Below are 57351 nucleotides of genomic sequence, written 5' to 3' on the forward strand. Positions count from 1 at the left end.
ACGGTTTCGTTGCAGGGAACACAACCACAACTAAATAACAACACCACTAATGTTGTAACCACAAAGTTTTCCCAACCCCCGCACMTGCCGGGGTCCGGGTAGAAGGGTTACGGCGGTCATAGCGTGGGGGAAACGCCCGGTCCCATTCCGAACCCGGAAGCTAAGACCCACAGCGCCGATGGTACTGCACCCGGGAGGGTGTGGGAGAGTAGGTCACCGCCGGACAACCATTAGGTCGAGAGCCTCCAGACACAGTCTGGAGGCTCTCCCACTTTAACCACCCCGCCAAACCCACAACCCCGTTCAACCACCCACACCGGACCCCGGAACACCAGGACCCTCTCGCACATCCTGCACCAAAAACCAGGACCCTCCCGCACATCCCGGGCCCCTTCCGGGCAACCCCCTCTCACCCCCTCCACAGGCCGGCCGGGCACCCAAGGTTGCCACCGCCGTCGTCACTCAACGGAAACTGAGAGAGCATCCACGAAATATCCCCCGAAAACTGAGAGAGCATCCACGAATTCCCCGCAAAAAGTGAGAGAGCGTCGCCCTGAGATTTGGCTGGGATCCGCGAACCCGTTCCCCTGTTGCCCTGGGGCGCGGCTGAGGTCCAGTCGGTCTGGGAGTGACTGCCGGACCGGAGGCGGAACTCGTTCATCATTGAGCTGGATTCGTTGGCCCTGTGAGGCTTGACACGAGAGTGCCTTGCGGGTCCGGTGCGGTTAGTTCGTGAGCGGTGACTCGCCTAGAATTGCATGAGATGTACGGACTTGGAAGCGCTTTATTTCGGGTTGCGTAGGATAACGAAGCACGGATAAGAGCGGCTGCGATTGCGCCAGTGGTCGGCTCACAACAGGAGGAATCCAACATGGCTGAGCACAACGGCGGAAATCGAAGCGGCAAGGATCGCGGCAGTTACGGCGGCGGCCGACCGTCAGGTGGGGGCCCGTTCCGGGCATCAAATAATTCAGGTGGCGATCCCCGCGGATTCCGGGCCAAGGATGACCGCGGTGAGCGTCCGTCGCGCGAAGGGACCGGTGATCGTAAGCCGTTTGGTGAGCGTCCGTCCCGTGAGGGTGGCGGTGAGCGTCGCAGCTTTGGTGCGGGTGATCGTGATCGTAAGCCGTTTGGTGAGCGTCCGTCCCGTGAAGGCGACCGTGACCGTAAGCCGTTTGGTGAGCGTCCGTCCCGTGAGGGTGGCGGTGAGCGCCGCAGCTTTGGTGCGGGTGATCGTGATCGTAAGCCGTTTGGTGCGGGTGATCGTGATCGTAAGCCGTTTGGTGAGCGTCCGTCCCGTGAGGGTGGCGGTGAGCGTCGCAGCTTCGGTGCCGGTGATCGTGACCGTAAGCCGTTTGGTGAGCGTCCGTCCCGTGAGGGTGGCGGCGAACGTCGCAGCTTCGGTGCCGGTGATCGTGACCGTAAGCCGTTCGGTGAGCGTCCGTCCCGTGAAGGCGACGGCGAACGTCGTAGCTTTGGCGGCGGCGACAACCGCAAGCCCTTCGGTGACCGCCAGGAGCGTGCACCACGGAGTTTTGACCGTGGCGAATCAGGCCCTCGCGAGTTCGGCCGTGACCGTCCCGAGGACCGTCCCACCCGCGTCCCGAACGCCCGCGACCTGCGCAGTGCCAACCGTCCCGACCGTGAGCGTTCTCCCCAGATCGACGATGACGTCACGGGCCAGGAGCTGGACCGCGCTACCAAACACGAGATCAAGACCCTCGAAGCCAAAAGTGCAGAGTGGGTTGCGCGCCACCTGGTAATGGCCGGGCGCCTCATCGACGAAGAACCGGAACTCGCGTTCCAGCACGCCCTGGCCGCCAGCCGCCGTGGCGGACGCCTGTCTGCAGTCCGCGAAGCCGTGGGTCTGACCGCCTACGCTGCGGGCCACTACGGCGAAGCCCTGCGGGAATTCCGCACCTACCGCCGGATCAGTGGCTCTAACGTGCACCTGCCTGTTATGGCCGACTGCGAGCGGGGCCTGGGCCGTCCCGACCGCGCCCTCGATGTCGCACGTTCCGAGGAGGCCAACGACCTCGACGCACCGGGCAAGGTTGAACTGGCCATCGTGGCCGCCGGCGCCCGCACGGACCTTGGCCAGCTGGATGCTGCCGTGGCCGAACTGGAAATCGCCCAGCTGGACATCAACCGCGCCTTCTCCTACAGCCCGCGGCTTTTCCGCGCATACGCAGATGCCCTTGCAGCTGTGGGCCGCGAACAGGAAGCCGGGAAGTGGCAGCGCCAGGCCGTTGTTGCGGAGAATGCGCTCGGTCTCGGAGCCGACGAGGAACCCGACATCATCGACCTCGGCTGGGACGAGGAAGAGGAAGCCCGCGAAGAGGAAGCACGGCGCCGCCTGCTCGCCGAACAGAAGGCTGACAGCGCTCCCGCCCCCTCCGCAGCCGTTCCGGACGCAACTCAGGCAGCCGTTGTCGAGGCCGCAGCGTCGGACGCCGCCGCTCTCGATGAAGGTTCTGACGACGCCGAGTCTGATTACTTTGAGTCCGACGACGCTGAATCGGACGAGGACTCCGTGGAGGAAGACGAGTTCGAGGCCCGCGGCACCGATGAGGCCGGCTCCGATGAGGCCGGCACCGATGAAGCCGGCACCGACGAAGGCGCCCACGATGCCGGCGATTCGGATTCCGCACAGTCGGCCAGCGGGAAGGAATAGCCGCGCATGAGCGCTGATTCATTGATCTCAAGGTTCGACGCCCTGCTCTCGGACCTCGACGGTGTTGTCTATGCCGGCCCCCACGCGATTCCGGGTGCCGTTGAGGCACTCCGCCAGCTGGCCGGAATCGACGTCGGGCTTGGCTACGTGACCAACAACGCCTCCCGGACACCCGCGCAGGTGGCGGCTCACCTGCGGGATCTTGGCGCTCCCGCAGAAGACGAACAGGTTGTCAGTTCGTCGCAGGCTGCCGGCGAGCTGCTGGCCGGCCTCCTCCCGGCAGGGGCCCGGGTGCTGATAACGGGCAGCCCGGCGTTGGCACATGAGGTGGAGCTGGTGGGGCTGACTCCGGTTCACAGCGCCAAGGAAAATCCGGTGGCCGTGGTCCAGGGGTTCAATCCCGAGATCGGCTGGAAAGACCTCGCCGAAGCCTCGTACGTCATTGCCGGCGGTGCCCTCTGGGTGGCCACCAACACGGACATGTCCATCCCGCAGGCCCGCGGCATGGCTCCGGGCAACGGAACCCTGGTGGCTGCCGTCGCGGCGGCCACCGGGCAGCGGCCGCTGGTTGCCGGAAAACCCGAGGCCCCGCTGTTCCGCACCGCCGCTAAGCGGCTCAGTTCCGAGCGGCCGCTCGTGGTCGGCGACAGGCTGGACACCGACATCCTCGGCGGGAACAACGCCGGGTTCGCCACCGTGGCGGTGCTCACCGGCGTCGACACCCGCGAGTCGATCCTCGCCGCCCGCACGGCCGAGCGGCCTGACTACCTCATCAATGACCTCAGCGATCTGTACCGCCCGTACTCCGTTGTAGAGGAGCACGACGGCGGCACGTTCCGTTGCGGTGCGGCCTCCGCCGTCGTGCGGGGGGAAGCAGTCCACATCAGTGGAGTTCCGGGGGACCTCGACTCGTGGCGCGCGGCCTGCTCGGCGTGGTGGACAGCCAATCCGCAGGCGGCCGCTCCTCTGGCGCCGGCCGTCGAGTGGCTGACGCACTAGGCCGACTCACTAGACTGGGAATATGACCGAGCTGAACAATTTTCCGGAAACGGACTCAGATCGGGCTGGGGTCAGCTGGCCTGCAGCTCCGGCCGGCGACGGCGAGCCGGCCAGCCACAACACGGGCGCAGTGCAGGACGCCACAGTTGCCGCTGTGCTGGGCCGCCTGGCCGACATTCCGGAGCTGCCCGTTGGCGGGCACGCGGAGGCCTACTCTGCGCTTCACGATGCACTGCTGGACGCCCTGAACGAAGACGACCCGTCGGCTGCGGGTGACGACTGAGGATGGCCAGGCTGGACCAAATGCTCGTCACCCGGGGACTGGCGAGATCACGCACCCATGCCGCGCGACTGATTGCCGACGGCAAAGTCAGCTCGGACGGCACCGTATTCGCAAAAGCCTCCACCCAGGTGGACGACCTCACACCGCTGGACATCGCCGACGACGGTCAGGACACCTACGTGAGCCGGGCCGGCCACAAACTGGCCGGGGCACTGGACGCTTTCCCGGAAGTCACCGCGGAAGGAAAACGCTGCCTGGACGCCGGTGCCTCCACCGGCGGCTTCACGGAGGTCCTGCTGCGGCGCGGCGCGGAACACGTGGTCGCTGTCGACGTCGGGCACGGCCAGCTGGTTCCCGAGCTCAGGAACGACCCACGGGTCTCGGTGCACGAGGGCCTGAACGTGCGCTACATGACGCCGGACCAGATCGGCGGCCCGGCCGCGGTGACGGTCGCGGACCTGTCGTTCATCTCGCTGACCCTTGTCCTGGAGCCGCTTGCGGCGTGCACGGATCCCGGCGGCGACCTCGTCCTGATGGTCAAGCCGCAGTTTGAGATCGGCAAGGACCGCCTGGGCCGCACCGGAGTGGTGAATTCCGAGCGCGAACGCCGGATGGCGGTAGAAAAAGTCGCCAATGCGGCGCTCGACGCCGGACTGGATCTGCACGGCCTCGCGGCGAGCCCGCTGCCAGGCCAGGACGGAAACGTCGAATACTTCCTGTGGATAAAGCGCAGGATCACCACAGACTTGCCTAAGATCGAAGAGCGGGACGCAGCCGTTGCTGCGTTGCTCGGAACAATCTGGCCGAACCACTAGAAAGCGGAACCCGATGAGCAGGCGTGTACTGGTCCTTGCCCACACCGGCCGCGAGGAATCACTGAAGGCTGCCTGGGAGGCGTGCATCCAGCTGCATGCCTCCGGCATTGTCCCCGTGATGCAAAAATCAGAGCTCGAGGACATGGAGGGGTTGTTCGGCAGGCTCGAAGACCCCGTGGAGATCCTCCACGACCACATCCAGCTTCCCGACGTCGAGCTGGTCATGGTCCTCGGCGGGGATGGCACCATCCTCCGGGCCGCGGAACTCGTCAGGGAAGTGGATGTGCCTCTACTGGGCGTCAACCTGGGCCATGTTGGCTTCCTGGCCGAAAGCGAACGTGCCGACCTTGCCCAGACCGTGGAATGGATCGCGAGCCGCGACTACACGGTGGAAGAACGGATGACCATCGACGTTCAGGTCTGGGTCAGGGGACAGAAAATCTGGCACACGTGGGCCCTGAACGAGGCCGCCATCGAGAAGGGCAACCGGGAACGGATGCTCGAAGTGGTCACCGAAGTGGATGAGCGCCCGCTGACATCGTTCGGCTGCGACGGCGTGGTGATGGCTACGCCCACCGGATCAACCGCGTACGCCTTCTCCGCCGGCGGCCCGGTGGTTTGGCCCGAAGTGGAAGCCCTGGTGATTGTTCCCATCAGCGCCCACGCGCTGTTCGCCAAGCCGCTGGTGGTCTCGCCCCGTTCCAGGCTGGCCGTGGAGGTCCTGAACCGGACCGATGCCCAGGGTGTGCTGTGGTGTGACGGCCGCCGTTCGGTGGACCTCCCGCCGGGCGCCCGCGTCGAAGTGACCCGCTCGGCCACGCCGGTCAGGCTGGCGCGGACGCACCAGACACCGTTTTCGGCGAGGCTGGTCCGTAAGTTCCAGCTCCCCATCCACGGCTGGCGCGGGCCCATGCCCCAGGCAGAGTCCGTCCATACCGGGCCCGTACCCATCATCCGTACCCCCAGGCCCATGGTGCCGCCTGCGGGTCCCCGGCCCGCCGGGACGTCCGAGACTGATCCGACGACTGCGAAGTGAACCATGCTTGAAGAACTGAGAATCCGCGACCTCGGCGTCATCACCGACGCAACCCTCCCGCTCGGCCCGGGCCTCAGCGTCGTGACCGGTGAAACCGGCGCCGGCAAGACCATGGTGGTCACCGCCGTCGGGCTCCTTTTGGGTGCCCGGTCGGATGCGGGCGCCGTGCGGAGCGGCGCGAAAAGCGCCTCCGCGGAGGCCGTGCTCAAACTCGACGCCGGACACGTGGCCGTCGTACGCGCGCTGGAGGCGGGTGCGGAGGTGGAGGAGTTCGACGGCGGCGCTGAACTGATCCTTGCCCGTCGCCTGGGTGCGGACGGACGCAGCCGTGCGTACCTTGGCGGCCGCGCCGCCCCCGTGGGGGTCCTTGCCGAGATCGGCGAGAGCCTGGTGGTGGTCCACGGCCAGTCTGACCAGATCAGGTTGAAGGGGGCGCTTGCCCAGCGCGGTGCCCTGGACAAGTTTGCCGGCGACACCCTGGCCGGCCCGCTGGGTACTTACCAGGCCCTGTACAGCCACTGGAAAGCCAGCCAGGCGGAACTGGACTCGCTGCGGGGCGCGGCCCGGGACAGGCTGCGGGAGGCAGAGTCGCTGGAGATCGCGTTGGCTGAAATCGACGAGGTGGACCCGCAGCCGGGGGAGGACGAGTCCCTCAAGGCGGAGGCCGTGAAACTGGCCAACGTCGAAGAGCTCAGGATCGCGGCGAACACCGCGCACCAGGCGCTCATCGCGGAGGACTACGGTGATGAGGGCGACGCCACCACCCTGGTGGACGCGGCGAAGCGCACCCTGGAACATGTGGCCGAGCACGACGCCGAACTCGGCGCGGCCGCCGCCCGCCTGGCAGAGGTGGGCTTCCTGCTGAACGACATCGCCACGGAACTGGCGAGCTACCAGGCAGGACTGGACTCTGAGGGTCCGGAGCGGCTCGCGGAAATCGAGGACCGGCGGGCCGCCCTGGCCAAGCTGGTCCGCAAGTATGCCCCCAGCATCGACGAGGTCCTGGTGTGGGCGGAGAACGCGCGCGTCCGGTTCGACGAACTGCAGGACGACTCCACCCGGATCGAGGCGCTCGAGGCGGAAGTCGCCCTGACCGAGGCGGAACTGAAGAAGCAGGCCGCCGCGATCAGCAAGGTCCGGGGCAAGGCCGCCAAGGACCTCTCGGCACGGGTCAGCGCCGAACTGAAGGCCCTTGCCATGGCCGACGCGACTCTGGTGATCACCATCGAGCCGGCCGCCCAGCTGATGCCGTACGGCGCCGACGAGATCTCGTTCCTGCTCCAGCCCCATTCCGGCGCGCCGGCCCGGCCGCTGGGCAAGGGCGCCTCAGGCGGTGAACTGTCCCGCGTGATGCTGGCCATCGAGGTGGTGCTCGCCGCAGTGGATCCGGTGCCCACCTTTGTGTTCGACGAAGTGGATGCCGGCGTGGGCGGGCGGGCCGCCGTCGAGATCGGCCGCCGGCTGGCCATGCTGGCCCGGCATGTGCAGGTCCTGGTGGTCACGCACCTGCCTCAGGTCGCCGCGTTCGCGGACCAGCACATCACCGTCACCAAAACATCGGTCAGGGGGGCCGACGGCGGCACCGCCACCGGGTTCACCTCCAGCGACGTGCGGCTGCTCGATGGCCCCGAAAGGGTCAAGGAGCTCGCGCGGATGCTTGCCGGCCAGGAGGATTCCGAGACAGCCCAGGCGCACGCCCAGGAGCTGCTGGACGACGCCAAGCTGCTGCCCCAGCGGGCCTGAACGCGGAGGTCGGAGGCGGGGCCTAAGGGTGCTGCAGGCGGCCCGCCGCCCGGACTATCATCGCGTGCACCACCAGGGGATGCAGCACGCGGACAGGCGCGAAGTACAGCCGGCCCCGCCAGCCCTTGAGCCGCACTGTGGTGGTGACCCGAAGGAGCCGGGCTCCGGCGTCGAACGCCACCCCGCAGCGGAAGTCCAGGTGCTTGTCGTCGGCGCTGATGAGCGCCTCCTCGCCGCGGACATCCGAGACGGCGAAGACACCCTGCGGCGCCCTGTTGATTCCGACCAGGCCCACCAGGGCCTGGCGCAGGCCCATCAGTGCCGTCACCCATGCCGGCATTGACTGCGGCGAGAAGAGCGTCTCCGCCCAGACCCGCGGATCGGAAGGGCACCCCGCCGGTACTGGGACCACAATCACATCGGCATAGTCCGGGACCGGGATCGAGTCGAGCGCGAGGGACCTGAAGATGGGGCTGGAGCCCGCCCGGGCCAGCTCCTGCGGGTGTTCCCGGGTTTCGCCGGACAGATCCTCGGTGGTCACCCCTTGATAGTAGGGGGACGGCACGGGAGACTGAGGCATTTGGGGAATCCGATTTTCGACCCGTGGAAGGCTCAATTGATGATAGGCTCGAATTCCGTGGTGCAGCGATCAAATTCCCGTGTAAATTCCCGGTTCCCGGGCTCGTCCAAGACGACCAAACACATCTTCGTCACCGGCGGTGTGGCGTCCTCGCTAGGCAAGGGACTGACGGCTTCGAGCCTCGGACACCTGCTGCGGGCACGCGGTTTGTCTGTAACTATGCAAAAGCTCGATCCTTATCTGAACGTGGATCCGGGCACGATGAACCCCTTCCAGCACGGCGAAGTCTTCGTGACTGACGACGGTGCCGAAACGGACCTCGACGTCGGCCACTACGAGCGCTTCCTCGATGAGAACCTCGAAGGCTCGGCCAACGTGACCACCGGCCAGGTGTACTCCACGGTCATCGCCAAGGAACGCCGCGGCGAGTACCTCGGCGACACTGTCCAGGTCATTCCCCACATCACCGATGAAATCAAGCGCCGGATGCGCCTGCCCGCCGAGGGCAAGAACGCTCCGGACGTCATCATCACCGAGATCGGCGGCACCGTAGGCGACATTGAGTCGCAGCCGTTCCTCGAATCCGCCCGCCAGGTGCGCCAGGACATCGGCCGCGGAAATGTCTTCTTCCTGCACGTCTCCCTTGTGCCGTACATTGGCCCGTCGCAGGAACTGAAGACCAAGCCCACGCAGCACTCCGTTGCCGCCCTGCGCTCCATCGGCATCCAGCCGGAGGCGATCGTGATCCGTTCGGACCGCGAAGTCCCGCAGCCGATGCGCGACAAGATCGGCCGTATGTGCGATGTCGACATCGACGCTGTCATCGGCTGCCCGGATGCCCCGAGCATCTACGACATCCCGAAGACCCTGCACACGCAGGGCCTGGATTCCTACATCGTCCGGGCCCTGGATCTTCCGTTCAAGGATGTTGACTGGACCAGCTGGGACAAGCTGCTCGAAGCGGTGCACAACCCCAAGCACGAGGTTGAAGTCGCCCTGGTCGGCAAGTACATCGATCTGCCGGACGCCTACCTGTCGGTCACTGAGGCCCTGCGTGCCGGCGGCTTCGCCAACGACACCAAGGTCAAGATCCGCTGGGTGCCGTCAGACGAGTGCGAAACCCACGAGGGTGCGGTCAACTCATTGTTTGGCGTTGATGCCATTTGCGTGCCCGGCGGGTTCGGCATCCGCGGGCTCGAAGGCAAACTTGGCGCGCTGAAGTTCGCCCGCGAAACCAAGCTGCCGGTCCTGGGCCTGTGCCTGGGCCTTCAGTGCATGGTCATTGAGTACGCCCGGAACGTGGTGGGACTCGAAGGCGCATCGTCCAGCGAATTCGAACCGGACTCCAAGTACCCGGTTATCGCCACCATGGAAGAGCAGCTGGACATCGTCGACGGCAAGGGCGACCTTGGCGGAACCATGCGCCTTGGACTCTACGAAGCCAAGCTCGACGAAGGTTCCGTGATTGCCGAGACCTACGGCAAGACCACCGTCAGCGAACGCCACCGTCACCGCTACGAAGTCAACAACAAGTACCGTGACCAGATCGCGGCGAAGGGCCTCGTGTTCTCCGGAACATCCCCGGACGGCAAGCTTGTGGAGTACGTGGAGCTTCCCCGTGAAGTCCACCCGTACTATGTGGCCACGCAGGCGCACCCCGAGCTCAGCTCCCGGCCCACCCGGCCGCACCCGCTGTTCGCGGGCCTGGTCAAGGCTGCCTTGGACCACCAGAGGGGCGGGGACGTCCTTCCTGCCGCCAAGGGTGCGGAAACAGGCAGTGCGGAAACAGGCAGTGCGGTAACACCGGCTGAGACCGGCGGCACTGCCCGCAAGGTCCCGGCCAAGTAAACCCCAACTAAATCAAAGGACGGCGCGATGCCCGGTATGCCTGAAACCCCCAATGCTGCACGGCAGGTTTCGGATGCGCCGAGCCCGCGCCGTCTTTTGTCGTCCCGGAAGGTGTACGAAGGACGCATCTGGGACGTTGTCAGCGACAGCTTCCAGCTCAGTGAACACGGCGACGAACTGGTCCGTGACTACATCGACCACCCGGGGGCGGTGGCTGTCCTGCCGATGAATGACGCCGGCGAGGTGCTCCTGATGAAGCAGTACCGGCATCCCGTGGGTATGGACCTGTGGGAGATCCCGGCCGGGCTGCTGGACGTCGAGGGCGAGGACTTCGTCGTGGGCGCCGCGCGCGAGCTTGCCGAGGAAGCGGACCTGGTGGCCGGGACCTGGAACGTGCTGGTGGACTTCTTCAACTCACCGGGGTCCTCCAGCGAGGCGATCCGTATCTACCTGGCCCGGGGCCTGAGCGACGTACCCGATCACGAACTCCACGTGCGCACGGATGAGGAAGCGGAGATTGAACTGCACTGGACGCCTTTGGACGAAGCGGTGGCGGCCGTCCTGGCGGGCCGGCTGCACAACCCGTCCGCCGTCGTCGGGATTCTTGCCGCGGCGGCTGCCCGTGCTGACGGCTTCGAGCATCTGCGTCCGGCAAACGCCCCCTGGCCCGCCCATCCCAGCCAGCGTTGATGGGCAGCACCGTCACTCCCGCGCCGGAACGCTCCGGGGCCGAGCACGCACTGGCGGAACCTCCCGTTGCCCCGGCTTTGAAAGCGGCACCGGCGCAGCCCGGCAAGGCTGACCGGCCGCGCAATGCCATTGACCGCGCCGTCAATGACTATCTCCAGCACATGGGCGTGGAGCGCGGGCTCGCTGCAAACACGCTCTCCGCCTACCGCCGGGACCTTGCCCGCTACGCAAACTACCTCGCCGCGCACGGCCCCGAGCGCCCGGGTGACGTCACCCGCCGGCACGTCACCGGGTTCGTGCAGGCACTCGCCGACGGCTCCGACGGCGGGACAGCCCTCGGCGTCAGGTCCGCTGCAAGGACTGTGGTGGCTGTCCGTGGCCTGCACAAGTTCTGGGCCCTGGAAGGAATCACGACGGCGGATCCCGCCAGCGATGTCCATCCGCCGATGCCCGGCAAGCGGCTGCCCAGGGCCATCAGCGTCGACGAGGTCACCCGGATCCTCGAAGCGGCCGGCACGGACACGGCAACAGGCCTGAGGGACCGGGCCCTGCTCGAATTCCTCTATTCCACCGGCGCGCGCATCAGTGAAGCGGTGGGCCTGGACGTCGACGATATTTCGCTGCAGCCGGACCAGGCCGGCCCGGCGATCGTCAGGCTGTTCGGCAAGGGGTCCAAGGAACGCCTGGTGCCCCTTGGTTCCTACGGCGCACGTGCCCTTGACGCCTACCTGGTGCGCGGACGGCCGCTGCTCGCCGCCAAGGGCAAGGGCACGCCGGCGCTGTTCCTGAACGCCCGTGGCGGTCGCATCAGCAGGCAAAGCGCCTGGACCATCCTCAAAGCCGCGGCGGACAAGGCCAACATCACCAAGGACGTTTCCCCCCACACCCTCCGCCATTCCTTTGCCACGCACCTGCTGGAAGGCGGGGCGGATGTCCGGGTGGTCCAGGAACTTCTGGGACATGCCTCGGTCACCACCACGCAGGTCTACACGCTGGTCACTGCCGATACCCTCCGCGAGATTTACGCCGCAGCCCACCCCCGCGCACTCGGCTGAACTCCTCGGCGACGCAGGGGAGAATTATTTTTCCGCCGAATGTAATAACTGTGCCCCCGCCAGACACTTAACGGTTAGCACGTGAGTAACAGGATATTTGGGGGAGGAATGTTGGTTACAAGGGAACGCTCATTCACGGCGTTGCACTCGGAGAACTTCGGACGTATTACCGGTACATCGCTTATCGAATCAGCGATACAGACCGGGCGGAGGAGCTCGCCGGGGACGTCTTCAGGATTGCCTGGGAGAAAGACCTCCCGGAAGAACCCGGGATTGGCTGGCTCATCGCGGCCGCCCGGAACGTTGTGGCCAACGAATACAAGGGCCGCAACCGCCAGCAGCTGCTGCGGGAAGGTCTGCAGGAGCGGGCGAGGGTCGCAGCGGCGACCACTGACAATGAAAGCGACGCGGTGGCAGACGTCCTCGCGAAGCTGAATGAGAAGCATCGGGAGGTCCTGATGCTCGCCTACTGGGACGGGCTCACCACAGCTGAACTCGCCGAAAGCCTCGGCTGCTCCACCTCCGCTGCAGGCGTCCGCCTGCACAGAGCCAGGAAAGCATTCGCCGGCGTGGTCCCGGCACACCTGATGAACGAAAGGACGGCCTAGCCATGGATCGGATCGAACAGCTCATGAAAAACGCAAAACCGCAGATTCCCGGTCCCCGGCAGCAGTCCGTCCCGGCCAACCCTGGGCCGGCAGGCGGCGAACCGGAGGCACAGGCTTCCCACACGTTCTCCGGCACCTTCTCCGGCACCTTCACCGACGGCGACGGCGACGGCGTTACTTCCCTGGACCGTGCACGTCAGTCCAAACGCCGCACCGCTATTCGCGCCGGCGTCGCGGGACTGGCAGCGGCGGCCGTGGTGACACTGGCGGTAGTGGCCGGCAACATGGGTGCCATTAACTCTCCGTCGCCCGGACCGGCCGCCAGCAACACGGCCAGCGATGCAGCTCCCTCGCCCAGCCCGTCTGCAAGCCAGACTGCCACTGCGGCAACAACCCCGGCCTCACCGTCGGCGTCCGCAGCACAGTCATCGGCGCCGTCGTCTGTGCCGCCAGCAGCAGCCTGGCAGACCTTCGCCAGCGCCAACGGAAAGGTCGCCTTTGACCACCCGGCAGGCTGGAAGGTGGTGCCGCTCTCGGGGGACGGAGTGGGCAACGTTGTGAAGCTCCAGGTGACCGACAGTGCCGGCAAACCCGTCGCGGACCTCGTCTACGGTGATACCGGGGGTGCCCTGGGCGGCGCGTGCAGCAGCGAACCCCGGGCGTACACCGTCCTGGACACCGTGGAGATGCAATTGCCCTACAACTCCGGCGCGAGTGAGGTCACACCAAGATTCACCTTCCGTGCCCTCGAGACCGGATCCGGCGTCAACGCATCGTTCGGCATCACCACCCGCAGGGCCGGTGCAGATGGACAGTCGTGCATGTTCTACAACGTGGTGAACGGCCCCCAGGAGTCGCCGGTCTACATGTTCGCGGACTCGCTGCAGGTGAACTCCGCTCCTTCGCCGGAGGGTGCAACGGGTGCCAAATCGTTCAGCAGCGTTGCCGAAGCCCAGGCATACATGCAGACGTCCGCCTACCTCGACGCCAAACGCATGATCACGTCGCTAAAGATCACTGCTGGCTGAACCCGGCCGGGTTACGCTGTTGACCATGACCTCCGTTCCCGTGACCCTGTGTTTCCTGCTTCGGGACGCCGAAGCAGGGCTGGAGGTCCTGCTCGGCCTGAAGAAAACCGGATTCGGCACCGGCAAGATCGTGGGCCTCGGCGGTCACGTCGAAGCAGGCGAAAGCGACGCTGAAGCGGTGTGCCGGGAGGTTCTCGAAGAAGCAGGCGTCATGGTCCGGGAAGCGGACCTCCGGCACGCCGGCGTCGTGGAATTCGTGTTCCCCTCGCGTCCGGAATGGAACATGCATACGCGCCTGTTCACCACGCGGCGCTGGGAAGGCGAGCCGACCGAGAGCGCCGAAATCGCACCGGAATGGTTCCGTGCGGCGGCGCTTCCCGCGGACCGAATGTGGCAGGACGCTGATCACTGGCTCCCGGTGGTGCTCACGGGAACGGAGATCGACATTGTGATTGTCCTCAACGATGACAACGAAACGGTCCGGAAGGTGCTGGACAAAGCAGGCAACCGGTAGACGCACATCAGGTATATGGCAAGGCGTCGGCGTGATCCGCCGGCGCCTTTGCTGTCCCCGGCATCGGCAAAAACAGCAGGAGAATATCTCCAACAGAATGTAACCGCACCACCGCCTGCCGGAAACTACACAGTTAACCTGCAGAACAGGGCACTACGTCATAGGGGGAAACCGTGCTTTCTGAGCGTGAACTGGCATTTATTGCCCTTCACAAGGACAACTACCCGCGGGTGTACTCGTACATCCGGCGCCGGATCGATGATGCGGAGCTCGCCCAGGAGCTCGCAGCCGATGTCTTCCGTGTGGTCTGGCAGAAGCCGCAGACGACCGAGTCTGAAATCGCCTGGCTGCTGACCATTGCCCGGAACCTGGTGGGAAACGCCTACCGGGCCAGGGACCGCCAGCAGGCGCTCCAGGAAAAGCTTCGCTTCGCCACCGCAACCACTTTCGAAGGCAGCGACGAGAACGCGGCAGTACACGATGCCATGGCCGCGTTACGCGAAAAGGACCGGGACATCCTGCAGTTGGCCTATTGGGACGGGCTGACCATGGCCGAAATAGCCGGAGTGCTGCGGTGCACTGAATCTGCCGCAAAGGTCCGGCTGCACCGGGCACGGACGGCATTCAGAAAGCACCTGCCGGCCCACTCGGAATCGATCACACAGAAAATGGGTGCATAACCATGGATCCGATCAAGAACCTGATTGAAGGTACGGACCCGCTCCACGCCGATTCTGCCGTCATTCCTGACGGTGAAACCGCCCTGCGCCGCATGCTCTTCGAGCCGGCAGCCTTCAGCGACGACGCAACCGTTGGCATCGCTTCCCTGGATGACGCCCGACGGCGCCGCCGCGCCAAAGTTGCCGGGCTGGTGACCATTGCGGCAGCGGCCGTCGCCGCCGGCGTGCTGGTGGCCGGCAACCTCGGAGCCCTGACCTCAGCGCCCGAGCCCGCAAGCACCGTAGGAGCCACCGAAAGCGCCACGCCGACACCGTCGGCTACCGCCAGCGCGGCGGCGACCCCCACCGGAAGCGCACCGGCAGTGCTGAGCACCAACGGAGTGGCGTGCACCGTCGCGAACATCGACCAGATGCGCAACGACCGGCAACAGGTCCGCGGACCGATACCGGCCAGCGAACAGAAGTACTACTCGGTACTTGGTTGCGCCGAGGGGTGGCTCGCGTACGCCGTCTCCGATGACGGCGTCTCGAATCTCCAATTGGACGGAGGCAACGCCTGGTATCTGATCGCCAAACTTCAGGATGGCCGCTTCTTCACGGACTTCACCCAGGTGTGGTCCAGCGTCTTCACCTGGAAGTTCCATGCCCTCAACAACGACGTTTCGCAGAACGGCCAGCAGGTCACCCCCCAAGAGGCTATGGACAAGGAGTTTGCGGACAAGGGAATCCCGGTTGAACTTCGCCAGCGGCTTGTGGGCGACGGTCCAACACCGGCCGACACAGGAGGGGCTTCGTTCCAGCAGGCTTCCCAAGGACACATCGTCACTTTTCAGCATCCCGGCGCTTTCAAGGTCCAGTCCGGAACGGCCGGGCAGGTTGACGGGCCGCTGACGCTGCAGGTTGCGGACGGCTTCGATACCCGTATTGCGAGCCTGGCTTTTGGTGGGCCAGCGGCTGTCGATTTTGACATCTCCTGCGGACCGCAAGGCGGCTTTGAAATCCTCGAATCGGTTCCTGTGCCGGGGCTTACGGATCCGTCGGCCAGGCTGGTCTATGGTGTCTTTACGGGTGAGCCGCTGCGCGGGGCGTTGCTGGTAGCCCACGTAGCAGACGCCGGTGAGCAAACATGCGCGTTGACTCCGTTCCGGGTGGACGGCCTGACGCTAAATTTTGATACCGGGCTGGCGCAACCGAGCGACGCCGGAGCGATTGACTTGAGGTTCGACAATACGGAAGTGGCACGAGGCTGGACTGCCAGCCCCGAATACAACCAGATAGCCACGGTGCTGGGAACGCTGCAGGTGACACCCCAGCACGGCTGACAACGTGCTGGCGTTCCGGCCCACTAGGTTGGATCAATGAGCGCAGCCCTCGTCTCCCTTTGCTTCCTGCTCCGCGACACCATCGCGGGGCAGGAAGTTTTGCTTGGCCTGAAGAAAACCGGTTTTGGGACCGGAAAGGTCGTTGGCGTGGGCGGGCACGTCGAAGCCGGGGAACGGCCTGCAGAAGCTGCATGCCGGGAGGTCAGGGAAGAAGTCCACGTGGAGGTCGCCGAGCATGATCTGGTGCTCGCCGGAACTGTGGACTTCGTGTTCCCTTCCAGGCCGGAATGGAACATGTTCACCACGGTTTACCTCACCGAACGCTGGGACGGTGAACCCGGTGAGAGCGAGGAGATAGCACCACAGTGGTACCCGGTGCACCGACTGCCGGTTGAGCATTTGTGGGCCGACGCTGAACACTGGCTTCCTGTTATGGTCTCCGGTCAGCGTGTTGCCGTGCAGGTGGTCCTTGCCGAGGACAACGAGAGCGTAGCGGAGGTCCACAGCGAGGCCTGGTCCCGATTGCAGTAGGCCTGCGCCTGCGCCTGCGCCTGGCTCGGCTTCGCCGAAGCGTCGCCTGCGCAAGTTTCACGGCAACGGCTCGGTCATCTTGAAGCCAAGGTGACCGGGCCGCCGTCGTACGCTCAGTGGCACCTACGAAAGGTGCCGTTCCTCCACGCCGTTGTACTCGCTCAATGGACGGATGAGGGAGTTGGCATCGAGCTGCTCCATGATGTGCGCGGTCCAGCCGGTGATGCGGCTGGCAACGAACAGGGGAGTGAAGGTATCAGTGTCGAAGCCCATGAGGTGGTACGTGGGCCCGGTGGGGTAGTCGAGGTTCGGTTTGATTCCCTTGGCCTCGTCCATCGCTTGCTCCAGCCCGTTGTAGAGCCCCAGGAGTTCCGGACGGCCGTAGTGCGCGATCATCTTGTCCAGGGCGGCCTTCATGGTGGGGACGCGCGAGTCGCCGTGCTTGTAGACACGGTGGCCGAAACCCATGACCTTCTTCTTCTGGGCAAGGGCATCCTCCATCCACGCCTTCGCCCGGGCGGCGGCGTCCTCCAGGGATTCCTCCGGCCGGATGCCGATCTCGTCGAAGGTGTGCATCACGGCTTCGTTGGCGCCGCCGTGCAGCGTTCCCTTAAGGGCGCCGATGGCGCCGGTCACGGCGGAATGCAGGTCCGAGAGCGTGGACGTGATCACGCGTGCCGTGAACGTGGAAGCGTTGAAGGAGTGCTCGGCGTACAAAATCATGGAGACATTGAAGGCGTCCACCACTTCGGGGACGGCCTCCTCGCCGAACGTCATCCAGAGGAAATTGGCGTCGTAACCCAGGTCGCCGCGGGGCTCCACCAGGTCCTGGCCGTGACGGCGGCGCTGGTCGTAGGCCACGACAGCCGGCATCGCGGCGAACAGATCCATGGCCTTGGCCAGGTTGGCTTCGCGCGAGGAGTCCTCGGCGAGAGGGTGCCGTGCGCCCATGACCGATGCCGCCGTCCGGCAGACATCCATCGGGTGGGAGGTGGTGGGCAGGGCGTCGATCACCTGTTTGACCACCGGATCCAGGGCACGTCCGGCCCGTTCCTTTGCCGTGAACTCGGCCAGCTGCTCCGGGGTGGGCAGCTCGCCGTTCCAGAGCAGGTAGGCCACTTCCTCGAAGCTGCACCTGGCGGCCAGTTCCTGGACCGGGTAGCCGCGGTAGAGCAGCGAGTTCGTGTCTGAATTGACCTTGGACACCGCGGTGTAGTCCACCACGACGCCGGCGAGGCCCTTTTTGATCTCATTTTCAGCCATGCTGAAACTCCTTCGTTCCTTGTGCCTGTGGGCCGGCCGAAGCCGGAAGTCCGGGATGGTTGGGGGTCAGTGGGTACCTGGAACCTTGAAATTGAAGACTCCGGTGTCAAAGCGGTTGTAGGCTTCGTAATCCACGAGGTCGTACAGCCGCGCACGGGTCAGCATGCTCTCTACCTGTGCCTCCTGGGTGCCGTCGGACCTGATCGATTCCAGAGTACGCTCCGCGGCGCCCATGGCACTACGGAGCAGCGTGACCGGATAGATGACCATGTTGACGCCGACGCCCTGGAGCTGGTCGACCGTGAACAGATCGCTCTTGCCAAACTCGGTCATGTTGGCCAGGATCGGTACATCCACTGCATCACGGATGGCTTGGAATTCGCTGAGATCCTTCATGGCCTCAGGGAAGATGGCGTCTGCACCCGCCTCGACGAGTGCCTTGGCGCGTTCCTGTGCCGCTTCCAGCCCGTCCGTGGCGCGGATGTCCGTCCGGGCCATGATCAGGAAGTTGGCGTCGCGGCGGGCATCCGCCGCGGCGCGGATGCGCTTGGTGGCGGTGTCCAGGTCCACCACGTTCTTGCCGTCGAGGTGGCCGCAGCGCTTGGGGTTGAACTGGTCCTCGATGTGGCAGCCGGCAAGGCCGGCGTTTTCGAGTTCCTGGACGCTGCGGGCAACGTTCATGGGTTCGCCGAAGCCGGTGTCTGCATCCACGATGGCGGGCAGGTCGGTCATTCGGGCGATCTGCCCGGCCCGTGTGGTGACCTCGGTGAGGGTGGTCAGCCCGATGTCCGGCAGGCCGAGGTCGTTGGCCAGGACGGCGCCGGAAATGTAGACACCGGCGAAGCCCTTTTCCTCGATCAGCCGCGCCGAGAGCGGGTTGAACGCGCCGGGGAACTGCTGGATGGTCCCGGACGCCAGGAGCTCGCGGAGCCGGATCCGCTTCTGTTCCGGGGTGACCTTGGAGTACAGCATTTAGAACAGTCCCTTGGGGGCGGCGGCGAGGTCGATGACGCCGTCGGCTGCTGTGATGTTGAGCTGGTCCAGCTCGCCGGCGGCCAGTTCCGGGAGCCGGGCCGCGGCGGCAAGGAACCGTTCGATCTCCTCTTCCGCGACCAGCCCCGCGGCGAGGGTCCGGAATTTGTTGACGTACTGTTCCCGGGCGAACGGACGGGCACCGAGCGGGTGGGCGTCGGCCACGGCGATCTCATCGGTGATGACGGTGCCGTCGTTGAGCGTGATCTCCACGGAGCCGCCGAAGGCCTTCTCCGCGATGTCCAGGGAGTGGTAGCGGCGGGTCCATTCCGGGTCCTCCACCGTGGTGACCTTGTGCCACAGCTCCACGGTGTCGGGCCGGGCTGCACGTTCCGGTGCGTAGGAATCCACGTGGTGCCAGGCGCCGTCCTGCAGCGCGACGGTGAAGATGTACGGGATCGAGTGGTCCAGGGTTTCGCGGCTGGCCGTGGGGCTGTACTTCTGCGGGTCGTTCGCGCCGGAGCCGATCACGTAATGGGTGTGGTGGCTGGTTTTGATCAGCACGGACTTCACGTTGGCGGGGTCGGTCACCTCGGGGTGTTCGCCGTGGAGCTTGCGGGCCAGGTCGATCCAGGCCTGGGCCTGGTACTCGGCGGAGTGTTCCTTCGTGTAGGTGTCCAGGATGGCGCGCTTGGCCTCACCGGGCGTGGGCAGCGGCACCATGTAGGACGCGTCGGGGCCATCCAGCATCCAGGCGATGACGCCGTCCTCGCCTTCGTAGATCGGGACGGGGGAGGTCTGCCCGCGCATCGAGCGGTCCACCGCCTCGACAGCCATCTTCCCGGCGAAGGCCGGGGCGTGGGCCTTCCAGGTGGAGATCTCGCCCTTGCGGGACTGGCGGGTTGCGGTGGTGGTGTGCAGCGCCTGGCCCACGGACTGGAAGATGGTCTCCACCTCGAGGCCCAGCAAGGTGCCGATGCCGGCAGCGGCGGACGGGCCGAGGTGGGCCACATGGTCGATCTTGTGCTTGTGCAGGCAAATGGCCTTGACCAGGTTCACCTGGATTTCGTAGCCGGTGGCGATGCCGCGGACCAGGTCCGCCCCGCTGGAGCCTACGTGCTGGGCGACGGCCAGGATCGGCGGGATGTTATCGCCCGGGTGGGAGTAGTCAGCGGCCAGGAAGGTGTCGTGGTAGTCGAGCTCGCGGACCGCCACGCCGTTGGCCCAGGCGGCCCACTCAGGGGATACACGCTCGTCGATGCCGAAGACTTTGGATCCCTGGCCGCCGGTGGTGGGTCCGTGCGTCAGGGCCTGGGCGCGCGCTGCAATGATCGGCGCGCGGTTCAGGGAGGCGATGGCCACCGAGGCGTTGTCGATCACGCGGTTGATCACCATGTCGGTGACCTCATCGGAAACGGCGACAGGATCGGCCGCGACCATCGCGATCTTGTAGGCTAGCTGGTCCTCGCGGGGCAGGTTTTCCTCGCTCTTGTAAACGCGGACGTGGTGTTCCTTGACCATGGTGCTCCTTTTAGTGAGGTGTATGCGCAACTTTGACGTGGGAAAGACTTCGGTGCAGGTGAAGAGTGGTGGCAGCCTGGGCCAGGCGGGGATTCCGGGCGGCGATCGCTTCTGCAATGGCGGCGTGCTCGGCGGCGGCGGCCGTGAGCCGCTGCGCGTCGTCGGCGGCCAGCCTGCGGACCCGGACCAGGTGCACCCGCAGGCTGCGCATCGCCTGGGCGAGGTAGGCGTTGGATATTGCCGCATCGATGGCTGTGTCGAGCCGGCCCACGAGCTCGTAGTAGGCGTGGCGGTTGGGGTCGCTGCTGTTGATCAGTGCCGGGGCCTGTAGCAGTTCGAGACGGAGTTGCTCGAAGGTCGCGGCGTCGCCGCGCTCGGCGGCCAGCGCCGCCGCCTTTCCTTCGAGGGTTTCGCGCAGTTCGAAGAGTTCGTCGATGTCCTCCAGTGAAATGTCGGTGACGACGACGCCGCGGCTTCCCGCCGTCGTCGTCAGGCCTTCTGCGGTCAGCCGGCTCAGGGCCTCCCGAAGGGGAGTGCGCGAGATGCCGAGCCGTGCCGACTGCTCCACTTCCGCGAGCACCGTTCCGGGCAGGAGGCGCCATTCGATGATGTCGTCGCGGAGGGCCGCGTAGGCCTTGTCGCTGGCGCGCATCACTGCCTCCTTCATTGGTTGACGATCATCAGTGTATACACAGAAGGCTATTTTGCCCAGCAAAAGCTCAACTACAGCTAAATTCCTACCTTCTGTGTATACAAAGAGCTTGTGCGTGCCACCGGCCGGGGCTAGCATGGGCGTCATCACAATGTCGTGGACGGGATGCATCTCATGGTTACCAGGAGTTATCAGGACACTTATGCACAGAGCCTGGAGGAGCCGGATAAATTCTGGCTGGATGCTGCCGGAAAGATCTCCTGGGCAAGGCCTCCGCAGCAGGCCCTGGATTCCAGCCGGGCACCGCTGTACAGCTGGTTTCCGGACGGCGTCCTGAACACTTCCTACAACGCCCTCGACCGCCACGTGGCAGCCGGGCGGGGCGAACAGGATGCGCTCATCTACGACTCCGCCATGCTCGGGACCCGGCGCCGGTACAGCTACGCGGAGCTCACCGCACTGGTGGCCCGCTTTGCCGGTGTGCTGCGCAGCCAGGGTGTGGGCAAAGGGGACCGGGTGGTCATCTACATGCCAATGATTCCCGAAGCCGCCATCGCCATGCTGGCAACGGCGCGGCTTGGTGCGGTCCATTCTGTGGTCTTCGGCGGTTTCGCGCCCAAGGAGCTCGCCGCCCGTATCCGGGACGCCGCACCATCCGTGTTGGTCACGGCGTCCGGCGGCATCGAACCTTCGCGCCGGATCGAATACCTGCCCGCGGTGGAGGAAGCCGTCCGCCTGGCCGGCGCCCCCGGGCTCCCCGTTATTGTCACGGCGCGGGATGGATTTGCCTCCGCTGCTTCGGACTACCCCGGCTGGCTGGACTGGGAAACGGAGATGGCGGCCGCAACGCTGGCAGCGCCGGTCGACGTCAAAGCCACAGATCCGCTCTACATTCTCTACACGTCCGGAACCACAGGCACTCCCAAGGGAGTGGTGCGGGACAACGGCGGCCATGCCGTGGCGCTCAGCTGGACCATGGAAAACGTCTACGACATCGGGCCAGGGGACGTCATGTGGACCGCTTCCGACGTCGGCTGGGTGGTGGGGCACTCCTACATCGTCTACGGCCCGCTGCTGGCCGGGGCCACCACCGTCCTGTACGAAGGGAAACCGGTGGGCACGCCTGATGCTGGTTCCTTCTGGCGGGTGATCCAGGATCACAAGGTCAATGTCCTTTTCACCGCGCCCACCGCGCTCCGTGCCATCCGGAAGGCCGACCCTGAGGCGAATCTGTTGGGGGACTATGACATCTCCAGCCTCCGGACACTCTTCGCCGCGGGGGAACGGCTCGACACGGACACCTTCCACTGGGCCTCACGGGCACTGGGCGTCCCGGTGGTGGACCACTGGTGGCAGACCGAGACGGGCTGGGCCATCTGCGCCAACCCGCGGGGACTGGAAGAGCTGCCGATCAAGGCAGGATCGCCGAGCGTTCCGATGCCGGGGTTCAAACTCAACATCGTCGACGGACTGGGGGAGGACGTCGGAGCGGGGACTGAAGGCAACATAGTGCTGGGGCTGCCGCTGCCGCCCGGCACGTTGACCACCCTCTGGGGCAACGACGAACGCTACGTCTCCTCCTACCTGCAGGCGTTCGAGGGGAGCTATGCCACCGGTGACTCCGGTTACCGGGACGAGGACGGCTACGTCTTCGTGATGGGCCGCACTGACGACATCATCAATGTTGCGGGACACCGGCTGTCCACCGGTGCCATGGAGCAGGTCCTCGGCCAGCACCCCGCGGTGGCCGAGTGCGCGGTGATCGGCCTCTCGGATCCGCTGAAGGGCCAGCGGCCCAGCGGATACGTGGTGCTCAAGGCTGGCGTGGACGTGCCCGAGGACATTCTGGTCAAGGACCTGATCGCGCTGGTCCGCCGGGACATCGGGGCGGTTGCGGACTTCAAGCACGTGGCAGTGGTGGAAGCCCTGCCCAAGACCCGTTCGGGCAAGATCCTCCGCAAGACCATGCGGCAGATCGCCGACGGCGAGGAGTACGTGGTGCCGTCCACGATTGAGGACGCCGGGGTCATCGACCAGCTGATCGGGACACTTCGCCCCGCCGGCCCCCGGAAGTAACAGGCAGGATCAGCCCTGCGTTCGCCGGCAGGGTCCGGACGTCACCCGCGGTTCCAGCGGTACTCGTTCTCGGGCCTGCCCGGCGCGCCGTACCGGGCGGTCCGGGAGACGGTTCCGGCGTCCGCCAGGTATTCGAGGTAGCGCCGGGCGGTCACGCGGGACATCCCCAGGGCGTCCATCACCTCCGTGGCCGAAACTGCGTCCTGCTGCTGCTTCATGAACTCCTTCACGGCGTCGAGGGTCGACGTCGACAGGCCCTTGGGAAGCGGCAGCTCGCTTGGGGCCCGCAGGCTCGCGAAAGCCTGGTCAACGTCGCTCTGGGAGGCCCCGGACCTGGCCCCTCCCGCCCCGAGCTGCTCCCGGAACTGCTGGTAGCTGGCCAGCTTGTCCGCAAACGTGGCGTAGGTGAAGGGCTTGATGAGGTACTGGACAACGCCAATCGACACGGCGCTGCGCACGATGTTGAGTTCGCGAACGGCCGTGATGGCAATAATGTCTGCCAGCAGACCTGAAGCCCGCATCCGCCGGGCAATGTCCAGGCCATGGAGATCGGGAAGGTTCATGTCCAGCAGGACCAGCTCCACCGGGTTGCCGGCGGCCGAGAACTCTGCCAGCAGGCGCAGCGCCGATTGACCGTCGGGGGCCGTGCCGGCAAGGGAAAAGCCTTTGAGCCTCCCCACGTAGGCGCCGTGCGCCGCCGCTGCTACGGGTTCATCCTCAACGACGAGGACTCTGATATCGCTCATTAAAGCTCCTTGGTGGTGCCGGCTGTGGTGCCGGCCGCGGCGTCGGAGGCCGTGCCTGAACCGGTGCCTGAACCGGGGGCGGCAGGGAGGTGAATGTGGAAATGCGCCCCGCGGGGATTCGTGATGGTCATGGTGCCGCCGAGCCGGTGGACCGCCTGCCGCACCAGCGCCAGGCCGAGCCCCCGTCCGTACTTCCCGGGCGCCTTGGTGCTGAAACCGTACCGGAACACGTCGTCCACCGCATCGGGGTCGATTCCGCGACCGGAGTCCTCCACGGTGATATCCACGCCCCGGATGCCCGTATCCACCGACAACTCGACCCACTTGGGGGCCGGGGCATCGGCTGCAGCGTCAATGGCATTGTCCAGCAGGTTGCCGAGGATGGTCACCAGGTCCTGCACGGCCACACCGGCAGTCCCGGCGGTACTGGTTGCCTGCAGGCCAAGTTCGACGCCGCGCTCGTGCGCCTCGGCCGCCTTGCCCATGACGAGGGCGCTCAGGACCGGTTCCTCCATGGAACCTACCATCTCATCCGTGAGCTGCTGGCTGAGCTCCAGGTCCTTGGTGGCAAAATCCAGGGCTTCGTCCGCCCGCCCCAGTTCCATCAGCGAAACGATCGTGTGGAGCCGGTTGGCGTGCTCATGGGTCTGGGCCCGCAGGGCGTCGGAAAGAGTGCGCATGGTTTCCAGTTCGCTGCCCAGTGACTCGATCTCCGTACGGTCGCGGATGGTTGCGACCGTGCCAAACACCGCCGGGCGCTGCCGGCCGGCAGAGGATGCGGGTCCCACCGCAGGCCCCTGGTTGATCACCAGGACCCGGGGCCCGGCCAAATGGATTTCATCCAGCACCGTCCTCCCGGATTCGAACAGGTCCTTCAGGCTGGTTGCCAGCGGGAGGTCACTGATCAGGACGGCGTCGGCAGGGTCCACCCCCGGGGAGCGCGGCGCCAGCCCCAGGAGTTCCGCGGCCTTGTCGTTGTACATCACCACACGGCCCTTGGGATCGATGAGAATGACCCCTTCCCGGACGGAGTGCAGGACGGACTCGTAGTACGCGAACAGCTGGGCGAGCTGTTCGGGCCCCCAGCCCCGGGTGACATTGCGCAGGTAGCGGCCCAGCAGCCAGGACGCCACCGAGCCTCCCACCAGGAGGGCAAACGCAATCGCCAGGATCGCCGGCAGCCGGCCGGCGAGGGCAACGTCCACTGTATTTACCGTCACTCCGGCTGCCACCAGGGCCTTCACGTTTCCTGATGCGTCCTTGACGGGTGCGATGGTGCGTACGGACGGCCCCAGCGTGCCGGCCGTGATTTCGGTGAACACCTGGCCGTTCAGTGCGGCGTCGATGGAGCCGATGTAGGGCTTGCCGAGTTCCTCGTTCCGCGGGTGCGTCCACCTGGTCCGGTCCGGAGCCATGATGGTGATGAAATCCGCGTCGGCGTCGCCCATGACAGCCAGCGCGTAGGGCTGAAGCACGGCGGACGGGTTGGCCGACCCGGCGGCCTGCAGCACGAGGGGATTGTCGGCAATTGCCGTGGCAATGCCGGACATGCGCCGTCCTGCCTCGTTGTAGGCGTGGTCCCGGGCATCAATGAAGGTGGCCGTCCCTACCGTCGCGGTCAGAGCGAGCATGAACAGCAAATGCGCCACGAACAGCCGGCGCGCGATGCTCCACTTATGCCTCATTCCAACCTTTCATGACCAATATGAACGCAACGGTGAGCCAGGTCACGCCATGCCCAATGATGGATATCACACCGGACGGACGTGAAGAGCCCAGAGAATGTGCCGCAACGTCTTCCAGATTATCCATAAGGAGACACATCATGGCTTCTCAACGAGGAGAGTCAGCCGCGCCTGTGAAAGCAAAGCGCAAGGGACTCGACAAGTCGCACTACCTCTACATCGCCGTCATCGTCGCCGTCATCCTCGGTGCAGTGATCGGATTGCTGTTCCCGGAGGTCGGCAAGTCACTGAAGCCGCTGGGCGACGGCTTCATCAAGCTGATCAAGATGATGATCGCCCCCATCATTTTCTGCACCATCGTGCTCGGCATCGGGTCCATCGCCAAGGCTGCCACCGTAGGCAAAGTCGGCGGCCTGGCCCTGGGCTACTTCATCCTGATGTCCACCTTCGCCCTGGCCATCGGCCTGGTCGTAGGCAACCTCATCCACCCGGGCGAAGGGCTTAACCTGACCCCGTACGATCCCAACAAGAAGGCGGCCACGGACAGCACCGTCGACTTCCTGCTTGGCATTATCCCCGGCGACATTCCGGTGCTCCCCACCCTCCTGGCCGCCATTCTGGTCGGCTTCGCCCTCCAGAAGATGGGCCCCCAGGGTGCACCCATCCTCAAAGCGATCGGGTACGGACAGGCCCTGGTCTTCCGCATCCTCATCATGATCATGTGGCTTGCCCCCGTCGGCGCCTTCGGTGCGATCGCCGCGGTCGTCGGTGCCACCGGCTTCCAGGCAATCGTGAGCATGTTCACCCTCATGATCGCCTTCTACATCACCTGTGCACTGTTCATCGTCGTCATCCTCGGCGGACTGCTGCAGGTCGTGGCTGGGGTCAACATCTTCCGGCTCATGAAGTACCTTGCCCGGGAGTACCTGCTGATCTTCTCCACGTCTTCCTCCGAGGCCGCACTGCCCCGCCTGATCGCCAAGCTGGAACACCTGGGTGTCTCCAAGCCGGTTGTCGGCGTCACGGTTCCCACGGGCTACTCGTTCAACCTCGACGGAACCGCCATCTACCTGACCATGGCGTCCCTGTTCGTGGCCAACGCCATGGGCACCCCGCTGGACCTTGGCGCCCAGATTTCCCTGCTGATCTTCATGATCATCGCTTCCAAGGGCGCCGCCGGTGTCACCGGCGCCGGCCTGGCAACCCTGGCGGCGGGCCTCCAGGCCCATGCACCGCAGCTGCTCGGCGGCGTGGGCATGATCGTCGGCATTGACCGGTTCATGTCCGAGGCCCGCGCCCTGACCAACTTCACCGGTAACGCGGTGGCCACGGTCCTGATCGGCACCTGGGTCAAGGAGATCGACGGCGGTCAGGTGGAACGTGTCCTGTCCGGCGAAGAGCCCTTCGACGAGCAGACCATGATCGCCGGCCACCACCACGTCGCCGAACCGGAAGCTCCGGCCAAGCCGGTAGCCGCGAACGCCTGAGCCCGTACCTGAGCCAGAACCGAAACCGCCCGTGCAGGATCATCCTGCACGGGCGGTTTTTCGTGCCCGCGGCAACAACCTTCGACCTTTACCAGAAGGTAAAGGCTCAATCAAGGGCGCGTGTCAAGTTCCGTTGAATCACGGTTGCGGCGCTGTAACCTTGGGTGGAAGAACCATCGGCGCTGAACATTCAGCGGCAGGACATCAACGTCATCGAAAGTGTGGATAGATACGTGAGCAGCGAACAGGGTTCCGCAACTCTGGAAGGCACCGAACTCGACCTGGAAGACGCCGTCATGGGTCCCACCGGGCGCCCCTACCGCGAATTTCCCGAGCCTGCGCCGCTGTCGTCCCACGGCCCCGCCCGTGTGATCGCCATGGTGAACCAGAAGGGTGGAGTCGGTAAAACGACGTCCACTATCAACCTGGCAGCCGCGCTCGCCGAATACGGCCGCCGTGTCCTGCTGGTGGATTTCGACCCCCAGGGGGCGCTGTCCGCGGGCCTCGGGACGAATCCCCATGAACTGGACCTGACGGTCTACAACGTCCTGATGGACCGCAAAGTGGACATCCGCGACGCCATCCAGCACACCGGCGTCGAGAACGTTGACCTTTTGCCGGCCAACATCGACCTCTCCGCCGCGGAAGTGCAGTTGGTCAACGAGGTTGCGCGTGAGCAGGTGCTGGACCGTGCCTTGAAGAAGGTCGAGGACGATTACGACGTCGTCCTGATCGACTGCCAGCCGTCGCTTGGCCTGCTGACGGTCAACGCCCTCACCGCCGCGCACGGCGTCATCATCCCGCTGATCTGCGAATTCTTTGCCCTGCGCGCTGTCGCACTGCTGGTGGAAACCATCGACAAAGTCCAGGACCGGCTGAACCCCAGGCTGCAGGTGGACGGGGTGCTTGCCACGATGTACGACGCCCGCACACTGCACAGCCGCGAGGTCATCAGCAGGCTGGTGGAGGCGTTCGGGGACAAGGTCTTCGAGACCGTTATCAAGCGCTCCATTAAGTTTGCCGACGCCACAGTGGCCGCGGAACCGATCACCAGCTACGCCGCCACCCACATCGGCGCCGACGCCTACCGCCGCCTGGCCAAAGAGCTGATTTCGCGCGGCGGCGCGCCCTAGCCAAGGCTGTGGCACTGGCAGGCACCCCGCTCGCTCCCACCCGCCCCCAGGCAGAGCCAGAGGCAGGGCCGCTGGCGGATTCCCCGGCAGACCCGGCGGCGGAGCCGGCAAAAAAACCCGGCTTCGAAGTCAGGCTTGCCAACTTCACGGGTCCCTTCGACCTGCTGCTCGGCCTGATCACCAAGCACCAGCTGGACATCACGGAAGTGGCCCTGGCCACCGTGACCGATGAATTCATCAAGTACATCAAGAACCTGCAGCAGCTGGGCGAGGAATGGGCGCTTGATGAGGCCAGCGAATTCCTGGTGATCGCAGCCACCCTCCTGGACCTCAAGGCCGCCCGGCTCCTGCCCGCGGGCGAGGTTGAGGACGATGAGGACATCGCCTTGCTCGAGGCGCGGGACCTCCTCTTTGCCCGGTTGCTCCAATACAAGGCCTTCAAGCACGTGGCCGGAATGATCAATACCACCCTGGAGCTCGAAGCCCGGAGCTACCCCCGGCAGGTTGCCCTGGAAGGCCATTTCGCCGCGCTTCTGCCTGAACTGGTGTGGCGCCATACGCCGGGGCAGTTCGCTGCCTTGGCCGACGCCGCCCTGAAACCCCGGGAAGCCGCCCCGACCCAGGTTGGCCTGGCACACCTCCACGGCAGCACCGTCAGCGTCAAGGAGCAGGCCGAAATCCTTGGACTGAAACTCCAGCAGGGAAGGCCGCTGTCCTTCCGGGCTCTGACCGCCGACGCCGAGTCCACGCTCGTCGTCGTGGCCCGTTTCCTGGCCCTCCTGGAGATGTTCCGGGACAAGGTGGTTTCGTTCGACCAGCTCCTGCCGCTGGGCGACCTCACGGTGCACTGGACGGCAGCGGACGATGAGTGGAGCAGTCAACATCTCAGCGAGGAATACGAGGAACAGCCGTGAGCGCAACGTCGCCGGATCCAACCACCAGCGGGGAGGGGGAGGGCGGACTGAATGTGGCCGATCTCCCAGGCGGCGCACGCGCCGCCATCGAGGCGGTGCTGATGGTGATTGACCAGCCGGCCACCGCCACGGAGCTCGCCGCCGGGCTGAACCTGACGGTCGACGCCGTCGAGAAGCTGCTCGCGGAACTTCAGCGCGAGTATAACGGCTATACTGTTAATGCCCCGGACACGGACGTTGCCAGCACTGCGTGTATCAACACTGCTGACCACAAATCCAGCCCCCGGGGTTTTGAATTGCGGAATATCGCCGGAGGCTGGCGCATCTATTCCCGCACGGAGTTCGCCGATGTCGTCGGCGGGTTCGTGCTGGAAGGACAGACAGCCAGGCTGACGCAGGCGGCGTTGGAAACGCTCGCCGTCATCGCATACCGCCAGCCCGTGTCACGGGCCAGGGTGTCTGCAATTCGAGGAGTTAACGTTGACTCTGTCGTGCGGACGCTGCTGCAGCGGGGACTGATCGAAGACTCGGGAACCGATCCCGAGTCCGGAGCCATCCTTTACCGCACGACGTCGTATTTCCTGGAACGCATGGGAATCGGCTCGGTGGCTGAGTTGCCGCAGCTTTCACCCCATCTTCCGGGGCTTGAAGGCATCGAAGAGTTCTACGACGCCGGAAGAATGTAGGCAGTATCCCTGCCTGCGCACGAGTATCCACCAGGGCGGACTCAATCCGCCCGGCTGGCCAGTGTTGTCGGGAGACAACCTCGCCGGCCAACATAACGAAGGACGGGTCATGACACAGGCGGGACGCCAGGGTTCACCACGTAACAGTTCGGGACGCAACAGCGCCGGACAAAGCAAAGCCGGACGCAATCCGGCACAGGGCGGCAGTCGTGCAGGCGGTGCCGGCTACAAGGGCGGCGGCGACCGTCCCTTCAAGCACCCCAAGCCTCGGGAAGAGGCCTTCATCGATCCGGACCTGCAGGGTCCGGCCGGTGAGCTGGCAGACCGCCCGGCATCCGGTGACTGGAAGCAGGGCAAGCCTGCAGCCCGGAAGCCCGGTTCACGCAAGCCCGGCGCCGGCAAAGCGCCCGGCACTCCCGGAGCCCTCAAGCCCAAGCCGCGGTCCGCTGCGGCCAAGACATTCGGTACGCGCGCATTCGGCGGCGAACGGTTCGGCCAGAACCTCGGAGCCGTCCGCAAGCCTTCGCGCAAGCGCGGTCCCCGCGGCGATGTTCCGCAGTCCGAAATGCACGATGCCGACGGCATCCGCCTGCAGAAGGTCATGGCCTCCGCCGGCGTCGCATCACGGCGGGTCTGCGAGGAAATGATCTCCGAAGGCCGCGTTGAAGTGGACGGCAAGGTTGTCACCGAACTCGGCGTCCGCGTCGATCCGAAGACTGCCGTGATCCACGTTGACGGCCTGCGCATCCAGCTGGACGAAAACATGGTCTACATGGTGTTCAACAAGCCCAAGGGCGTTGTGTCCACCATGGAGGATCCGGACGGCCGTCCGTGCATCAGCGACTTCGTCCGCAACAGCCACGGCGAACGCCTCTTCCATGTGGGACGCCTCGACGTCGCCACCGAGGGACTGCTGCTGTTGACGAACGACGGCGAACTCGCCAACCGTTTGACGCACCCGTCCTACGAGGTGCCCAAGACATACCTGGTCCAGGTCCGCGGCCCGTTCCCGCAGGGAATCGGCGCGCAGCTGAAGTCAGGCGTTGAACTCGAGGACGGATTCGCGTCGGTGGACTCGTTCAAGCTGGTGGACTCCACCCCGGGCCACGTGCTGATCGAGGTTGTGCTGCACTCGGGCAAGAACCGCATCGTACGCCGTCTCTTCGACGCCGTCGGCTTCCCTGTACTGCGGCTGGTGCGGGTCAAGGTGGGCCCCATCGGCCTGGGAGACCAGCGCCAGGGGAGCATCCGCAACCTCGGCAAGCAGGAAGTCGGCCACCTGCTGGCATCCGTAGGGCTGTAGAGCATGTCAGCCTTTCGTACCCACGGCCGGGGGCACCTGAACGGCCCGGCGGTGGTTATCGGAACGGGACTGCTGGGAACCAGCATCGGCCTCGGACTCCGGGGGCGCGGCGTGTCCGTGTTCCTGTCCGATCCGTCACCCACCAACCAGGCGGTCGCCGTTGACATCGGGGCAGGCCTTCCCTTGTCGCGCCTCGGCGACGAACAGCCTGAACTCGTTGTGGTCGCCGCCCCGCCGGACGTAACAGCTGACGTGGTGGAACGGTCGCTGGCCGACTACCCGGCGGCAACCGTCGTGGACATCGCCAGCGTCAAGGCCGGTATCCTGGCCGACCTGCGCGGTCGTGGCGTGGATCTTTCCCGCTACGTGGGGACGCATCCGATGGCCGGCCGGGAAAAGTCAGGACCTGTGGCGGCCCGTGGCGAACTCTTTACTTCCATGCCGTGGGTGGTGTGCCCGTCGGAGGAAACGTCGCCCGGCGCACTGCAGGCCGCCCGTGCCCTGGCGACGGATCTCGGTGCCATGGTCACCCAGTTCGGCGCCGAGGAACATGACCAGGCTGTGGCACTCGTGTCGCACCTTCCCCAGGTCATGTCCTCCCTCGTTGCCAGCCGGCTGCAGGGTACGCCCATACACGCCTTGTCGCTTGCCGGCAACGGCCTGCGCGATGTCACGCGGATCGCGGCCAGCGATCCCACGCTGTGGGTCCAGATCCTTGGCGGCAACGCGGCGCAGCTGGTCGAGATCCTGCACGGGGTCCGCGAGGACCTCAACCGGCTGATCGGGACCCTCGAAGATCCCACAGCACCGGGCGCCCGCCTTGACCTGGCACAGCTGATCAGCGAGGGTAATGCCGGACAGTCCCGCATTCCGGGAAAGCACGGCGGCCCTCCGCAGGCGTACTCCTGGCTGACCGTCCTCGTGGACGACCGGCCGGGGCAGATCGCCCGTCTCCTGACGGAGATCGGCGAGATCGGTGTCAACCTCGAGGACCTGCGGCTGGACCATTCCTCCGGGCAGAATGTAGGAATGGTGGAACTGTCGGTTTTGCCCAACAAGCATGATCTGCTGATCGAAGCACTCAACGACCGTGGATGGCGGGTACTGCAGTAATGACACAGGAACTCATCGATACCGTGCCCATGCTCCGTCAAGGCAGGCCGCTGGTTGTTGCCATCGACGGCCCTTCGGGGTCCGGAAAATCAAGCGTCAGCCGCGAAGTCGCACGCCGCCTGCGCCTCTCTTACCTGGACACGGGCGCCATGTACCGTGCCCTGACCTGGTACTGCCTGGAGCAGGGCATTGACCTGAACGATGCCGCCGCCATCGAGCAGGCCTCCGAAGACCTGCCGCTGGAAGTCAGCACCACCCCGAACGAGGAATACGTACGGGTCGGCGGAACAGACGTCACCCTGGCCATCCGGGAACCGGCCATCTCCTCGGCCGTCAGTGCCATCGCCACCACGCTCGGTGCGCGGAAGGAACTGGTGCGCCGGCAGCGTGAGCTGATCGAGGTCCACCACCGCCGCATCGTGGTGGAAGGACGCGACATCACGACGGTCGTTGCGCCCGGCGCAGAAGTCCGCATGCTGCTGACTGCCAGCGAGGAGGCCAGGCTTCGCCGCCGGGGCGTCCAGCTCGGCGGCACGCAGAGCGCAGAACAGCTGGCGGCCCAGGTCACCCAGCGCGATGCCAAGGACTCCACCGTAGTGAACTTCACCACGGCGGCGGACGGCGTTGTCACCTTGGATTCTTCGGATCTGGACTTCGACGGCACAGTTGACGCGGCCCTGGGCATAGTCAACAAGGTCGTTAATCGTGACTGACGCCGAAGGGCACCTGCCCCGCCCGTTCCCCGGGCGCGCTTCCGTCCTTCCGGGCGCCTGGACCATGGCTTGGAGCAGGCCCGTCGGCTGGTTCCTCGACCACGTCGTCTACCGGACAACTGTCCACGGACGGCAGAACGTTCCAACGGCGGGTCCCGTGATCTTCGCAGGGAACCACATCAGTTTCCTGGACGGGCCGGTGATGTTCGGCGCCTCACCGCGCCCCATGCACATCCTGGTCAAGAAGGAAATGTTCAAGGGCTTCCTAGGGCAGGTTCTCAAGGCCTCGGGCCAGCTGCCCGTGGACCGGTCCGGTGACCGCGCCGCACTGCAGATAAGCAAGTGCGCGCTCGACGCCGGCCGCTGCGTCGGTATCCTCCCGGAAGGAACCCGGGGGAGCGGCGAGGCATCCACCATCAACAACGGGGTGGCCTGGCTCGCGCTGAACTCCGGTGCGACGGTGGTTCCGGTTGCGATCCTGGGCACCAGGATCGCCGGCGAGCACCTCGACGCAGTTCCCCGGCCCGGCCGGAGACTGCACGTCAGTTTCGGCGAGGCCGTAGCAGTGGGCCGCCGGCCCGGCGAGACAGGCCGTGTTTCAATGGACAGGGCGGGAAACGAGATCCGCGCTGCTCTGGCACGGCATGTCCAGCAAACGATTCAACTCAGCGGGCAGCCTTTGCCCGGCGCGGATTCCCCGCAAGAACGTCATGAAGAAGTAGCCGGGACGCCGGCAGATCACCACTAAGGAAAGTGCAATGAGCGATACGACTCAAGCCTCCGGCAAATTTGGCGCCGGCGAAGACGAATACACGCCCACCGGCACGGACCAGGTGGCAGAGCATCTTGCTGCCCTGGACGATGACGAGGCCGAGCGTCGTGCTGCCTCCCTCCGGGCAGGCCTGGACGACTACGAGCTGGACGAGGAAGACGCCGCCCTCCTGAGCGGCGAATATGACGACCACGACTTCGACGGCCCGGTCAAACTGGATCCCGTCCTGGCGATCATCGGCCGGCCCAACGTGGGTAAGTCCACCCTGGTGAACCGTATCCTCGGACGCCGCGAAGCGGTCGTGGAGGACACCCCCGGCGTCACGCGTGACCGTGTTATGTACTCGGCCACCTGGAACGGGCGGAACTTCACCGTCGTCGACACCGGCGGCTGGGAGCACGACGCCCGCGGCATTCACGCCCGCGTAGCCGAACAGGCCGAGATGGCCGTGGAGCTTGCCGACGCCGTGCTGTTCGTCGTTGACTCCGCCGTCGGCGCCACCGCCACGGACGAAGCCGTTGTCAAGATGCTCCGCAAGAGCAAGAAGCCGGTCATCATGGTGGCCAACAAGGTGGACGACTTTGCCCAGGAAGCCGATTCGGCAACCCTGTGGGGCCTCGGCTTCGGCGAACCGTACCCGGTGTCCGCACTGCACGGCCGGGGCGTCGCCGACCTCCTGGACCACGTCATGGACACCCTGCCTGAGTTCTCCACTATTGAAGGCCTGGAGCGCTCCGGCGGTCCGCGCCGCATCGCCCTGATCGGGCGTCCCAACGTGGGCAAGTCGTCGCTGCTGAACAAGCTGGCCGGCTCCGAGCGCGTTGTGGTGGACAACACCGCCGGCACCACGCGTGACCCGGTCGATGAGTTCATCGAGCTCGGCGGGCGCACCTGGCGCTTCGTGGATACCGCTGGCATCCGCCGCCGCCAGCACATGGCACAGGGCGCTGACTTCTACGCCTCGCTGCGCACCCAGAGTGCCCTCGAAAAGGCGGAGGTCGCCGTCGTGCTCCTGGCCGTGGATGAAGTGCTCAGCGAGCAGGACGTCCGCATCCTGCAGCTTGCCATCGAATCCGGCCGCGCGCTGGTTCTCGCATTCAACAAGTGGGACCTGCTGGACGACGAACGCCGCACTTACCTCGAGCGTGAAATTGAGCAGGACCTGGCCCATGTGGCCTGGGCTCCGCGGGTCAATATTTCGGCGCTGACCGGCTGGCATAAGGACCGTTTGGTTCCTGCCCTGGATACGGCACTGGAAAGCTGGGACAAGCGCATCCCCACCGGCCGCCTGAACGCGTTCCTCGGCGAACTGGTGGCGGCTCACCCGCACCCGGTCCGCGGCGGCAAGCAGCCCCGCATCCTTTTCGGCACCCAGGCTTCCAGCCGTCCGCCCAAGTTTGTGCTGTTCACCACCGGTTTCCTGGATCCGGGCTACCGTCGTTTCATCACCCGGCGCCTCCGCGAAACCTTCGGTTTCGAGGGCACACCCATTGAGGTCAATATGCGTGTCCGCGAAAAGCGGGGCAAGAAGCGTTAATTCCGACACACCTTGCCCGTGACACCCACAAAGTGTCACGAGCACCCTCCGGAATCGTGTAAGCTTTTGGAGGTGGTTCGGCCGGACTGCTGAGGTGAAAATCGCGGGGAAACCCGGGAGTAAACCGAGGCGGAGAACGGCGGAACTAACGGGCTGTAGCGCAGCTTGGTAGCGCACTTGACTGGGGGTCAAGGGGTCGCAGGTTCAAATCCTGTCAGCCCGACCAAAGAAACCGCTCCACCGCAGGGAAGAATCCCGGCGGCGGGGCGGTTTTTCTTTGTGCCGGTTTTTGGCGCCCCTGCCTTTGTGCGGCGCTACTTCAGGAAACGGGAGGTCCGCCGGTCGGCCAGGATCTTGCCTCCCGTCTGGCAAGTAGGGCAGTACTGCAGGGCCCTGTCGGCAAAAGACACTTCCCGGACCGTGTCCCCGCAGACGGGGCAGGGCTGCCCGGTCCGGCCGTGGACCCGCATGGTGCTCCGCTTTGCATCCTTCAGTTCGTTTGGCGCCTTCCCGACGGCGTCTGTTACGGCCGCACCCAGGACACTGTGAACGGCGTCGTACAGGACGCGGACAGTGTCCGGATCCAACGACTTTGCGATGGCGAAGGGCGAGATCCGGGCAGCGTGGAGGATTTCGTCGCTGTAGGCGTTGCCGATCCCCGCGATCACCCCCTGATTGCGTAACAGTCCCTTAATCTGCTGGGTGCTGGCCGAAAGAATCGCGGCGAACGCACCCAGGCCGAACGAATCGCCCAACGGGTCGGGACCCAGGCTGGCGACCCCCGGGATATCCGCCGGATCCCTGACCACGTAGAGCGCAAGACTCTTCTTGGTGCCGGCCTCGGTCAGGTCGATTCCTAGGTGGGTTTCGCCGCTGTCGGTTTCCGGGCTGTTCCTGGCGAATTCCAGCCGCGCGGCGATATAGCCCTTGCCCCGCGGCAGTACGGCATTCGAGGGCGATTCCGTGTATCGCAGCCAGCCGGCCTTGGCCAGATGGAACGCCAGGTAGATTCCGCCGGTATCCAGGATGATGAACTTCCCCTGGCGCTGGACGTCGGTGATGGTCCGGCCTTCCAGTGCCGTGTATGGCGGGTCCGCCGTCTTGAGGACCGCAAACGAGACGATCTGGATTTTCGTCAGCACGGCTCCGCGAAGCTGGGTGCCCAGGAAAGCGCTCAGCCCGGCCACTTCGGGAAGTTCTGGCATGTCACCACTGTGCCACAAGGGTCCGACAGGGCGCTCCCTGCCGCGGCAGTTGATATGCATATACTTTCAGCGGCGGCTTGTTCTGCAGACCTCCGATGACATTGCTGATTGACCGTTATTCCTGGTTGACCCGATGAAAGGCCCCTGATGAGCAACATTCCCGAAGACCTGTCCTACACTGCCGAACACGAGTGGGTTACCGCGCCGAACGCTGACGGCGTGGTGCGCGTCGGCATCACCGATTTTGCCCAGGACGCGCTGGGTGACGTCGTCTACGCCCAGATGCCCGAAGTCGGCACGAAGGTAACCGCGAACGACGTCGTGGGCGAAGTGGAGTCCACCAAGAGCGTGAGCGACATTTATGCTCCCGTGACTGGTGAAATCGTTGCCCGCAACGAAGCGCTGGACACCGATTCGGCGCTCATTAACAGCGATCCGTACGGCGAGGGCTGGCTGATTGAAGTCAAGCTTGCAGAGGCTGATGCAGTGGAGTCCCTGCTCAGTGCATCGGAGTACGAACAACAGGTAGGCTAAAGACAACTGGCATGGCGGTCCGGCTGTTAAGCAATTAACGGCCGGACGACACGCCGATTACCGGATCAGCCAGGCTTTTCCGGAGGGTACGCGTTGTTTGCAGGGGGACATCTGCAACGGAAGAGGAGGAATCCATGGTTGGTCACGAGAAGAACCACAGCAGTGGTGATTACGGCACGGGCGGAGTGAAGGCTTCGGAGACCACCTCGATCCACCTCACGCCAGTCCGTGACGAGCCGATCATTGAGCCCAGGCTGTCCCGGGAGGAACGGGTCGCCGTCGAGGCGCTTCCGTTCGGTTCGGCACTCCTGGTCGCCCACAGCGGACCCAATGCCGGTGCGCGGTTCCTGCTGGACTCGGACGTCACCACAGCCGGCCGCCACCCGGACGCGGACATCTTCCTTGACGACGTCACAGTGTCCCGCCGCCACGTCGAATTCCGCCGGACTGCCCGCAGCTTCGAGGTCGTTGACACCGGCAGCCTCAACGGCACCTACGTCAACCACGACCGCGTGGACAGCGTGGAACTCAAATCCGGGAATGAAGTCCAGATCGGCAAGTTCCGGCTCACTTTCTACCTCAGCCCTGCCCGCGCAGCAGGCAACGTCTGATCCCGGGGTAGTTGCCTGTGGCACTGGCACAACCGGAACGGCGCGGACCCCAGGTCCTGAACATCGGGGAAGTACTCGCGCAGCTGAGCGACGACTTTCCCGGCATGACCGCGTCCAAAATCAGGTTCCTTGAAGAAAAAGGCCTGATTAACCCGCAACGCACGCCCGCCGGCTACCGGCAGTACGCGGACACCGATGTCGAGCGGCTTCGATTCGTCCTTGCCCTCCAGCGGGACCAGTATCTTCCGCTCAAGGTCATCAAGGACTATCTGGACGCCATCGACCGCGGCGAACGCCCGGAGAACCTGCCGCCTGGCGTCACGGTGTCGCCCCGGATCGTTTCCGACGAGCTCGCCACCGAACTCCAAAACAAAGTGCGCAGGCTGAGCGAGGACCAATTGCGGGCCGAGTCCGGCGCCAGCGTGCCGCTGCTGCAGTCCCTCCTGGACTTCGGCCTGATCGGCCACGTCAACGGGAAGTTCGACGAGCACGCCCTGCAGGTGGCGCGCGCGTGCGTGCAGTTGGAAAGCCACGGCCTCGAACCCCGCCACCTTCGGCCGTTCCAGGCCGCCGCGGAACGCGAGTTCGGGCTGGTGGAACGCGCTGTCGCGCCGCTGACCTCCCGCAAGGACGCTGCATCCCATGCCCGGGCCGCTGAGGCAGCCCGGGAAATCAGTGATCTGTGCCTGACGCTGCACCGTGCCCTGGTGCAGGACCGTATATCGCGAATGGACATCTGATGATTGAAGTGGAGATCGTGGGTGTGAGGATCGAACTGCCCTCGAACCAGCCGCTGGTGCTGCTGCGGGAGATCCACGGAGAAAGGCACGTGCCCATCTGGATCGGCACCCCCGAGGCCAGTGCGATCGCGCTGGCCCAGCAGGGAGTGGTGCCGCCGCGGCCCATGACACACGACCTTCTGATCGACGTCGTCGAGTCATTGGGCCACTCGATCGTCAGCGTGAACATCGTTGCTGTTGAAGACAACATCTTCTACGGCCAGCTGCAGTTTGAAGACGGCACCACCGTGAGTTCCCGGGCCTCTGACGCCCTGGCCTTGGCGTTGCGGGCCAAATGCCGCATCTGGTGCGCGGACTCGGTGATGGATGAAGCCGGTGTCCGGATTACCGAGCACGACGAAGGCGAGGACACCGAGCCCCCCACCGTGGACGAGGAGCGCGAACTGCGGCGCTTTCGGGAGTTCCTGGACGACGTTGAACCGGAAGACTTCGACGGCTGAGATCGCATTAAGGTTGAAGTTGAGGCTGAAAGTTTCGACACGCCCCCGAAATGGGGCCAACGTCTTTGACCTTGGGGCGTGGCAGGCCTAACGTCGAAGGTATCAAGTTCCCATTGCATACAACAGCCGCGCAAGTCACACTGGAATGTGCAGCCCCGGCTGAATTACACGGATGAATTTCAAATCCGTGATCGCTGTTGCTGCGACTTCCTTAGGGGAGCATACGACGAGGAGGGTCCACGTGAGTCCGAAAGGCGAAGCAGGCGAGCTAAAGCAGGCTTCAACGGCAGGCGTAGCCCTGCCGGCGAGCGGTGCCCAGGGCCTCCTCTTCACGGAAGACCTCCCCGTCCTGGACGAGGACGCAGGTTACCGCGGACCGACAGCCTGCAAGGCCGCAGGCATCACCTACCGCCAGCTCGACTACTGGGCCCGCACGGGCCTCGTGGAGCCGGCCGTGCGCGGTGCCGCCGGCTCCGGCTCGCAGCGTCTCTACGGATTCCGCGACATTCTGGTGTTGAAAGTGGTCAAGCGGCTGCTGGATACCGGCGTCTCGCTGCAGCAGATCCGTTCTGCGGTGGAGCATCTGCGCGAACGCGGCGTTGAAGACCTCGCCCAGATCACCCTCATGAGCGATGGCGCAAGCGTTTACGAGTGCACGTCCGCCGATGAGGTCATCGATCTGGTCCAGGGCGGCCAGGGCGTCTTCGGAATTGCCGTCGGCCGCGTGTGGCGCGAAGTGGAAGGCAGCCTCGCGGCGCTTCCCAGCGAGCACGCCGTCGAGCAGTCCTTTCCGGACGATGAACTCAGCAAGCGCAGGGCCGCCCGCAAGATCGGCTGACCGCAGCAGCCTGGCTGGATGTCAGGTCAACACGAGACCAACGGAAAAGGCCGCCTTCCATCAGGAAGGCGGCCTTTTCTGCGCTGTGAAACGCGGAAGCGCGCTACCGCAGGCTGCGTTCCCGGGCTGCCCCGGTGGAATCCACGCCGTTGGAGGCCAGGAGGTTATCGAGCAGCGTGTTGAACAGGCTGGCGGCGTTCTTGGCGGAATCGCCCGGCCAGTGATGAACAGAATGGGCGGCGCCCTGGATCTGCTGCCAGTTTGCCTGCTCCGGAATGTGCGGGGTCAGCAGCAGTTCACCGAACATGGACTGCATCTCGGCCAGGCGGAAGGCGTGCTCGGACGAACCGGTGCGGACACGGTTTGCGATGATCCCGGCGGGGGAGAGGTTCGGGGCAAATTCCTGGCGGAAGAGCTGGATGGCGCGCATGGTGCGCTCCGTGCCGGCCACCGAGAACAATCCCGGTTCGGCAACGAGGGCCACCTTGCTGCTGGCCGACCATGCCATCCGGGTCAGGCCGTTCAGCGAGGGCGGGCAGTCAACCAGGATCAGCTGGTACCTGTCCGTGCCGGCCAGGACTGCCGAGAGTCTGCGCAGGTCCCGGCGGCCGAGGTCCGGGCGGTCATAAATGCCGGTGTATGCGGAACCGACGGCCACGTCCAGGACGGCGGGCCGGGCTCCGTTGTAGTTTTCGCGGGCCACCCAGCTGCTCGTGACGACGTTCTCCGCCAGGCGGGCCCGGCGCGGTGACTTGAGCATTCTGCCGATATCCATTTGGTCATCGGGCTGGACGCCCAGTGCGGTGCTGGCGTCCGCATGGGGATCAAGGTCCACCACGAGAGTGGGGATGCCGGCGGCCAGGGCCGCAGATGCCAATCCGGTGGTGACGGAAGTTTTGCCGACCCCGCCTTTGAGGCTGCTGATGCTGACTACTTGCACTTGAAAAACCAATACCTAACGCCGGTTGCCGTGTTGGGGTAGTGCCGGCTCCGGCTTGCCCGGAGCGGAGGGCGGGCTTGCGCCACCCCCAACTCATCATATGTTGCCGCGCCCGTGAATCCCGTTTCATCGGGCGTGTGTGCGGCGCATCCGGCAGGGCCCAGGCGCCGGTGCCACCCCGGCGTGCCTATTCCCGCCCGCATGACGGATAATTCTGTGATGGTCGACACAATGATTTGTGTTTCCCCGCGCACGTCTTACACACTGTGACCACTTACCGATACACCCGCGCAATGATGCAGGAGAAGTATGTTTTCCAAGATTCTGGTGGCTAACCGCGGCGAGATCGCGATCCGCGCCTTCCGTGCCGGCTACGAGCTGGGCGCCAAGACTGTAGCTGTGTTCCCCAACGAGGACCGTAACTCCATCCACCGCCAGAAGGCTGATGAAGCGTACCTGATCGGCGAAGAGGGCCATCCCGTCCGCGCCTATCTCGACGTGGACGAAGTGGTGCGGGTGGCCAAGGAGTCCGGCGCGGACGCCATCTACCCGGGCTACGGCTTCCTGTCCGAAAACCCGGATCTGGCCCGCGCCGCAAAAGCAGCCGGCATCACCTTTGTGGGTCCGCCGGCTGAGGTCCTGGAGCTGGCCGGCAACAAGGTCGCCGCGCTGAAGGCCGCACGTGAAGCAGGCGTCCCTGTCCTGAAGTCGAGCGAGCCGTCCAAGGATCTGGACGAGCTCATCGCGGCCGCCGACGAGATCGGCTTCCCCATCTTCGCCAAGGCCGTAGCCGGCGGCGGCGGCCGTGGCATGCGCCGCGTGGACACGCGCGACGCACTCCCGGAAGCCCTGCAGGCCGCCATGCGCGAGGCCGACGCCGCATTTGGTGACCCCACGATGTTCCTGGAGCAGGCCGTCCTCCGGCCGCGGCACATCGAGGTCCAGATCCTGGCCGACGCCGAGGGCAACGTTATGCACCTCTTCGAACGTGACTGTTCCATCCAGCGGCGCCACCAGAAGGTCATCGAAATCGCTCCGGCCCCCAACCTGGACGAAGGGATCCGCCAGGCCCTGTACCGTGACGCGGTCAAGTTCGCCAAGGCCCTGAACTACGTCAACGCCGGAACCGTCGAGTTCCTCGTTGACACCGTCGGCGAACGCGCCGGCCAGCACGTCTTCATCGAGATGAACCCGCGGATCCAGGTGGAACACACCGTCACCGAAGAAGTCACGGACGTGGACCTCGTACAGGCCCAGCTGCGCATCGCTTCCGGTGAGACCCTTGCCGACATCGGCCTCTCCCAGGAGACTGTGCAGCTCAAGGGCGCAGCGCTGCAGTGCCGCATCACCACCGAGGACCCCGCCAACGGGTTCCGGCCCGACGTCGGAAAGATCACCGGTTACCGTTCTGCCGGCGGCGCCGGTGTACGGCTCGACGGCGGCACCGTCTACTCGGGTGCCGAAATCAGCCCGCACTTCGACTCCATGCTGGTGAAGCTGAGCTGCCGCGGCCGCGACTACCCCGCCGCCGTCGCCCGCGCCCGCCGTGCCCTGGCCGAATTCCGCATCCGCGGCGTCTCCACCAACATCTCCTTCCTGCAGGCCGTGCTGGACGACGCCGACTTCATCGCCGGCGACGTCGCCACCAACTTCATCGATGAGCGGCCCCAGCTCCTGAAGGCCCGCGTCTCCGCGGACCGCGGTACCAAGCTGCTGACCTGGCTGGCAGAGGTCACCGTCAACAAGCCCAACGGCGAACTCACGGTCCACTCGAACCCCGCTGCAAAGCTGCCCGCCGTCGGGGACACCCCCGCCCCCAAGGGTTCGCGCCAGCGGCTTCTCGAGTTGGGTCCCGAGGGCTTCGCCAAGGCCCTGCGCGAGCAGACTGCCGTGGCCGTCACCGACACCACGTTCCGCGACGCCCACCAGTCGTTGCTGGCCACCCGCGTCCGTACCCGCGACCTCGTCGCGGCGGGCCCCGCCGTCTCCGCGCTGCTCCCTGAGCTGCTCTCCGTGGAGGCCTGGGGCGGAGCCACATATGACGTCGCCCTGCGGTTCCTCGGCGAGGACCCCTGGGACCGGCTCGCAGCCCTCCGGAAGGCACTGCCCAACATTTGCCTGCAGATGCTGCTCCGCGGCCGGAACACCGTGGGCTACACGCCGTACCCGGAGGAGGTCACCGAGGCCTTCGTCAACGAGGCAGCAGCCACCGGAATCGACATCTTCCGGATCTTCGACGCCCTGAACGACGTCAACCAGATGGCTCCGGCCATCCGCGCTGTGCGGGCCACCGGCACCGCCGTCGCCGAAGTCGCCCTCTGTTACACCGGCGACATGCTCGATCCCGACGAAAAGCTCTACACGCTCGACTACTACCTGGAGCTGGCGCAAAAGATCGTTGACGCCGGCGCGCACATCCTGGCAATCAAGGACATGGCGGGCCTGCTGCGCCCTGCGGCCGCTGCGAAGCTTGTCGCGGCCTTGCGGGACCGCTTCGACCTTCCGGTCCACTTGCACACCCACGACACGGCAGGCGGGCAGCTGGCCACGCTGCTGGCCGCCGTGGATGCGGGAGTGGACGCAGTGGATGTCGCCTCGGCGTCCCTGGCCGGCACCACCAGCCAGCCCTCGGCATCCGCCCTGGTTGCCGCCCTGGCCCACACACCGCGCGACACCGGCCTGGGCCTGGCCAAGGTCAGCTCGCTGGAACCGTACTGGGAGGCCGTGCGGCGTGTCTACGCCCCGTTCGAGTCGGGCCTGCCGGGTCCCACGGGTCGCGTCTATCAGCACGAGATCCCCGGCGGCCAGCTCTCCAACCTGCGGCAGCAGGCCATGGCCCTGGGTCTCGGCGAGCGTTTCGAGGCCATCGAGGACATGTACACGGCAGCCGACCGGATCCTGGGCCGGCTCGTGAAGGTCACTCCGTCCTCCAAGGTGGTGGGTGACCTCGCCCTGCACCTTGTGGGCCTCAACGCCGACCCCGCCGACTTCAACGAGAACCCGCAGAACTACGACATCCCGGACTCCGTCATCGGGTTCCTGTCCGGCGAACTCGGCGATCCTCCCGGAGGCTGGCCCGAGCCGTTCCGCACCAAGGCCCTCCAGGGCCGCAGCATCAAGGTGCGCGACGCCGAGCTGAGCGCCGAGGACAGCGCCGCCCTGAAGAGTGATTCCAAGACCCGTCAGCAGACCCTCAACCGGCTGCTCTTCGAGGGGCCCACCAAGGATTTCCTGAAGAGCGTGGAGACCTACGGCAACCTCTCGGTCCTGGACACCCGCGACTACCTGTTCGGGCTCCAGCGCGGAGCGGAACACGAGATCGAACTCGAGAAGGGCGTGCGCCTGATCGCCTCCCTCGAAGCGGTTTCGGAGCCGGACGAGAAGGGCATGCGCACCGTGATGTGCACGCTCAACGGGCAGTCCCGGCCGGTTGTGGTCCGCGACCGCTCCGTTGTCAGCAACGTCAAGGCTGCTGAGAAGGCAGACCCGACCCAGCCGGGCCACGTCGCCGCGCCGTTCGCCGGTGCCGTTACGCTGACGGTCAAGGTGGGCGACGCCGTCAATGCCGGCGATACGGTCGCCACCATCGAGGCCATGAAGATGGAGGCCTCCATCACGACGCCGGCGGCCGGCACGGTTTCCCGGCTGGCGGTGTCCGCCGTGGAGCAGGTCCAGGGCGGAGACCTGCTGCTCGTGGTCGAATAGGCCAGCGGAGTAAGCGACAAGCGAAAAGGCCTCCCGGCGAATGCCGGGAGGCCTTCCGTTTAATGACCGTGCCGGCAATCGCCGGGACGGTCATAGGCAGCCAGTGCTGGCCCTGGATCTAGTGCTGTCCTGACGGCTCGGCGCGGGCCGGGCGGGGTGCAGCGTACATTTCCACGATGACCGATTCGAAGTCCTTCATCACCTGGTCCCGCTTGACCTTCATTGACGGCGTCAGGTGGCCGGATGCCTCGGTGAAGTCGGACGGCACGATCCGGAACGACTTGATGGCCTCGGCCTGGGATACGGACTGGTTGGCGTGCGTGATCAGGTCCTGGACTGCAGCCTTGACCACAGGATGGTCCGCCGCTGCCGCAAGGGTGGTGCTGGCAGGCAGTCCGTGGCGCTGCAGCCAACCCGGCAGGGCTTCCTCGTCCAACGTCACCAACGCGCCGATGAACGGCCTGTTGTCTCCCACCACAAGGACCTGCGACACGAGAGCGTCAGCCCGGATCTGGTCTTCCAGCAGGGCGGGCACCACGTTCTTGCCGCTGGCCGTGACGATGATTTCCTTCTTGCGGCCTGTGATGGTCAGGAAGCCGTCACTGTCCATTTGGCCGATGTCGCCGGTGCGGAACCAGCCGTCCACGAAGGTGTCGGCCGCGAGGTCGTCACGCTTGTAGTAGCCGCGCATTACGCAGACGCCCTTGGCGAGGATCTCGCCGTCGTCGGCTATCTTCACCGCATTTCCGGGCAGGGGGGCGCCCACTGTTCCGATCCTGATCAGCTGGGGAGTGTTCACCGTGATCGGGGCCGTGGTTTCGGTCAGGCCGTAGCCTTCGAGGATCTGCATGCCGATGCCCTGGAAGAAGTGCCCCAGGCGTTCGCCCAAGGGGCCGCCGCCGGACACTGCGTGGGCGACCTCGCCGCCCATGGCCGCGCGCAGCTTGCTGTAGACGAGCTTGTCGAAGAGAGCATGCCGGAGCTTGAGGCCGAAGCCCACAGACCCGGCCTGCCGGGCACGCGAGTAGGCGATGGCGGTGTCGGCCGCCTTGTGGAAAATGGCTCCTTTGCCGCCGTCCTCGGCCTTCGTCAGTGCGGAGTTGTAGACCTTTTCGAACACCCGCGGCACCGCCAGGATAAACGTCGGTTTGTAGCTCTGCAGGTCGGGCAGGAGGTGCTTGATGTCCGGCGTGTGGGCCACGGTGACACCGGCAGCCACCGCCAGGACCGAGATGAAGCGGGCGAACACGTGGGCCAGCGGCAGGAACATAATGGTTCTGGCTTGCTCATGGACGATACCGGACAGCGAAGTGGCCAGGGCGTTCTCGGAAAGCTCCACAAAGTTGCCGTGCGTCAGTTCGCAGCCCTTGGGCCGGCCCGTGGTGCCCGAGGTGTAGATGATCGTGGCGACGTCAGAGAGCGAAGCCAGGCTCCTGCGTGCTTCCAGGTCTTCGTCGCTGATGGCCGTACCGGCGGCGCGCAGTTCCTCCAGCCCTGCACCCTCAAGCTGCCAGACGTGGGCAAGCGAAGAGAGTCCTTCGGAGGTGGCGGCCTGCCGGATGATGTCCTCGTGGTGCGCCGACTCGCCAAACGCGGCGACTGCACCCGAGTCGCCCAGGTTCCAGGCCACCTGCGTGGGTGAGGACGTCTCGTAGATGGGAACGGAGATGCCGCCGGCGAACCAGATGGCGAAGTCCACCAGTGCCCACTCGTACCGGGTGCGGGACATGATGCCAACGCGGTCCCCGGCTGCGACGCCGCTGGCCATGAGGCCCTTGGCCAGGACGCGGACGTCCGCGAGGAAGTCGGTGGCGGAAATATCCTGCCACTGCCCGGCGGAGTCGAGACGCGAATACAGGGACGGGTTCGAGGCCTTGGCGGCTTGCCGCAGCACCAGATCGGTGACGTTGGTTTCCGGGGGTACTTTGACCAAGGGCGGAACACTGAATTCGCGCACGATAGCTCCTTTGTTATCCATAGACCCGCAGGGGGTACTGCTAACACTAGTACGCCCGTTGCGGAGGTGTGTTCTGATTCACCTACTGGCGAGTAACTTTACGGTTAAGTGCGGGAATCCCGCCAGTCCGGCCCGTCTGGAGCCATCCCTGGAGCCCCGCCCGGAGCCGTTTCGCGCATGGCCGGCGGCGCAGGAAAACAGGGGCCGGGCAATAGAATGGGGAACCATGCACACACCTTCGCCCGGCGACCTGCCCAGACCCTACCGACGGACGGCCGCCTGGCGGCGCAGGAAGCCTTCCGCGCAGGATTCGCTCTCTGCAAGCCAGAGCTTCCGCGAGCACCTCCGGCTGGGCCGCAAAGGGTTGGCGATCGGGGTGGACATCGGGGGAACCAAGGTTGCCGCCGGCGTGGTGGATGCCGACGGCCGGATCCTCAGCCAGGCCAGGCGTTCCACGCCCGGGAACGATCCCCGGGCGGTGGAACAGGTGATCGTGGAACTGGTGGAGGAGTTGGGCCGCGGCCACCGCATCTGGTCGGTGGGAATCGGCGCCGCGGGATGGATGGACCTCGACGGCGGGACGGTGCTTTTCAGCCCGCACCTCGCCTGGCGCAACGAACCGCTGCGGGAAAACCTCCAGCGCCTGCTGCGCCGGCCGGTCCTGCTGACCAACGACGCCGATGCCGCCGCGTGGGCGGAGTGGCGCTTCGGTGCAGGGCAGGGACAGAACCGGCTCGTCTGCATCACGCTTGGCACCGGGATCGGCGGTGCCATGGTGATGGACGGCAGGGTGGAACGCGGACGGTTTGGCGTCGCGGGTGAGTTCGGCCACCAGATCATCATGCCCGGCGGGCACCGGTGCGAATGCGGAAACCGCGGCTGCTGGGAACAGTACGCGTCCGGAAACGCCCTGGGCCGCGAAGCCCGTGAGCTGGCGGCTGCCAATTCGCCCGTGGCGCAGGAACTCCTGAAAGCCGTGGACGGGCAGGTGGACCGGATCACCGGGGCCATCGTGACGGATCTGGCCAAGGCCGGAGACCCCACGTCGAGGGAATTGCTGGAAGACGTCGGGGAGTGGCTGGGGCTCGGCCTTGCCAACCTAGCGGCCGCGCTGGATCCCGGAAAGTTCGTGATCGGCGGGGGCCTCTGCGACGCGGGAGAACTGCTGGTGGCGCCGGCACGCAAGGCTTTTGCCCGCAACCTGACCGGGCGCGGGTTCCGGCCGGCCGCGGAGATTGCACTGGCAGCACTGGGGCCCAACGCCGGACTGATTGGCGCCGCGGACCTGTCCCGGGTCAGCAGCCGGATGCACGGCTAGACGCTAAACCCGGGCGCCGTCGTCGTGATCGTCCTTTTCCTGCGGCAGCTGCATGATCAGGTAGATCACTGACAGGACGAACGCTGCGACAATGCCCAAAATGGCCATCAGGGGCGCCGACCGCCAAAACATGGCGGCGAGCACCAGGGCCACGGGTCCGCCCACAGCCCCCAGCCAGGCCAGCATGGTCAGGGGATTTGTTCCTGCCAGGCTTGGCGGTTCCTCGGGAACGAACGGGTCGTCGTCGTCGTCCGCTTCATAGTCCCGGGGCCCGGTGCCCGCCGCTGCCTGGTCCGCCCGGGGGAGTGGTTCATGGGACGCGGCCTGGCGTTCCGACGCCGAGGGCTCTGTCGGGGCGGCGCCGGACAGCCCCAGGGGATCGAAGTCGCGGAACGGCCGTTTGGACGGGGCGCTGCCTTCTTCGGCCGGAGCCTCCGGGTCGCGGCCCTCGAGCCGCGAGACCAAGTCCTGCCATACGGCGTCGTCCTGGTTCGCGCTCTGGTCCGAGGAATTAGAGTCGGATCTGGTCATCAGCCGTGTCCTTCAGGGCGAGAGGGGCTAGCGTCCACGTGTCCCGGCACCACTCTGCGGATGAATTCCGCGGTCCCGCGAAAAATCTCCTCGGCATCATTGTCCAGGGTGGCCACGTGGTAGCTGTTTTCCAAGGCGCTGAGCTCCAGCGGGGCGTTGGTGAGGCCACGGCGCAGCGCCACAATGCTGGAGTCGGACACCACATGGTCCACCGTGGAGCGGAACACCCGCACGGGTGCGGTGATCAGGGGCAGCAGCCGCAGGGTGTCCTTGAACATCTTGTTGAGTTCGTGGGCCGCCGCCACCGGTGTCCGCGGGTAGGCGCCCTCGTCCATGTCCGGCTTCAGGATGTCGTTCGCGATGGCCGGAGTGCTCTTCATCACCAGCTTCAGGATGCCGGCGAGGGGGGCGCGGGGATCGTCGATGACCAGGCCCGGGTTGACCACGATTGTTCCCGCCACAGGACGCCGGGCGGCCACCCTCAGGGCGAGAGCGCCTCCCATGGACAGGCCGGCCGTGAAGACGTGGTCGCATTCGGCCTCAAGCTCAAGGTAGGCAGCGTCGTAGGCGGCATGCCAATCCTGCCAGCGGGTCCTCGCAAGTTCCTGCCAACTGGTGCCGTGTCCTGGCAGGAGCGGCATCCGCACGGCAAAGCCGGCGTCGGCCAGGGATCGGGCCCAGGCCCGCACGCCGTGCGGGCTGCCGGTGAAGCCATGGGAAACGGCGACGCCAACCGACGGGCCGTCGCCGGTAAAGGGGCTGCTGAAAGGGCTGTGGTCGGCGGCGATGCTCATGATGTCTCCGAGGATACGTGGTGCGGCGCGTGCTCATGGAAAAAGCGGGTCGAATTCTCGAAAATCACCGGCGCGTCGTTGTCCAGCGTGGCGACGTGTCCGCTGTTTGGCAGCGGGATGACGCAAAGGTCGGCTGACCCCAGCCGCCGCCTGATCATCGCCAGGGACGACGGCGGCACAACGTCGTCGTTGTCCGATTTGAAGACCAGGACCGGGGCGGTCACGCGCGGCAGTCCGCGGCGGGCGGCAGCAAACAGCTTCTTCAGTTGGTGGACGGCCGCGAGCGGTGTCCGTGAATAGTCGCCATCCTCAGTCGTGGCCGCGGTGGGGTTGGCCTCAACAATCGGCACGGTGGTCCGCTGGAAGTACTTCAGGATGCCGATGATCCGCACCCTGCGGTCGTAGAAGCTGAGCCCGGGGTTGACCACGGCCACTCCGGCAACGGGGTAGCGGGACGCCGTCCGCAGGGCTACGGCGCCGCCCATGGACAGCCCTGCGACGTAGCAGGCCTCAGTCCGGCCCGCCAGCTCAATGTAGGCGGCATCGAAGGCTCCGGCCCATTCCCGCCAGCCGGAACGGGCCAGCTCGCGCCAGTCGGTCCCGTGCCCGGGCAGGAGGGGGACGGAGACCGCAAACCCCTGCTCGGCCAGGTGCAGGGCCCACGGCATGACGCTGAGGGGACTCCCCGTGAAGCCGTGGCAAATGGCAATGCCAATCCTGGCATTCCTGCCATGGCCGGGGTAGCTGAAAGCGGCAGGCATCGACGGTTTGCTGCTTTCTCTCATATGCCCATCGTGTCACTCTTCGCCACAAATCTCACTAGAGTAGGGTTGCATTGAAGGCCTGGCCGGACCCGACGGAGGGCCGGTCAGACGCCCTCCGGAGAGGTACGCCACGTGTTTTATTGGTTCATGAAGACGTTCGTTCTGGGACCGGTGCTCAAGCTCCTGTTCCGGCCCTGGGTCAAGGGGCTCGACAACGTCCCCGCCGAAGGCGCAGCCATCCTGGCTTCCAACCATCTGTCCTTCTCCGACTCCATCTTTATGCCCCTTATGGTGCCGCGGCCCGTGATTTTTCTGGCAAAGTCCGAGTACTTCACCGGCAAGGGCCTCAAAGGCAGGCTGACGGCCCTCTTTTTCCGGCTGACGAACCAGCTGCCGATGGACCGTTCCGGGGGAGCGGCCTCCGCCGCTTCGCTCAACGCCGGAATGGACGTCCTCACGCACGGCTCGCTGCTTGGCATTTATCCGGAAGGAACCCGAAGCCCCGACTCGCGGCTCTACCGCGGAAAGGTCGGCGTGGCGAAACTCGCCCTGCAGGCCAGGGTTCCGGTGATTCCCGTAGCCATGATCGGAACGGACAAGGTCCAGCCCATCGGGAAACGGATGCCGAACATCCGGCGTATCGGCATGATCTTCGGTGAACCGCTGGACTTCAGCCGGTATTACGGCATGGAGGATGACCGCCTGATCCAGCGGTCCGTCACGGACGAAATCATGTATGAACTCATGCGCCTGTCCGGGCAGGAGTACGTGGACGAATACGCGGCCGTGGTCAAACTGCGGCTGGCGGGCAAACCCACTGAGGGCTCAGGCGGTTCCGGCAGCGGCCCCGCAGAACCCGGGAAGGCCTGACGCCGGTTCAGTAACGCTTGTTCCCGTACGCCGGTTCTGTGACGCCTGTTTGGGACGAATGACGGTTACGGTGCGGAAACCCGGATCCGGGAACTAGTCTTGTAGTGTGACTGAGCTATCTGCAAAACCTGCCTCCCTGCTGACCAGTACCGCCCAGAGCGGTGCCGCCAACTATCCGGGACTGGACCACTGGCGGGAACTGCCGGTCTCCCAGCAGCCCAGCTGGCAAAACAAAGAGGTCTTTGACGCCTCCGTGAAGGAACTTTCCGTCCTTCCGCCGCTCGTCTTCGCCGGCGAAGTGGACATCCTGCGTGAACGTCTGGCCGCTGCCGCGCAAGGCAAGGCCTTCCTGCTCCAGGGCGGGGACTGCGCGGAAACGTTCGAGGCAGCGACCGCTGACAAGATCAGCGCACGGGTCAAGACCATCCTGCAGATGGCCGTCGTCCTCACCTACGGCGCGGCGATGCCCGTCATCAAAATGGGCCGCATGGCCGGACAGTTCGCGAAGCCGCGCTCCTCCAACGACGAAACGCGCGAAGGCGTGACGCTCCCCGCGTACCGCGGCGACATCGTCAACGGCTACGACTTCACCCCGGAATCCCGCGCCCACGACGCCGGCCGGATGCTGAAGGCGTACCACACGTCCGCTTCCACCCTGAACCTCATCCGTGCCTTCACTCAAGGCGGTTTCGCGGACCTCCGCCTGGTGCACCAGTGGAACAAGGGCTTCACCGAAAACCCGGCCCACGCCCGCTACGAGTCGCTGGCGCGGGACATCGACCGTGCCATCAAGTTCATGGCGTCCTGCGGTGCGGACTTCGAGGCCCTCAAGCGCGTGGAATTCTACGCCAGCCACGAAGCGCTGCTGCTCGACTACGAACGCGCACTGACCCGCATCGACTCCCGCACGGGACTTCCGTACGACACGTCGGCGCATTTCCTCTGGATCGGGGAACGCACCCGCGAACTCGACCACGCCCACGTCGACTTCCTCTCCCGCGTCCGCAACCCGATCGGCGTCAAGCTGGGCCCCTCGACGTCCGGGGATGACGCCCTGCGGCTGATCGACAAGCTGGATCCAAACCGCGAACCGGGCCGGCTCACCTTCATCACCCGGATGGGCGCGGGCAACATCCGCGAGAAGCTCCCCGCCATCGTCGAAAAGGTCACGGCCTCCGGCGCGCAGGTCCTCTGGGTTACCGATCCCATGCACGGGAACACGGTCACCTCGCCCAACGGCTACAAGACGCGCAACTTCGACGACGTCATTGACGAAGTGCGCGGCTTCTTCGAGGTCCACCACTCGCTGGGCACCATTCCGGGCGGCCTGCACGTCGAGATGACGGGTGACGACGTCGCGGAGTGCCTCGGCGGCGCCGACCCCATCGACCAGGAAGCATTCCTGGACCGCTACGAATCGGTCTGCGATCCGCGCTTGAACCACATGCAGTCCCTGGAAATGGCCTTCCTCGTCGCAGGGGCGCTGTCCAAGCGCTGACCCCCGCACCGGTTGACAGAAAAAGCTCCGCCCGGCTCTACCAGCCGGACGGAGCTTTTTCGTGGGGAAGCCATTCAGTGTGTGACCCGGGTCTTGCCGCGGTCAGCCGCCCGCATACCGCCTAGACGACCGTGAGGGTTACGACGGAGCCCTCAGGCACCTGGGTGTTCACCGGATCCTGGTCCCGCACTGTTCCAAAGAAGCCGCCCAGGATGTTGTTCACCCGGACTTCGAAGCCGAGCTTCTCCAGCGCCTTGCGGGCATCGTTGGCCTGTTTGCCGATGTAGCTGGGGACATCCACGAGCTTGGGGCCCTTGGACACCGTGAGTGTGACGGCCTCGCCGCGCGTCAGGGCGCCGGAAGACGGATCCTGGGCTACTACAGCGCCCTTGGGGACCTTCTTGTCGTTGACCGTTTGAGGTGAGATGACGGCCTTCAGGCCTGCGGCCTCAATAGCCTTGACCGCGGCACCCTGCTCCTGTCCGCGCACGTCGGGCACCGGTATGGGCTCGGGTCCCTTGGAGACGGTCAGGCTGACGGGCGTACCGCGCCGGGCGGGAGTGCCGGCCGCAGGATCCTGGGCGAGGACGGTGCCTGCGGGGTCTGTTTCGCTGAAGGTCTCGGTGACGGTGCCCAGTGCCATCTCGGCGCCGTTGAGCTCGTTCTTTGCCTCGTCCAGGGACTTGCCGCTCATTCCGGGCAGGGGAAACAGCTGGGGACCTTTGGAAACGAAGAGCGATACCGGCTGGAACTTGCGGATTTCCCGCCCCGCCTCAGGTTCGGTGCCCACCACGAGCCCGGCCCGGATGTCGTCGTCGAAAACATCCTTGGTGGTGGACTGGAATCCGGCATTGCCCAGCAGCTGCTGGGCCTCCGCCACTGTCTTGTTGGCGACCCGGGGAATTGTCCCGGGGGAGCCGGGCCCCATACCGAAGAACCAGCCTGCGCCCGTTGCCAGCAGCGCCGCGATCACCAGGATGATGATCCAGAGGAGGCCACGACGGCGGGGGTTGCCTTCGCGGAGCGACCGGACCGGCGTGGACGCTGCCTTGGTCTGCGCCCTCGCCGCGTCGCGGTCAAGCTTGCGCTGTGCCCGTTTGCTCATCGGGGACGCGGTGTCCGGGTCGTCCCCGGCATCCCCGAAAGCGGCTTCCGGCTCGGCTGGGGCCGCCAGGGCACCGAACTGGCCCGGATGCCGCGGTGAAGACGAGAGCACCGTGGTGGGATGGTTCTGGCGCGAGATGATTTCTGTTGGATGCTGTCCGGCGGACAGGACTTCTGTTTGGTCCTGATGTGCAGGGGGCGGCGACCCGACAGGCAGGTGTGCAGGCGGGCGCAGCCCGGCCGGTGAATGGGCGACGGCGGCGATCGCGGCGGGCGGCTGGAGATCCAGTTCCGCATCGGTGAGGTTGGTACGGATGTGCCTCAGCTCCGACAGGAGCGCGTTGCCGTCCACCGGGCGCTGCTCGGGGTCCCTTGCCGTGCACCACTGCACCAGCTCGTCCACTTCGGCAGCCAGCCCCGGCACGTTGGCCGAAGGGGCTTCCACCGAGGAATTCACATGTTGGTAGGCCACCTGGATGGGGACTTCGCCGTCGAACGGCTGCTTGCCGGTGATCATTTCGTACAGCATGATGCCCACCGAGTAGATGTCGCTGCGGGCATCCGCGGTCCTGCCGAGCACCAGCTCCGGCGACAGGTAGGCCACCGTGCCGATCAGGGCACCGGTGCTCGTTGAGGTGGTGACCGCCCGGGCCAGGCCGAAGTCACCCAGTTTGATGCGCCCGTCATCGGCGATCAGGACATTTTCCGGTTTGATGTCCCGGTGGATCAGGCCGGCTGCGTGGGCCGATCCCAGCCCTTCCACCACGGGGTCGATCAGCGCCAGGGCAAGGCGGGGAGACAGCGCGCCTTTCTCCCTGATCACGTCGCGGAGGGTGTGGCCCTTGATGTACTCCATCACCAGATAGGCGGTCGGTCCGTCCGAGCCTTGGTCCAGGACGCCTACGACATGGGGGTGGGACAGTTTGGCCGCGGCCTTGGCTTCCCGGCCCAGCCTGTCCAGGAAGTTATCGTCGTTCACCAGGTGCGGATGAAGGACCTTGAGTGCAACGTCGCGCTCGAGCCGCTGGTCCGTTGCGAGGTAAACGGTGGACATTCCGCCGCGCGCCAGTCTGGACTGGACCCGGTAACGGTTGTCCACCAGCGTTCCAACGAGGGAGTCCGACACTTTTTCCTGCACCCTACGATCCTAAGTGCTACACGGAAACGGGCCCGAATCGACATGCAATCCGGACCCGTATCGTTACCCACCCGGCACGCTTTGGACGAGTGCCGGAACGGACTAGCTGAAGTTCTTCTTGTGCGCCTTGATCGCAGCGACGTAGGACTTGGTGTCCTCGTACATGCCGTACTTCTTGACCGAGTACTGGCCCTGGTAGTAGCCCGCGATGGCGTTGTCCATGTCCTTGCTGGTACTGATCAGCTGGCGGATGATGGCCACGCCCGCAGTTGCGTTGTCATACGGATCGAGCAGGTTCAGCTTGCGGCCCACAAGATCCGAAGCCCATTCGCCCGACGTCGGGATGACCTGCATGGTGCCAATCGCGTTGGCCGGTGAGACGGCGCGCTGGTCGAAACCGGACTCCTGGTACGCGAACGCCAGGGCGAGCGAGGGATCTACGCCCATCCGCCGCGCGGTGTCCGCGACGATCGACTTCATCTGTTCCCGGCTGGGCACGGGGGAGGCGTTGAGCAGGGCTTTGTTCTGGTTGGCGGACGAGACCACGGCCGCAGGGTATGTGAACCCGAGGAACGAACCCGGCACCAGGGGAGTGACGCTGGCAGCGGGCTGGATCGAGGCTCCGGGGATGACCAGCTTGTTCCCCGGGTAGATCATGCTGGACATGGTCAGCTTGTTCGCGGACAGGATGTCTGACAGCTTGACGCCGTTTTTTGCGGCAATGGCGGACAGCGTGTCGCCGGACTTGACCGTGTAGGAGCCGGAACTGGCGGCCGGTGCCGGCGCCTGCGCCGGAGCCGGTGCGGGGTTGGCGGCCGGGGCCGGGGCCGCGGACTGGCCGCTGCCGATCTTGACCTTTTGTCCCGGGTAGATGATGGAGCTCATGTTGAGGCCGTTCCAGCTCAACACTTCCGACAGCTTGACGCCGTGCCGTGCGGCGATGGCGCCCAGGGTGTCGCCGGATTTGACGGTGTAGACGCTGCCGCCGGTGCTGGCTGTGGCTGCCGCGGGGGCAGCAGGCTTGGCCGTGGGGGCCGCAGCCGAACCGGTCAGCTTGATCTTCTGCCCCGGATAGATGACGGTGTTCGGCTGCAGGTTGTTCAGCTTCAGGACCGCGTAGGTGTCCAAGCCGTAGCGGCCCGCGATGCTGCTGATGGTGTCGCCGCGCGCAATGGTGTACTCGGCGGGTGCCGCGGGCTGGGCCGGCCGCAGGGAGCTGGGTAGGGACGTGGAAACCGACGCCGCAGGGATGACGCCTGACTTCAGTGCCGCTTCCTGGGCCTGCATGGCCGCAGCGAGCGTGGCGGGCACGGTCCGCGGGCGGGATTCGGCCAATGCGGGCTGGGCCATGGCCAGTGAGGACAGGACGACTGCCGGGAGGGCGGCCGTAGTTGCCGCAATCACAGGCAGGCTCGGCCTGGGGTGCTGCTTTGGCGATCGGGGCGTCGTCATGGGGATGATCCTCTTCTCAGCGGCGAGTGCTGTCGGTCAGGCCTGTGTTACGAATGATACTAGTGTTACTAAAGTTAGTGTTGGTGCAAATGTGATCTATGTGAATCTCTCACGAATTACCGATTAGCACAAGAATTGTCGGGCATTGTCCATATGCCTTTTTTCGGAGTGTCGATTTGCGGGTTCAGGCCGCCGCTTCCCGCTGACTAGGCGCAATAGCGCTTCCGTGGCAATCTTGTTCCGTGAGTACTGTAGAAAGCCTTGTAGGCGAATGGCTGCCGCTGCCCGACGTTGCAGAAATGATGAACGTTTCCATCACTAAGGTCCATGGATTCCTGGACGAAAAGGCGCTGGTCGCGCTCAGGGTCGGCGACCGTCGAATCCGCTCCGTGCCCGCCGATTTTATGCAGGACGGCCATCCGGTGGAAAGCCTCAAGGGGACCATCGTCGTCCTGTCGGATGCGGGCTACTCCGATGAGGAACTGATTACCTGGCTTTTCACCCCGGACGAATCACTGCGGGGCCGGCCTATTGACGCGCTGCGTGAAGGCCGCAAGACGGAAATCCGCCGCAGGGCGCAGTCCCTCGCCTGGTAGTACTCGCCAGGATCCCAGCAAAGTCCCGATGAGCGCCGGGCCGCGCCGCTGAATTCAGGCGGCGCGGCTGACGGTTGCCTCGGCCAGCTTCCGCAAGGCCGTCTTGGGCAGGTCTTCCAGCGGCAGCAGGTCGAGTTCCGTGAATGCTGCCCGACCGAATTCCTCAATCAGAACTTCAGTTGCCTGGAGTGCTCCGCAGTCCACGATGATGCGCCGGATTTCCTCCACGTCCGCATCCGAGAGGTCCGGGCTTCCGAGCCTGGCGTCAAGGAAACGGGATTCTTCCGGTGCCGCCTGGTCCAGGGCTAAAGCCACCAAGACCGTGCGCTTGCCTTCCCGGAGATCATCGCCAGCGGGTTTGCCGGTGGTGACGGGATCGCCGAAGACTCCCAGGACGTCGTCCCGGAGCTGGAAGGCTTCGCCGAGGGGCAGGGCAAACGCCGAGTAGCCGCGGAGAAGTTCATCGGAGGCGCCTGCAAGCGCACCGCCCAGGGCAAGCGGGTGCTCGGTGGAATACTTTGCCGACTTGAACCGGATGATGGACTGGGCGCGGCTGACCGCACCGGCGCGGTCGCGCATGGGTCCCGCGACCTCTTCCAGGATGTCCAGGTACTGGCCCGCCATCACTTCTGCCCGCATCAGGTTAAAGATCAGCCGTGCCTGGCTTCCCGAGGCCGCCGCCTCGCCGATGTCCGTGAACGTCTCCTCGCTGAACGAGAGGCACAGGTCCCCGGTCAGGATGGCGGCAGCATGACCGAAGCGTTCACTGTCCAGGGCCCAGCCCTGGGCTTCATGCAGCTGGCTGAAGCGGCGGTGCACACTGGGGCCTCCGCGCCGTGTGTCCGAACGGTCAATGATGTCATCGTGGATCAGTGCCGCCGCCTGGAAGAGCTCCAGCGCCGATCCCGCTGTGATCACCTCGGCGGCCGCCGCGTCTCCGCCGGCGCCGCGCCAGCCCCAGTAGCACATGAGTGCCCGCAGCCTTTTGCCTCCGGTGACGAGGTTGGAGATGGAGCCCATCAGCGGATCGATGTCCTGGGATATGGCGGACATCACGGATTGGCGGGTGGCCAGGAAGTCGTTGAGCTTGCCGGCGACGGCGGCCACGAACGCCGTCTGCTCAAGGCGCAGCTGCTCGGCGACCGTCACTTGGCGGACTCGGCTGCGACGTTGGCGCCAATCGTGAACGTGGAGACCCCGCCGGTCTCCACCACTGCTATGTTCACGGTTTCGTTGTCACCTCGGAGGAAGTCCTTTGACGCCACTGCGCCCACATT

52 protein-coding genes, 1 tRNA gene and 1 rRNA gene (1 of these 54 only partly in view) are annotated in these 57351 nt (G+C 65.5%); 37 read left to right on the forward strand and 17 right to left on the reverse strand.

Features of this window, described 5'->3' with window-relative positions:
- The first annotated feature begins 108 nt into the window (after positions 1-108).
- From rrf to recN, 7 genes are all read left to right on the forward strand, one after another.
- Positions 109-225: ribosomal RNA gene (gene rrf / locus AC1DRE_RS19430) — 5S ribosomal RNA — on the forward strand.
- 646 nt (positions 226-871) lie between these two features.
- Positions 872-2674, forward strand: a complete 1803-nt coding sequence (locus tag AC1DRE_RS19435) for a hypothetical protein (RefSeq protein WP_476986148.1) — start codon at positions 872-874, stop codon at positions 2672-2674.
- A 6-nt stretch (positions 2675-2680) separates the two neighbouring features.
- A complete protein-coding gene (locus AC1DRE_RS19440) occupies positions 2681-3673 on the forward strand; it encodes an HAD-IIA family hydrolase (RefSeq protein WP_476986149.1) in 993 nt (330 codons plus the stop codon).
- A 22-nt stretch (positions 3674-3695) separates the two neighbouring features.
- Positions 3696-3956, forward strand: a complete 261-nt coding sequence (locus AC1DRE_RS19445) for a hypothetical protein (RefSeq protein ID WP_476986150.1) — start codon at positions 3696-3698, stop codon at positions 3954-3956.
- Positions 3957-3958: 2 nt separating this feature from the next.
- The gene (locus tag AC1DRE_RS19450) at positions 3959-4771 is read left to right on the forward strand and encodes a TlyA family RNA methyltransferase (RefSeq protein ID WP_476986151.1); all 813 of its coding nucleotides are present in this window, start codon (positions 3959-3961) and stop codon (positions 4769-4771) included.
- Between the two features lie 13 nt (positions 4772-4784).
- Complete coding sequence (locus tag AC1DRE_RS19455) at positions 4785-5807, forward strand: NAD kinase (RefSeq protein WP_364128490.1); 1023 nt, start codon at positions 4785-4787, stop codon at positions 5805-5807.
- 3 nt (positions 5808-5810) lie between these two features.
- Positions 5811-7550 (forward strand): DNA repair protein RecN, encoded by a 1740-nt coding sequence (gene recN, locus AC1DRE_RS19460; RefSeq protein WP_476986152.1) that lies wholly within the window; start codon positions 5811-5813, stop codon positions 7548-7550.
- A 22-nt stretch (positions 7551-7572) separates the two neighbouring features.
- Here the strand turns inward: recN and AC1DRE_RS19465 are convergent, their stop codons facing one another.
- Positions 7573-8091 (reverse strand): DUF2867 domain-containing protein, encoded by a 519-nt coding sequence (locus AC1DRE_RS19465; protein WP_476986153.1) that lies wholly within the window; start codon positions 8089-8091, stop codon positions 7573-7575.
- Positions 8092-8169: 78 nt separating this feature from the next.
- Between AC1DRE_RS19465 and AC1DRE_RS19470 the strand changes: the two genes are divergently transcribed.
- The 9 genes from AC1DRE_RS19470 to AC1DRE_RS19510 all read left to right on the forward strand — a co-directional run bounded on the left by AC1DRE_RS19470 (position 8170) and on the right by AC1DRE_RS19510 (position 16406).
- The gene (locus AC1DRE_RS19470; RefSeq protein ID WP_476986154.1) at positions 8170-9978 is read left to right on the forward strand and encodes a CTP synthase; all 1809 of its coding nucleotides are present in this window, start codon (positions 8170-8172) and stop codon (positions 9976-9978) included.
- 27 nt (positions 9979-10005) lie between these two features.
- A complete protein-coding gene (locus AC1DRE_RS19475; protein WP_476986155.1) occupies positions 10006-10668 on the forward strand; it encodes an NUDIX domain-containing protein in 663 nt (220 codons plus the stop codon).
- Positions 10668-11723, forward strand: coding sequence for a site-specific tyrosine recombinase XerD (gene xerD, locus AC1DRE_RS19480; RefSeq protein WP_476986156.1), 1056 nt, complete (start codon positions 10668-10670; stop codon positions 11721-11723). Before AC1DRE_RS19475 ends, xerD begins: the two co-directional genes overlap by 1 nt.
- A gap of 188 nt (positions 11724-11911) precedes the next feature.
- Positions 11912-12331 carry an RNA polymerase sigma factor gene (locus tag AC1DRE_RS19485; RefSeq protein ID WP_476986208.1) on the forward strand — a complete coding sequence of 140 codons (420 nt, stop codon included), beginning with the start codon at positions 11912-11914 and terminating at the stop codon, positions 12329-12331.
- A 2-nt stretch (positions 12332-12333) separates the two neighbouring features.
- Positions 12334-13359, forward strand: a complete 1026-nt coding sequence (locus AC1DRE_RS19490; RefSeq protein ID WP_476986157.1) for a hypothetical protein — start codon at positions 12334-12336, stop codon at positions 13357-13359.
- A gap of 25 nt (positions 13360-13384) precedes the next feature.
- Complete coding sequence (locus AC1DRE_RS19495; RefSeq protein ID WP_476986158.1) at positions 13385-13873, forward strand: 8-oxo-dGTP diphosphatase; 489 nt, start codon at positions 13385-13387, stop codon at positions 13871-13873.
- 173 nt (positions 13874-14046) lie between these two features.
- Positions 14047-14553, forward strand: a complete 507-nt coding sequence (locus AC1DRE_RS19500; RefSeq protein ID WP_476986159.1) for an RNA polymerase sigma factor — start codon at positions 14047-14049, stop codon at positions 14551-14553.
- Positions 14554-14555: 2 nt separating this feature from the next.
- Positions 14556-15875, forward strand: coding sequence for a hypothetical protein (locus AC1DRE_RS19505; protein ID WP_476986160.1), 1320 nt, complete (start codon positions 14556-14558; stop codon positions 15873-15875).
- A gap of 36 nt (positions 15876-15911) precedes the next feature.
- Entirely contained in the window at positions 15912-16406 is a 495-nt protein-coding gene (locus tag AC1DRE_RS19510) for an NUDIX domain-containing protein (protein ID WP_476986161.1), read from the forward strand.
- Between the two features lie 123 nt (positions 16407-16529).
- Here AC1DRE_RS19510 and AC1DRE_RS19515 read toward each other — a convergent pair whose 3' ends face one another.
- The 4 genes from AC1DRE_RS19515 to AC1DRE_RS19530 form a co-directional block, all read right to left on the reverse strand.
- The gene (locus tag AC1DRE_RS19515) at positions 16530-17669 is read right to left on the reverse strand and encodes a bifunctional 2-methylcitrate synthase/citrate synthase (RefSeq protein ID WP_476986162.1); all 1140 of its coding nucleotides are present in this window, start codon (positions 17667-17669) and stop codon (positions 16530-16532) included.
- Positions 17670-17735: 66 nt separating this feature from the next.
- On the reverse strand, positions 17736-18641 hold the full coding sequence (gene prpB, locus AC1DRE_RS19520; protein WP_476986163.1) for a methylisocitrate lyase: 906 nt from the start codon (positions 18639-18641) through the stop codon (positions 17736-17738).
- Positions 18642-20162, reverse strand: coding sequence for an MmgE/PrpD family protein (locus AC1DRE_RS19525; RefSeq protein ID WP_476986164.1), 1521 nt, complete (start codon positions 20160-20162; stop codon positions 18642-18644). It lies immediately after the preceding gene.
- Between the two features lie 10 nt (positions 20163-20172).
- The gene (locus AC1DRE_RS19530) at positions 20173-20814 is read right to left on the reverse strand and encodes a GntR family transcriptional regulator (RefSeq protein ID WP_476986209.1); all 642 of its coding nucleotides are present in this window, start codon (positions 20812-20814) and stop codon (positions 20173-20175) included.
- Between the two features lie 174 nt (positions 20815-20988).
- Here AC1DRE_RS19530 and AC1DRE_RS19535 point away from each other — a divergent pair, with 174 nt between their 5' ends.
- The gene (locus tag AC1DRE_RS19535; RefSeq protein WP_476986165.1) at positions 20989-22890 is read left to right on the forward strand and encodes an AMP-binding protein; all 1902 of its coding nucleotides are present in this window, start codon (positions 20989-20991) and stop codon (positions 22888-22890) included.
- 41 nt (positions 22891-22931) lie between these two features.
- On the opposite strand, the gene AC1DRE_RS19540 is transcribed toward AC1DRE_RS19535, so the two are convergent.
- Together AC1DRE_RS19540 and AC1DRE_RS19545 are read right to left on the reverse strand one after the other, a co-directional pair.
- Entirely contained in the window at positions 22932-23636 is a 705-nt protein-coding gene (locus tag AC1DRE_RS19540; protein ID WP_476986166.1) for a response regulator, read from the reverse strand.
- A complete protein-coding gene (locus AC1DRE_RS19545; RefSeq protein ID WP_476986167.1) occupies positions 23636-25321 on the reverse strand; it encodes a sensor histidine kinase in 1686 nt (561 codons plus the stop codon). The genes AC1DRE_RS19540 and AC1DRE_RS19545 overlap by 1 nt, the downstream gene beginning before the upstream one ends.
- Positions 25322-25461: 140 nt before the next feature.
- On the opposite strand from AC1DRE_RS19545, the gene AC1DRE_RS19550 reads away from it, so the two are divergent.
- The 10 genes from AC1DRE_RS19550 (at position 25462) to AC1DRE_RS19595 (ending at position 35205) form a co-directional block, all read left to right on the forward strand.
- A complete protein-coding gene (locus tag AC1DRE_RS19550) occupies positions 25462-26808 on the forward strand; it encodes a cation:dicarboxylate symporter family transporter (protein ID WP_476986168.1) in 1347 nt (448 codons plus the stop codon).
- A gap of 233 nt (positions 26809-27041) precedes the next feature.
- On the forward strand, positions 27042-27941 hold the full coding sequence (locus tag AC1DRE_RS19555) for a ParA family protein (protein ID WP_364128689.1): 900 nt from the start codon (positions 27042-27044) through the stop codon (positions 27939-27941).
- A gap of 71 nt (positions 27942-28012) precedes the next feature.
- The gene (locus tag AC1DRE_RS19560; RefSeq protein ID WP_476986210.1) at positions 28013-28855 is read left to right on the forward strand and encodes a segregation and condensation protein A; all 843 of its coding nucleotides are present in this window, start codon (positions 28013-28015) and stop codon (positions 28853-28855) included.
- 47 nt (positions 28856-28902) lie between these two features.
- Entirely contained in the window at positions 28903-29541 is a 639-nt protein-coding gene (gene scpB / locus AC1DRE_RS19565) for an SMC-Scp complex subunit ScpB (protein ID WP_476986211.1), read from the forward strand.
- 109 nt (positions 29542-29650) lie between these two features.
- The gene (locus AC1DRE_RS19570; RefSeq protein WP_476986169.1) at positions 29651-30844 is read left to right on the forward strand and encodes a pseudouridine synthase; all 1194 of its coding nucleotides are present in this window, start codon (positions 29651-29653) and stop codon (positions 30842-30844) included.
- A 3-nt stretch (positions 30845-30847) separates the two neighbouring features.
- Positions 30848-31957 (forward strand): prephenate dehydrogenase, encoded by a 1110-nt coding sequence (locus AC1DRE_RS19575; protein ID WP_476986170.1) that lies wholly within the window; start codon positions 30848-30850, stop codon positions 31955-31957.
- Entirely contained in the window at positions 31957-32670 is a 714-nt protein-coding gene (cmk, locus tag AC1DRE_RS19580) for a (d)CMP kinase (RefSeq protein ID WP_476986171.1), read from the forward strand. The genes AC1DRE_RS19575 and cmk overlap by 1 nt, the downstream gene beginning before the upstream one ends.
- A gap of 64 nt (positions 32671-32734) precedes the next feature.
- On the forward strand, positions 32735-33418 hold the full coding sequence (locus tag AC1DRE_RS19585; protein WP_476986212.1) for a lysophospholipid acyltransferase family protein: 684 nt from the start codon (positions 32735-32737) through the stop codon (positions 33416-33418).
- A 10-nt stretch (positions 33419-33428) separates the two neighbouring features.
- Complete coding sequence (der, locus tag AC1DRE_RS19590) at positions 33429-34979, forward strand: ribosome biogenesis GTPase Der (protein ID WP_476986172.1); 1551 nt, start codon at positions 33429-33431, stop codon at positions 34977-34979.
- Positions 34980-35128: 149 nt separating this feature from the next.
- Positions 35129-35205: transfer RNA gene (locus AC1DRE_RS19595), tRNA-Pro, on the forward strand.
- An 88-nt stretch (positions 35206-35293) separates the two neighbouring features.
- Here AC1DRE_RS19595 and AC1DRE_RS19600 read toward each other — a convergent pair.
- Entirely contained in the window at positions 35294-36184 is an 891-nt protein-coding gene (locus tag AC1DRE_RS19600; RefSeq protein WP_476986173.1) for an Fpg/Nei family DNA glycosylase, read from the reverse strand.
- A gap of 147 nt (positions 36185-36331) precedes the next feature.
- Here AC1DRE_RS19600 and gcvH point away from each other — a divergent pair, with 147 nt between their 5' ends.
- The 5 genes from gcvH to AC1DRE_RS19625 all read left to right on the forward strand — a co-directional run bounded on the left by gcvH (position 36332) and on the right by AC1DRE_RS19625 (position 39407).
- Complete coding sequence (gcvH, locus tag AC1DRE_RS19605; protein WP_104175459.1) at positions 36332-36718, forward strand: glycine cleavage system protein GcvH; 387 nt, start codon at positions 36332-36334, stop codon at positions 36716-36718.
- A 134-nt stretch (positions 36719-36852) separates the two neighbouring features.
- Entirely contained in the window at positions 36853-37329 is a 477-nt protein-coding gene (locus tag AC1DRE_RS19610; protein ID WP_476986174.1) for an FHA domain-containing protein, read from the forward strand.
- A 23-nt stretch (positions 37330-37352) separates the two neighbouring features.
- Positions 37353-38069 carry a transcriptional regulator FtsR gene (gene ftsR, locus AC1DRE_RS19615; RefSeq protein WP_214955041.1) on the forward strand — a complete coding sequence of 239 codons (717 nt, stop codon included), beginning with the start codon at positions 37353-37355 and terminating at the stop codon, positions 38067-38069.
- Positions 38069-38569: a bifunctional nuclease family protein gene (locus AC1DRE_RS19620; RefSeq protein ID WP_364128560.1), complete on the forward strand. Its 501-nt coding sequence runs from the start codon at positions 38069-38071 to the stop codon at positions 38567-38569. The genes ftsR and AC1DRE_RS19620 overlap by 1 nt, the downstream gene beginning before the upstream one ends.
- A gap of 241 nt (positions 38570-38810) precedes the next feature.
- On the forward strand, positions 38811-39407 hold the full coding sequence (locus AC1DRE_RS19625) for a MerR family transcriptional regulator (RefSeq protein WP_307050961.1): 597 nt from the start codon (positions 38811-38813) through the stop codon (positions 39405-39407).
- Positions 39408-39510: 103 nt separating this feature from the next.
- Here AC1DRE_RS19625 and AC1DRE_RS19630 read toward each other — a convergent pair whose 3' ends face one another.
- The gene (locus AC1DRE_RS19630; RefSeq protein ID WP_476986175.1) at positions 39511-40347 is read right to left on the reverse strand and encodes a ParA family protein; all 837 of its coding nucleotides are present in this window, start codon (positions 40345-40347) and stop codon (positions 39511-39513) included.
- 309 nt (positions 40348-40656) lie between these two features.
- Here AC1DRE_RS19630 and AC1DRE_RS19635 point away from each other — a divergent pair, with 309 nt between their 5' ends.
- The gene (locus tag AC1DRE_RS19635; RefSeq protein WP_476986176.1) at positions 40657-44052 is read left to right on the forward strand and encodes a pyruvate carboxylase; all 3396 of its coding nucleotides are present in this window, start codon (positions 40657-40659) and stop codon (positions 44050-44052) included.
- 118 nt (positions 44053-44170) lie between these two features.
- Here AC1DRE_RS19635 and AC1DRE_RS19640 read toward each other — a convergent pair whose 3' ends face one another.
- On the reverse strand, positions 44171-46009 hold the full coding sequence (locus AC1DRE_RS19640) for an AMP-dependent synthetase/ligase (protein ID WP_476986177.1): 1839 nt from the start codon (positions 46007-46009) through the stop codon (positions 44171-44173).
- A gap of 226 nt (positions 46010-46235) precedes the next feature.
- Here AC1DRE_RS19640 and AC1DRE_RS19645 point away from each other — a divergent pair, with 226 nt between their 5' ends.
- Entirely contained in the window at positions 46236-47327 is a 1092-nt protein-coding gene (locus tag AC1DRE_RS19645; protein ID WP_476986178.1) for an ROK family glucokinase, read from the forward strand.
- Between the two features lie 3 nt (positions 47328-47330).
- Here AC1DRE_RS19645 and AC1DRE_RS19650 read toward each other — a convergent pair whose 3' ends face one another.
- The 3 genes from AC1DRE_RS19650 to AC1DRE_RS19660 are packed head-to-tail and all read right to left on the reverse strand — an operon-like array spanning position 47331 to position 49437.
- Positions 47331-47858, reverse strand: coding sequence for a hypothetical protein (locus AC1DRE_RS19650; protein ID WP_476986179.1), 528 nt, complete (start codon positions 47856-47858; stop codon positions 47331-47333).
- A complete protein-coding gene (locus AC1DRE_RS19655) occupies positions 47858-48652 on the reverse strand; it encodes an alpha/beta hydrolase (protein WP_476986180.1) in 795 nt (264 codons plus the stop codon). Before AC1DRE_RS19655 ends, AC1DRE_RS19650 begins: the two co-directional genes overlap by 1 nt.
- Positions 48649-49437 (reverse strand): alpha/beta hydrolase, encoded by a 789-nt coding sequence (locus tag AC1DRE_RS19660; RefSeq protein WP_476986181.1) that lies wholly within the window; start codon positions 49435-49437, stop codon positions 48649-48651. Before AC1DRE_RS19660 ends, AC1DRE_RS19655 begins: the two co-directional genes overlap by 4 nt.
- A gap of 111 nt (positions 49438-49548) precedes the next feature.
- Between AC1DRE_RS19660 and AC1DRE_RS19665 the strand changes: the two genes are divergently transcribed.
- On the forward strand, positions 49549-50286 hold the full coding sequence (locus AC1DRE_RS19665; RefSeq protein ID WP_476986182.1) for a lysophospholipid acyltransferase family protein: 738 nt from the start codon (positions 49549-49551) through the stop codon (positions 50284-50286).
- Positions 50287-50392: 106 nt separating this feature from the next.
- Positions 50393-51784: a class II 3-deoxy-7-phosphoheptulonate synthase gene (locus AC1DRE_RS19670; RefSeq protein ID WP_476986183.1), complete on the forward strand. Its 1392-nt coding sequence runs from the start codon at positions 50393-50395 to the stop codon at positions 51782-51784.
- A gap of 121 nt (positions 51785-51905) precedes the next feature.
- On the opposite strand, the gene AC1DRE_RS19675 is transcribed toward AC1DRE_RS19670, so the two are convergent.
- On the reverse strand, positions 51906-54026 hold the full coding sequence (locus AC1DRE_RS19675; protein ID WP_476986184.1) for a Stk1 family PASTA domain-containing Ser/Thr kinase: 2121 nt from the start codon (positions 54024-54026) through the stop codon (positions 51906-51908).
- A gap of 102 nt (positions 54027-54128) precedes the next feature.
- Positions 54129-55478 (reverse strand): lytic transglycosylase, encoded by a 1350-nt coding sequence (locus AC1DRE_RS19680; protein ID WP_476986185.1) that lies wholly within the window; start codon positions 55476-55478, stop codon positions 54129-54131.
- 242 nt (positions 55479-55720) lie between these two features.
- Between AC1DRE_RS19680 and AC1DRE_RS19685 the strand changes: the two genes are divergently transcribed.
- Complete coding sequence (locus AC1DRE_RS19685) at positions 55721-56074, forward strand: Rv2175c family DNA-binding protein (RefSeq protein ID WP_476986186.1); 354 nt, start codon at positions 55721-55723, stop codon at positions 56072-56074.
- A 54-nt stretch (positions 56075-56128) separates the two neighbouring features.
- On the opposite strand, the gene AC1DRE_RS19690 is transcribed toward AC1DRE_RS19685, so the two are convergent.
- Together AC1DRE_RS19690 and AC1DRE_RS19695 are read right to left on the reverse strand one after the other, a co-directional pair.
- A complete protein-coding gene (locus AC1DRE_RS19690; RefSeq protein WP_476986187.1) occupies positions 56129-57223 on the reverse strand; it encodes a polyprenyl synthetase family protein in 1095 nt (364 codons plus the stop codon).
- A protein-coding gene (locus AC1DRE_RS19695; RefSeq protein WP_476986188.1) for a hypothetical protein crosses the window boundary here: on the reverse strand, positions 57220-57351 show its final stretch. Its footprint extends 399 nt past the window's final position; only the last 132 of its 531 coding nucleotides appear in the window; its start codon lies off the right edge, out of view — the gene reads right to left on this strand; the stop codon is at positions 57220-57222. The genes AC1DRE_RS19690 and AC1DRE_RS19695 overlap by 4 nt, the downstream gene beginning before the upstream one ends.

The organism is Arthrobacter sp. P4_H3 (genome assembly GCF_056400885.1).

What these genes read in the sequence shown, in the direction of transcription:
- AC1DRE_RS19435 (WP_476986148.1), top strand. Translation starts at nt 872, where the DNA reads ATGGCTGAGCACAACGGCGGAAATCGAAGCGGCAAGGATCGCGGCAGT.
- AC1DRE_RS19440 (WP_476986149.1), top strand. Translation starts at nt 2,681, where the DNA reads ATGAGCGCTGATTCATTGATCTCAAGGTTCGACGCCCTGCTCTCGGAC.
- AC1DRE_RS19445 (WP_476986150.1), top strand. Translation starts at nt 3,696, where the DNA reads ATGACCGAGCTGAACAATTTTCCGGAAACGGACTCAGATCGGGCTGGG.
- AC1DRE_RS19450 (WP_476986151.1), top strand. Translation starts at nt 3,959, where the DNA reads ATGGCCAGGCTGGACCAAATGCTCGTCACCCGGGGACTGGCGAGATCA.
- AC1DRE_RS19455 (WP_364128490.1), top strand. Translation starts at nt 4,785, where the DNA reads ATGAGCAGGCGTGTACTGGTCCTTGCCCACACCGGCCGCGAGGAATCA.
- recN (WP_476986152.1), top strand. Translation starts at nt 5,811, where the DNA reads ATGCTTGAAGAACTGAGAATCCGCGACCTCGGCGTCATCACCGACGCA.
- AC1DRE_RS19470 (WP_476986154.1), top strand. Translation starts at nt 8,170, where the DNA reads ATGATAGGCTCGAATTCCGTGGTGCAGCGATCAAATTCCCGTGTAAAT.
- AC1DRE_RS19475 (WP_476986155.1), top strand. Translation starts at nt 10,006, where the DNA reads ATGCCCGGTATGCCTGAAACCCCCAATGCTGCACGGCAGGTTTCGGAT.
- xerD (WP_476986156.1), top strand. Translation starts at nt 10,668, where the DNA reads ATGGGCAGCACCGTCACTCCCGCGCCGGAACGCTCCGGGGCCGAGCAC.
- AC1DRE_RS19490 (WP_476986157.1), top strand. Translation starts at nt 12,334, where the DNA reads ATGGATCGGATCGAACAGCTCATGAAAAACGCAAAACCGCAGATTCCC.
- AC1DRE_RS19495 (WP_476986158.1), top strand. Translation starts at nt 13,385, where the DNA reads ATGACCTCCGTTCCCGTGACCCTGTGTTTCCTGCTTCGGGACGCCGAA.
- AC1DRE_RS19505 (WP_476986160.1), top strand. Translation starts at nt 14,556, where the DNA reads ATGGATCCGATCAAGAACCTGATTGAAGGTACGGACCCGCTCCACGCC.
- AC1DRE_RS19510 (WP_476986161.1), top strand. Translation starts at nt 15,912, where the DNA reads ATGAGCGCAGCCCTCGTCTCCCTTTGCTTCCTGCTCCGCGACACCATC.
- AC1DRE_RS19515 (WP_476986162.1), bottom strand. Translation starts at nt 17,669, where the DNA reads ATGGCTGAAAATGAGATCAAAAAGGGCCTCGCCGGCGTCGTGGTGGAC.
- prpB (WP_476986163.1), bottom strand. Translation starts at nt 18,641, where the DNA reads ATGCTGTACTCCAAGGTCACCCCGGAACAGAAGCGGATCCGGCTCCGC.
- AC1DRE_RS19525 (WP_476986164.1), bottom strand. Translation starts at nt 20,162, where the DNA reads ATGGTCAAGGAACACCACGTCCGCGTTTACAAGAGCGAGGAAAACCTG.
- AC1DRE_RS19530 (WP_476986209.1), bottom strand. Translation starts at nt 20,814, where the DNA reads ATGCGCGCCAGCGACAAGGCCTACGCGGCCCTCCGCGACGACATCATC.
- AC1DRE_RS19535 (WP_476986165.1), top strand. Translation starts at nt 20,989, where the DNA reads ATGGTTACCAGGAGTTATCAGGACACTTATGCACAGAGCCTGGAGGAG.
- AC1DRE_RS19540 (WP_476986166.1), bottom strand. Translation starts at nt 23,636, where the DNA reads ATGAGCGATATCAGAGTCCTCGTCGTTGAGGATGAACCCGTAGCAGCG.
- AC1DRE_RS19545 (WP_476986167.1), bottom strand. Translation starts at nt 25,321, where the DNA reads ATGAGGCATAAGTGGAGCATCGCGCGCCGGCTGTTCGTGGCGCATTTG.
- AC1DRE_RS19550 (WP_476986168.1), top strand. Translation starts at nt 25,462, where the DNA reads ATGGCTTCTCAACGAGGAGAGTCAGCCGCGCCTGTGAAAGCAAAGCGC.
- AC1DRE_RS19570 (WP_476986169.1), top strand. Translation starts at nt 29,651, where the DNA reads ATGACACAGGCGGGACGCCAGGGTTCACCACGTAACAGTTCGGGACGC.
- AC1DRE_RS19575 (WP_476986170.1), top strand. Translation starts at nt 30,848, where the DNA reads ATGTCAGCCTTTCGTACCCACGGCCGGGGGCACCTGAACGGCCCGGCG.
- cmk (WP_476986171.1), top strand. Translation starts at nt 31,957, where the DNA reads ATGACACAGGAACTCATCGATACCGTGCCCATGCTCCGTCAAGGCAGG.
- AC1DRE_RS19585 (WP_476986212.1), top strand. Translation starts at nt 32,735, where the DNA reads ATGGCTTGGAGCAGGCCCGTCGGCTGGTTCCTCGACCACGTCGTCTAC.
- der (WP_476986172.1), top strand. Translation starts at nt 33,429, where the DNA reads ATGAGCGATACGACTCAAGCCTCCGGCAAATTTGGCGCCGGCGAAGAC.
- AC1DRE_RS19600 (WP_476986173.1), bottom strand. Translation starts at nt 36,184, where the DNA reads ATGCCAGAACTTCCCGAAGTGGCCGGGCTGAGCGCTTTCCTGGGCACC.
- gcvH (WP_104175459.1), top strand. Translation starts at nt 36,332, where the DNA reads ATGAGCAACATTCCCGAAGACCTGTCCTACACTGCCGAACACGAGTGG.
- AC1DRE_RS19610 (WP_476986174.1), top strand. Translation starts at nt 36,853, where the DNA reads ATGGTTGGTCACGAGAAGAACCACAGCAGTGGTGATTACGGCACGGGC.
- AC1DRE_RS19620 (WP_364128560.1), top strand. Translation starts at nt 38,069, where the DNA reads ATGATTGAAGTGGAGATCGTGGGTGTGAGGATCGAACTGCCCTCGAAC.
- AC1DRE_RS19635 (WP_476986176.1), top strand. Translation starts at nt 40,657, where the DNA reads ATGTTTTCCAAGATTCTGGTGGCTAACCGCGGCGAGATCGCGATCCGC.
- AC1DRE_RS19645 (WP_476986178.1), top strand. Translation starts at nt 46,236, where the DNA reads ATGCACACACCTTCGCCCGGCGACCTGCCCAGACCCTACCGACGGACG.
- AC1DRE_RS19650 (WP_476986179.1), bottom strand. Translation starts at nt 47,858, where the DNA reads ATGACCAGATCCGACTCTAATTCCTCGGACCAGAGCGCGAACCAGGAC.
- AC1DRE_RS19655 (WP_476986180.1), bottom strand. Translation starts at nt 48,652, where the DNA reads ATGAGCATCGCCGCCGACCACAGCCCTTTCAGCAGCCCCTTTACCGGC.
- AC1DRE_RS19660 (WP_476986181.1), bottom strand. Translation starts at nt 49,437, where the DNA reads ATGAGAGAAAGCAGCAAACCGTCGATGCCTGCCGCTTTCAGCTACCCC.
- AC1DRE_RS19680 (WP_476986185.1), bottom strand. Translation starts at nt 55,478, where the DNA reads ATGACGACGCCCCGATCGCCAAAGCAGCACCCCAGGCCGAGCCTGCCT.